Origin of the sequence: Ruegeria sp. 6PALISEP08 (assembly GCF_001238295.1) — a bacterium.
In the GTDB taxonomy this organism is placed as follows: Bacteria; Pseudomonadota; Alphaproteobacteria; order Rhodobacterales; family Rhodobacteraceae; genus Ruegeria.
The window spans coordinates 1-57,671 of the sequence record NZ_LGXZ01000005.1 but is presented as its reverse complement, the minus strand read 5'-3'; the positions used below and the strand labels follow the sequence as shown (position 1 = coordinate 57,671).

The window sequence follows — 57,671 nt, the reverse complement described above, 5'->3', positions numbered from 1 at the left end:
GCCACCAACGGGTATCTGCTGGAGCAGCGTGTGGTCAACGACGGTGAAATCGCCGCGTCGGCTGAATTGTCCGGTGGTATGTGGACGGTGGTCTTCACCCGCCCGCTGAACTCGGGCGCGCCCGGCGATGTGCCACTGGAAGCAGGCCAGACCTACACCGTTGGCTTTGCGATCCACGACGACTTCAGCGCTGCCCGGTTCCACCATGTGACGCTGAACACCAGCCTCGCGCTGGATGATGACAGCGTATTCATCAACGTGGTCAAACAATAACGGATCGGGGCCGGGTCATCCGGCCCCCCGCCATTTTGGAAAGGAGACACGGATTATGAAACCCCAACGCCTTCTTCCCGCGCTGCTACTGCTGGCCGCGCCCGCCTGGGCGGATGAAACCGCCGAGCTGTGTGCCGAGGCGGAAGAACGTTATGCAGAGCTTTTTGGTCAACCCTCATCCGCGGTCAAGGACGCCGAAGTGGTGTTGATGTACAAGTACAATTTCTGCCCGATCGAGCTGACCGTGAAGGCAGGCACAACCGTCCGATGGGTGAATGTCGACAAACGAACCAGCCACTCGGTTTTACTGAAAGACGGTAGCGAGCCTGAAAGCGACCGTTTGTTCCCTGAGGAATCGGTTGACCTAACGTTTCTTGCACCCGGACCGCAAGACTATCTGTGCGGCCCACATTGGGAGACACAGAACATGATCGGAATGATCACCGTCGAACCCTGAAACACATGAAATACAGGCAAGAAGACAGGAGCGCGGGCGCAAATCCCGCGCTCCTTAACTTATGTCAAGGAGGTTGGTTTATGATTACGCCACCTTGATCTCATGACACGCCCGGCAGGCCCAGCGACGTCCTTTATTTGCGCAAGCCAGAGCCGGGTTTCAAAGACATTCAGACTAGGCGAGTTTGTACATGAGCGGTAAGGTTTTTCTGATTGGCGCAGGCCCCGGCGATCCCGAACTGATGACCCTGCGCGCATTGCGGATGCTGCAAGAAGCAGATGTGGTGGTTTATGACCGGCTGGTGTCCGCCGACATCCTGAATCTACACACAGAAGGCGCACGGCTGATCCCAGTTGGCAAGGCCCCCAAGTGCCATACGGTTCCACAAGACCGCATCAACGAAATTCTGCTCGAAGAGGCCAGCGCGGGACATACGGTTGCCCGTCTCAAGGGCGGCGATCCAATGATCTTTGGCCGCGGCTCAGAGGAGGCCGCCTATCTGATGGCCCACGGTGTCGCTGTCGAATATGCACCGGGCATTACTGCGGCACAGGGCGCGTCCTCCTCGACCGGTGTTCCGCTGACCCATCGCGGGCTGGCGACATCGGTGCAGTATGTCACCGGGCACCGTCAGGCCGATAAGGTCCTGGATCTCGACTGGAAACGTCTGGCCGATCCGGACTCGACGCTTGTGGTCTATATGGGGGTTGCCAATATCGGCCAGATCGCCGTGGGCCTGATGACTGAAAACCTGCCGGGTTCCACCCCGGTTCTTGCGGTGGGCAAAGCTACCACAACGGATGAACGCCGCATGGTGTCGCGGCTGGACCAACTGGCCACCGACGTGCGCGAAGCCGGGTTGAAGGCACCCACGCTCTTCATCATTGGCAAGGTTGTAACGCTTTATGCGGAACGGCCCGTGGCCGAGCTTTTGGAGCAAGCCAATGGCTAAGCTGGGGCGCAGAACAGTCGCGGCAAGCAGCGGCGGCACACAGCGTCCTATAGTGCGTCGGCACTCGGTGCCTTCGGTGTTGCTGACAACGGCTGTGCTCGTTGCGACATCCGCCTTCGCCGCTGACACCCTCGACCCCAACGCCCTGAAACGCCTTGTCCATCAGGACTGCGGCTCTTGCCACGGTTTGTCCCTGAAAGGCGGCCTCGGCCCCGATCTGCGCAGCGAGACACTGGAACACTATGATGCGGACGTCCTGACCGGCGTCATCCTCGACGGCATCCCCGACACCGCGATGCCCCCATGGCGGCCGCTGATCAGCGAGGAAGAGGCCGAATGGATTGCCCGCTACCTGCTGGAACAGGAGGCACAATGAAACACCTCGTAATTGGCCTTGCAGCCTCATTGATGTTAACCACCGCACAAGCCGAACCCACAGCGACCGGAGATCTTGGCCTTGTGATCGAACGCGCCAAGGGATCGGTCCTGTTGGTCGATCAATCCGACCGTGCGGCTCTGGCTCGTATCGAAGGGTTGGGCGATTTGTCCCATGCCTCGTTGGTCTATTCGCCCGATGAACGCTTTGCCTATGTCTTTGGGCGTGACGGCGGGCTGACCAAAGTTGATATCGTCACCCGCCAGATCGTGAACCGCGTCGTGCAGGCGGGCAACGCCATCGGCGGGGCGATCTCGGATGATGGTACACTTGTAGCCGTGTCGAATTACGAACCCGGTGGAGTGCGCGTGTTTGATGCGGACTCGTTGGAAATGGTCGCGGACATTCCCACCGACAGCAAAACCATCGGTCTTGTCGATGCGCCGGGGCGTAGGTTCGTCTTCACCATGTGGGACACTGGCGAGACATGGATTGCCGATTTCGCCAAGGGCGAACCCGTGATCACCAAAATTCCCGACATGGGTAAAAACCCTTATGATGCGCTGATCACCGCCAATGGCCGCACATATATAACCGGCCTGTTTGGCGAAGACGGCCTGACCGCGCTTGATCTGTGGGCTGACATCCCGGAGCCCATCCGTGTGCTGCCCGATTACGGGCGCGGGCAAGAGGAAATGCCGGTCTACAAAATGCCCCATTTGGAAGGCTGGGCGCTGACGGGGCGTGAATTCGTGCTACCTGCGGTAGGTCATCACGAGGTTCTGTGGATCGACGCGGATACTCTGACCGAAACGGGACGGACCCAAACCCATGGCCAGCCGGTCTTTGCCATGGCACGTCCGGATGGGCGACAGGTATGGGTCAATTTCGCCCACCCGCTGAACGATACGATTCAGGTGATCGACAGCGTCAGCAAAGAAATCATCCACGAATTCAAGCCCGGCCCCGCCGTGCTGCATATGGAATTCACACCACGCGGACATGAGGTCTGGATCAGCGTGCGCGATGCCAACAAGGTCATGGTCTACGACACGCAGAATTTTGAAAAACTGCGCGAAATCGATGCCGACAGCCCTTCGGGCATCTTCTTCACGGCCCGCGCGCACAAAACGGGGCTTTAACGGATGCAGCATATCACCGACCCAATCGATTGCCGTCTGCTGGACGAATTTCAGCGTGATTTCCCAGTTACAGAGCGCCCGTTTCAGGTTCTGGGAAAGGCGCTGGGGCTGGACGAAACCGAAGTACTTGACCGCCTGACCCGGATGCGTGCCACTGGCCGCATCACGCGGGTTGGCGCAACCATCACACCCGGCGCGGTGACGGCCAGCACTCTGGCTGCGGTATCCGCCCCGGAAAATCGGCTGGAAGAGGTTGCCGCCCTGATCGATGCCGAGCCTGGGGTGAACCACAATTACCAGCGTGAAGATGCCTGGAACCTCTGGTTTGTCGCAACCGGCCCGGACCGGGATCATGTCAACGATACCCTGGCCAGGATCAGCCGGGCCTCGGGGTTGCGGGTGCTGGATTTGCGTCTGGTCCGCCCGTTCAACGTGGATCTTGGGTTTCGCATGACCGCCGGTGCCAAAAACGTTCCCAGCGCGCGCAGGGTTGACGCAACGGCCATGCGAGACGGAGATCGGTGTTTGCTGCAGTCACTCAGTTCAGGTCTCTCACTTGTCGTGGAACCCTATGAGGCTCTCGCCCGTTCATTGAACCGGAATGTCGATGACGTAATGGCGCGGATCGTCGCCTTGCACGCCGCCGGTATCATTTCACGGCTCGGCGTTATCGTGCGCCACCGCGCACTGGGTTGGTCCGCCAACGCGATGGTCGTTTGGGATTTGCCCGCGGAACAAATCGACACTGCCGGTCCGGCGCTGGCAGCCTATCCCGGTATCACTTTGTGCTATGAGCGCAATCCGGTCGAAGATGTCTGGCCCTATCGCCTCTACTCCATGATCCACGCCCGGACCCGGAACGAGGCTCTGGATGTGCTGGCTGGCGCAAAGGACCTGCCCGAACTGGCCCGCGCGCGGAACAAGGTGCTGTTTTCGACCCGCTGTTTCAAGCAGACCGGAGCGTTGATTCAAGCGAGAGAGGTTGCCGCATGACTCTGGACGATAAAGATCGCGCGATTCTGAACCGGATGCAGGACGATCTGCCGCTCACCTCACACCCCTATGTGGCTGTCGCCGAAGAGCTTGGCCTGTCTGAAACCGAGCTGTTGGACCGTCTGACTCGCCTGAAGGAAGACCGCGTCATCACGCGCTTTGGCCCGTTTTTCGACGCTGCCGCCATGGGCGGGGCCTTCTGTCTGTGCGCTATGGCTGTTCCGGTCGAGAATTTCGAAACCGTCCTGACCAAAGTCAATGCACACCCGGAGGTTGCCCATAATTATGAACGTACGCACCGGCTGAACATGTGGTTCGTGCTGGCCACCGAAACGCCCGAGGGGATCGAGGCCGCCGCCGATGCCATCGAACGGGAAACGGGGATCCAGGTTCTCCGTTTCCCCAAACTCCAGGAATTTTTCATCGGCTTCCGGGTGGCAGCATGATCGACGCAATTGACAGGCAGATTATCGAGACGTTGCAAGGGGGATTGCCCCTGACCCCGACGCCGTATGCTCAGGTCGCCAATGATCTTGGGCTGAAGGAAACCGATCTGATTGAACGACTGTCGGCCCTGAAAGCACGCGGTGTGATCCGCCGCATTGCCGCGGCACCCAATCACTACAAACTTGGCATGACCTCGAACGGCATGACCGTTTGGGATGTGGACGATGCCAGTATCACCAAGTTGGGTGCACAGATCGGCGCCCTACCCTTCGTGACCCATTGTTATGAACGGCCCCGCGCCTTGCCCGACTGGCCCTATAACCTGTTTGCCATGGTACATGGCACCGACGCGACCGAAGTGGAAGCAAAACGCGCTGAGATCGCAGCAATTCTGGGCGACGCCTGTCGGGCCAAAGACATCCTCTATTCCACGCGCATCCTGAAAAAGACCGGGCTGCGCCTGAAAAAGAAAGGCTGAGATATGTTCCGCCTGACAGAATACATGCACCAACTCGTCAACCCGACCCCGGTGCGCAAACGCCGCCCAGGCCCAGTGAAACCTGTGGTGATCTGGAACCTGACGCGGCGTTGCAACCTGAAGTGCCGCCATTGCTATACCGTCTCGGCGGATGTTGCGTTCCCAGGTGAGCTCAGTCATGAGCAAGCCATGGTAACCCTTGAGGATCTTGGCCAGTTTCGCGTCCCGGCCTTGATCCTCTCGGGTGGGGAGCCGCTGGACCGGTTCGATTTCTTCGACATCGCAAAGCGCGCCCGCGACCTGGTGCCGATGTTGGCCTTGTCGACCAACGGCACGCGTATTTACGATGAAACCGCCGACATGATAGCCGATGTGGGTTTCAACTATGTGGGCATTTCCTTGGACGGGATCGGAGCCACCAATGACTGGTTCCGCGGTGTCGAAGGTGCTTTTGCCGACGCCCTGCGCGGCGTACGCGAATGCAAGAAACGCGGCATCAAAGTTGGCCTGCGATTTTGCCTGACCGAAGGCACACAGCATCACCTGCCGGACCTGCTGCAACTGTGTGATGATGAAGGCGTCGACAAATTTTACCTGTCTCATCTCGTCTATGCCGGACGTGGCGACAAGAACCGAGGCGAAGACGCCGAACATCAGCGCACCCGCAAGGGATTGGACCTGCTGTTGGAGCGCGCGTGGGAGGCCGCGTCGGGTGGGCGACCATTGGACGTTGTGACTGGCAACAATGACGCCGACGCAGGGTATTTCCTGAATTGGATTCGCACGCATTTTGATGCCGAGAAGGCCGCCCATGTGCGTGCGCACCTGTCCGCCTGGGGTGGGAATTCCAGCGGTTTGGGCGTCGCCAACATCGACAACCTGGGCCGGGTTCATCCCGACACATATTGGTCCGATTACACGGTCGGCAATGTGAAGACCAAACCGTTTTCCGAGCTTTGGACCAGCGATGACCCGATGCTGGCCATGCTACGCACTCGCCCACGCCCACTTAAAGGCCGCTGCGGTGCATGTGAGCTGAAGGACGTCTGCGGTGGCAACACGCGTATTCGCGCCTTGCAACTGACTGGCGATCCATGGGCCGAAGATCCGGCCTGTTACCTGTCAAACGAAGAAATCGGCGTGGATGACGCAGGAGAGCGCCTGCAGGTCACGCCGTTCCGGGGGAAAAGCAATGATCCGGCGCATCAGTTCTTTTGATAACCTCTCCCTGTTCCGTCCAATCGTGACACCTGTGGCGCGTTCAGGAGCCTCCGGCGGACGTATTTGGAAAAAGATGAAGATCGGGCTGATGTGTTCAGTTCTGAGCATTGGCGTGGCTTGGGCTGATGCGCCCTCGGATTACGCTGAACACTGTGCTTCGTGCCACGGAGAGAACCGCTTGGGCGGCGTTGGGCCGGCTTTGATCCCCGAGACTTTGAAGCGGATGCGGGGGCCGCGGGTTGCGGCGGTGATCGCCGAGGGCCGCACTGCGACGCAGATGCCTGCGTTTTCACATGAACTCGACGCGTTACAGATCGAGGAACTGGCGGGGTGGCTGAAATCTCCGCTCGAGAGCAACCCGGAATGGGGCGAAGCTGACATCATGGCCAGCCGCACTCTGGACGAGGATTACGCCCCGGTCGAAGCACCCGTGTGGGACAGTGACCCGATGAATATCACTCTGGTGGTTGAGACTGGCGACCATCATGTCAGCGTTCTGGACGGCGACACGTTTGAAGTGCTCGACCGGTTCGAGACCCCCTTTGCCGTTCATGGCGGGCCGAAATTCAGCCCCGATGGCCGGTACGTCTTTATCATGTCCCGCGATGGCTGGGTCCAGAAATACGACATCTGGGCGTTAAAACAGGTTGGACGTGTGCGCGCGGGCCTCAACAGCCGCAACATTGCCATGTCAGGTGACGGAAAATGGGTCGCCGTTGCGAATTACCTGCCCAACAGTCTGACCCTGCTGTCGACCGAGGACCTGTCGGTAGCCACCGTCATTGAAGTCAAAAGCAAGAAAGGCGTGCCCAGCCGTGTGTCTGCCGTGTATCAGGCACCGCCACGGGAAAGCTTTGTGTTGGCGTTGAAAGATGTGCCAGAGATCTGGGAAGTATTCTATGGGGCCAACCCACCTCAATTTGGTATTGGGCACGATTTCCGCATTGAAGGGCAGTTCAAGAACCCCAACCCCTTCCCAGTGCGCAAGATCACCACGCCCGACTATCTGGACGACTTCTTTTTCGACCAGAGTTATGAATACGTCATGGGTGCATCCCGCGATGGAAAGGGCGGTCAGGTGATTGATCTGGTCATCGGGCACAAAGTGGCCGATCTAGACCTGCCGGGGATGCCGCATCTTGGCTCGGGCATCACATGGAAGCATGGCGATACAACCGTCATGGCCACACCGCATCTGACCGATGGCACCGTGTCCGTTATCGATATGGAAAGCTGGGAAACTGTCAAACGGATCAAGACCGAAGGGCCTGGGTTCTTCATGCGCAGCCATGAAAACTCGCCTTATGTCTGGGCTGATGTATTTTTTGGTCCGAACAAGGACGCGATGCATGTGATCGACAAGCAAAGCCTTGAAATCGTGAAGACTCTGCGCCCCGCGCCGGGTAAAACCGTCGCCCATGTAGAGTTTACCAGGGATGGCAGCCACGCGCTGGTTTCGATCTGGGAAGATGACGGCGCAGTGATCGTCTATGACGCGCAAACACTGGAAGAAGTCCGGCGTTTGCCGATGCGCAAACCTTCGGGGAAATACAATGTCTGGAACAAGATCACCTTCTCGGAAGGCACCAGCCACTGAGGAAAAATGGCCGGTTTGGAAGCTGGCCATTCTGCTTTACCCCGCCACGGCACTGACCGTGGCCATCAATTTGTTTTTGCTGGGCTTAATTTCGCACAGTGTCGGATTTGGGGCGATTGAACCCGTTCCGGCCCTTCTTTGGTCCATCCCTTTGGGCATTCCTGCGACATGGCTGGCAGGGCGCTGGGTACGCGGATTGATGGACGAGGCAGACGGCTGAGCAAAAAGTCTGTCTGCCTGACCAAAGTCAAGTATCGGAAAGAGAGATTCCCATACGGTTTTGAAAAGATTTCCGAGTTGGATTCTCCATGTCCGCCTATCAATTTCTCCACATTCTCCCTGACCGTGCCATGCGTGCGGCATGTGGATTGGCGGGCGTCCTCCTTCTGTTGTTGCAAATGCTTGGTCCGGTGCTGGCGAGTCCCGGACAAAGCATGTGGGTGGAGATCTGCTCGGAGGCAGGGGCGGTTTGGGTTGAGGTAGACCTTGAGGAGGAAAACACCGATCCAACCGTTCCCTGCCCGAAATGTGCCGACTGCGCGCTTTGCGCGGTGACAACGGCAGGACCCGTGCCAGACTCTCCGCTGCTGGTCACGGCCCGCAACGGGGAAATTGTGCGCCCTGCTTTCGGGCATCTGTGCAATTTGTACAACTCGAAACGACTGTGGCCCGAAACCCGAGGTCCCCCGTTTGCGACCCAAGAAGAATCTGAACGCGCCCCGCGCGCGTCCATGGCGTCCACCCAAGTATTCGGAGGTGCGCCGTGGTCGTAAGTCGCGCAATCCCTTTCCTGCTGGCTTTCACCCTGTCCTGCCTGATGGCGATCAGTGCCCATGCTGACAGTCTGGCCAGTTTTCTGCCCGAGATTAAACCTGCCGATCTGGCCCCCGGTGCTGATGCCTTTGGTCCGGTGCGCGATGACGTTCCGGTTGCGCCTGTCCTGAAGGGTGGCGAGACCGTAGCCTGGGCGTTCCTGACGTCTGACTTTGTGGGAACAACAGGCTATTCCGGCAAACCGATCCATGTGGTCGCTGGCATCGATGAGGATGCTGTGCTGACTGGCGTGCAACTGGTCAAGCACTCTGAACCCATCGTGCTGATCGGTATCCCCAATTCCCGCATGGTAGAGCTGACCGAAGGCTATACAGGCCTGGACCTGAAGGTAGAGGCCGAAACCGGTGGTGAGGGGCATGACCTCGACATCATCTCGGGCGCGACGGTCACGATCATGGTGATCGATGACAGCCTCGTGCGCGGCGGTATCAAAGTGGCGCGCGCGCTGGGATTGGGCGGGCTGTCTGCGCTGCTGGCTGACGAGCCGAAACGCGAAGTCGATATGGCGAAGGATGAGGTCTATGACTGGACCACCCTGTCCGGGGATGGCTCGGTGCGGCGGCTGACGCTGGATATCGGACAGGTCAATGCGGCGTTTGAAGCAACCGGCGATCAGCGCGCGATCAAGCGCCCCGAACCGGGCGAGCCTGATGACACCTTCATCGACATGCATATGGCGCTGGTCTCGGTCCCTTCAATCGGTAAGTCGCTGCTGGGCGAGGCCGAGTATCAGAACCTGACCGAATGGCTGGACGAGGGCGAACAGGCCATTCTGGTGCTGGGCCGTGGGGCTTACAGCTTCAAGGGATCAGGCTATGTGCGCGGTGGAATTTTCGACCGTATTCAGCTGATCCAGGGCGACAATTCGGTGCGGTTCTTTGACAAGCAGCAGCGTCGTTTGGGCAAGGTTGCCGCGTCCGATGCGCCCAGCTTTACCGAGTTGGATATTTTCAAGATCCCCGCAGACGCCGAGTTCGACCCGGCTGAGCCCTTCCGTCTGCAACTTCTGGTTCAACGGGCCGTCGGAGCAGTTGAGAAAACCTTTCTGACCTTCGATCTGGGCTATAAATTGCCCGAGCAGTACCTGCTGCCCGTTGCAGCCCCGGCAGTGGTGGACGACGCAACCGGCGAAGCTGCGGCCAAAGCTGCCTTGTGGCAACGCATCTGGAAGGACCGCACGGTTGAGATCGGCGTTCTTGGCGTCATGCTTCTGGTACTGAGTGCGACGTTCTTCTTCCAGTTTCACGCCACGATGAATGCGCGGTTCTTCTACTGGTTCCGCATCGGTTACCTGAGCATGACCCTGTTCTTCATCGGCTGGTACGCCAATGCACAGCTGAGCGTGGTGAACCTGATGGCGTTGGCAGGCAGCCTGCGCACCGGATTTAGCTGGGACGCATTCCTGCTGGACCCGCTGGTTTTCATCCAGTGGTTCGCTGTGGCAGCTGCCCTGCTGTTCTGGGGTCGTGGGGCCTATTGCGGCTGGCTGTGCCCGTTTGGTGCCTTGCAGGAACTGACCAACAAGATCGCGCGTGCGCTGAAAGTGCCGCAATGGACCCTGCCCTGGGGCCTGAACGAACGCCTCTGGCCCGCGAAATACATGATCTTCCTTGGGCTTTTCGGTCTCAGCTTTGTCTCGATCCCACTGGCCGAGAAATATGCCGAGATCGAGCCGTTCAAGACCGCGATCATTCTGAAATTCATGCGCGACTGGCCTTTCGTGGTCTTCGCGCTGCTCCTGCTGGGGATCGGGCTGTTCATCGAACGGTTCTATTGCCGCTATCTCTGCCCGCTGGGCGGGGCGCTGGCGATCCCAGCCCGGATGCGCATGTTCGACTGGCTGCGCCGCTACAAGGATTGCGGCGCGCCCTGTCAAACCTGCGCCAATGAATGCCCCGTTCAGGCGATCCACCCCACCGGTGAGATCAATCCGAACGAGTGCGTCACCTGCCTGCATTGTCAGGTGCTCTACCAGTCCGAGGACAAATGTCCCGTCGTTATCCGCCAGTTGAAACGGCGGGCCAAGACAGGGTCGGTCGATCTTAAGACCCCACTCGGACAACCACCGGCGAACCATCCAAACGCCAAACCGCAAACCGTTTCCTAAAGGAGGAACGATCATGTCGGAACATGACAAGAAACTAACCGTCACACGCCGTGGGATGCTGGGTGCAACAGCAACCGGCGCCGTATTGGCCGGGACCGGTCTGGGCTCGACCCTGATGACCGCGAAAGAGGCCAGCGCTGCCGCCAATGCCAATCTGCAGCCCGGTGAACTGGACGAATATTACGGCTTCTGGTCTTCAGGTCAGACCGGCGAATTGCGCATCCTGGGTTTCCCGTCCATGCGCGAGCTGATGCGCGTACCGGTGTTTAACCGCTGCTCGGCCACTGGCTGGGGTCAGACCAACGAGTCGCTGAAGATCATGACCGACGGTCTTCTGCCTGAAACCAAAGAGTTTCTCGCCAAGCGCGGCATGAAAACCTATGATAACGGCGACCTTCACCACCCGCATATGTCGTTCACCGACGGCACCTATGATGGCCGTTACCTGTTCATGAATGACAAGGCCAACACCCGCGTCGCTCGTGTGCGTTGCGACGTGATGAAATGCGACAAGATCACCGAGATCCCGAACGCCAAGGCGATCCACGGTCTGCGTCCGCAAAAATTCCCGCGTACCGGTTATGTCTTTGCCAATGGTGAAGATGAAACGCCGCTGGTCAATGACGGCAGCGTGCTGGATGATCCGTCGCAATACGTGAACATCTTCACCGCGCTGGACGGCGACACCATGGAAGTCGCGTGGCAGGTGATCGTGTCGGGGAACCTCGACAACACCGACTGTGATTATCAGGGTAAATACGCCTATTCGACCTCGTACAACTCGGAAATGGGTATGAACCTGGCCGAGATGACTGAGAACGAGCTGGACCACGTCGTTGTCTTCAATCTCGCGGAAATCGAAGCGGGTATCGAAGCCGGCGACTATCAGGAACTGAAAGGCGTCAAGGTTCTGGACGGCCGTAAGGGTCAGAACAAGAAGTACACCCGCTACATCCCGATCCCGAACTCGCCGCACGGCATCAACACCGCGCCCGACGGCAAGCACGTCTGCATCAACGGTAAGCTGTCGCCGACCGTGTCGATCATGGATGTGACCAAGCTGGACGCGCTGTTCGAAAGCGATGCCGATCCGCGGTCGTGCATCGTGGGTGAACCACAGCTGGGTCTTGGCCCGCTTCACACTGCTTATGACGGTCAGGGCAATGCGTTCACCACACTGTTCCTCGACAGTCAGATCGTGAAGTGGAATCTCGACAAGGCAATCGAGGCTTACGGCGGCGCTGATGTGGACCCGATCATCTCGAAGGTTGATGTGCATTATCAACCGGGCCACAACTCGACCACCATGGGTGAAACCAAAGAGGCCGATGGCAAGTGGCTGATTTCGATGAACAAATTCTCGAAAGACCGGTTCCTGAACACGGGTCCGCTCAAGCCTGAGAACGAGCAGTTGATCGATATCTCATCGAACGAGATGAAAGTGGTGCACGACGGCCCAACCTTTGCCGAGCCGCATGACTCGATCATGGTTCGTGCTGACATCGTTAATCCGGTCAACGTATGGGATCGGAACGATGTCACATGGGAAGACGCCCGGAAACAAGCCGAGGCTGATGGTATCGATCTGGAAGAAGGCGCCGAGGAACCGATCCGGGATGGCAACAAGGTGCGGGTCTACATGACTTCGCAGGCACCGACCTTCAGCCTTGAGAAGTTCACCGTCAAACAGGGTGACGAGGTGACTGTTTACATCACCAACCTGGATGACGTGGACGATGTGACCCACGGCTTCTGCCTGGGTAACTACGGTATCGCAATGGAAGTTGCACCGCTGGCAACCGCCTCGGTCACTTTCACCGCCGACCGTCCGGGCGTGCATTGGTTCTATTGCCAGTGGTTCTGCCACGCGCTGCACATGGAAATGCGCGGCCGGATGCTGGTCGAACCGCAGGGAGCATAACCCATGCGTTGGTCCCTGCTCATACCGCTTCTGCTCGGCTCGCCCCTTTGGGCGGCGGACTGGGATGTGCCCAACCGGGCGGGGGCCATCAACGAAATACTGGCGCAGGCGGCGGATGGAGACACCCTTCGCCTGAGCCCCGGCATTTACCCTGAGACGCTGGTTCTGGACCGGCCCGTCACCCTTGACGGGCTGGGACAGGCTACCATCGACGGGCAGGGCAACGGCAGCGTCATCACCGTGACCGGGCCGGGCGTGACAGTGCGCGGGCTGACCGTGATCGGATCAGGTTCCAGCCATGACGGGATCGACAGCGGCATTCAACTGACCAAGACGGCCCTTGCGCCGGTGGTCGAGGATAACGTGCTGCTGGGCAACCTCTATGGCGTCGACATTCATGGTGCCAAGGACAGCATCGTTCGTGGTAACCGGATTGAAGGGCGTTTGGATCAGCGGATGAATGACCGCGGCAATGGCGTCTATGTCTGGAACGCGCCAGGTGCGGTGGTTGAAGGTAACGACATCCGCTACGGGCGCGACGGGATCTTTGTGAACTCGTCCAAGAAGAATACCTTCACTGGAAATCTGTTCCGCGATTTGCGATTTGCCGTGCATTACATGTATGCCGACGACTCGGTCGTCAGCGACAACGTCTCGATCGGCAACGATCTGGGCTATGCGGTGATGTTCACGACCAATGTGACGGTGGCCAACAATGTCTCGATCGGCGACCGTGAACATGGCGTTATGCTGAACTACGCCAACAAGAGCACCATCACTGGGAATGTGGTGAAAGGCGCGAAAGAGAAATGCACCTTCCTCTATAATTCCAACAAGAACGAATTCACCGATAACTGGTTCCAGGGATGCGGCATCGGCATCCACTTTACCGCTGGCAGCGAACGCAACCGCATTGTCGGCAATGCCTTCATCGGTAACCGGACGCAGGTGAAATATGTCTCGACCAAATGGGTCGAGTGGTCTGAAGACGGGCGCGGCAATTACTGGTCCGACTTCGCCGCTTATGATGTGGATGGCAACGGCATCGCCGATGCCCCCTATCGCCCCAATGACTCTATGGACCATGTGCTGTGGACCCAACCCGCAGCCAAATTGCTGCTCGGCTCCCCTGCCGTGCAGCTGGTGCGCTGGTCGCAATCGGCCTTCCCGGCGCTGTTGCCGGGCGGTGTTATGGACAGCAATCCACTGATGCAAGCCCCTGAACCCCCAGCTATGAAAAAGGTGCCTCATGACGGATAAGGCCCTGTCAATTGACCATGTTCTCAAGGACCGAGGGAAAACCCGCGTTCTTGACGATATCACCCTGTCCCTTGCCTCTGGCCAGCGCGTGGCGCTGCTGGGCCATAACGGCGCGGGCAAGTCGACCCTGATCAAAACCATCCTCGGCCTGACGCCGATCCACGGCGGAGCCATTCGGATCGGAGACGCAACCCCCGGCAGCGCACAGGCACGGCAGGAAACGGCATATCTGCCCGAGGCGGTGTCGTTTCATCCGGCGTTAACAGGGCGAGAACAGTTGACCCTGTTCGCCAAGTTGTCCGGCGCAAAGGCCGATGTGCCCGGCCTGTTGGATCGCGTTGGCCTCAGCGATGCTTTGGACCGCCGGATCGGCGCTTATTCCAAAGGGATGCGGCAACGTCTGGGTCTGGCGCAGGTTTTGCTGGGCCAGCCGAAAGTGGCGCTACTGGACGAACCAACCTCGGGCCTGGACCCGATTTCCCGGCAGGATCTCTATGCCATCATCGACGAGCTGGCCGCGCAGGGCACTGCCGTGTTGATCGCGTCCCACGCGCTGACCGAGGTCGAGGCCCGCACCGACCGCATCGCCATCATGCGCAAGGGCCGGATGGTGGCGGACGACACGCTAAACAACCTGTCGGCGCTGGCAGGTCTACCAATCCGCTTGAAGGTGCGCGCCAGTGCCAACGCTGATGCCCTGGCCGCCGAACTGGGTGGCAGCCGTATCAATGGCGCATCGGTGGAGCTGCTCTGTACCCCGTCCGATAAGATGGAAGCCCTGCGCCGCATCGCTGGCATGGGCGATGCGGTGGCTGACGTCGAGATGACGCCACCGAAACTGGAAGATCTCTATCGTTATTACGCACAGGAGGAGAGGCTATGACCCGCTTCCTCGCCATCACCCGCACCGAGATGCTGATCCTTCGCCGCAATCGCTGGCTGCTGGTCGCCACACTGATCATGGTTCTGTTCGCTTTGGCCCTCACCTTCGCAGGCAGCGCACCAACTGGCACACTGGGCGTCGACATGCTGACCGTTTCGGTCGCATCGATGACTACTTTGTCGGTTTACCTCGCACCGCTGCTGGCCTTGATGATCGCTTTCGACGCTATCGCAGGCGACGTGGACCGGGGCAGCCTGTCGCTGCTCCTGTCCTACCCTGCGGGGCGCGGAGAAATATTGTTGGGCAAATTCACCGCCCATCTTGCGGCGCTGGCTTTTGCCATGACCGTGGGTTTCGGCACCGCAGGCGCAGTGGCCGCTTACTTTGGTGGTGCAGGGCAAGAGAGCCTGATGGCTCTGGTCCGCCTCATCCTCACCTCGATTCTGTTGGGCGCCGTGTTTCTGGCGCTGGGATACCTGCTGTCAGCTCTGGCGAGGGGCGCTACGGCGGCAGCAGGTCTGTCGGCCGGGCTTTGGCTGGTTTTTGTCGTCCTCTATGATCTGGGCCTGTTGGGGGCTGTCGTCATGGATAAGGGCGGCGCCTTCACCCAATCCGTCTTTCCATGGGTGATGGTGGCCAACCCGGCCGACGCATTCCGTTTGTGGAACATTGCTGCGACTGAGGGCGTAGCAATGGCATCAGGCATGACCGGGGCCGCTCAGGCATTGCCCGTATGGGCCGCGCCCGCCTCTTTGTTGATCTGGCCGGTCATAGGCTTTGCTCTTGCGCGGCTGGCATTCCGGAGGGTCGAGCCATGAAACACCTCGCCCTGATCGCGTTGATCGCGTTGGTTGCTTGCAAGGAAGATGTCGCCGAGGCTCCCGATCCGGTCGATCTGACCACCGATGCGCTGAGCTTTTTCTGCCAGATGAACATAGCCGAACATGGCGGACCCAAGGGGCAGATCCATCTGGAGGGGTATCCCGCACCGCTGTTCTTTGCACAGGTGCGCGACATGGTCGCATACCTCAAAAGCCCTGAGCGTGATGCCGACATAACTGCCGTCTATGTCAGCGATATGGGCATCGCGCCAAGTTGGCGACAGCCGGGCATCTCGAACTGGATCGCGGCTGATGGTGCGACCTTCGTTGTTGGGGCCGATGTGGCAGGCGGCATGGGTGCGCGCGAAGTGGTGCCCTTTGCCAATCCTGCTGATGCCCAGGCATTCATCGAGATCTACGGCGGAACCTCGTTGGGTCTGCCTGACATCCCGGATGCCGAAGTGCTCGGCCCTGTTGATCTTGATCTGAAGTTGGAGACCCCTGTATGACCGCCCTGTCCCGCCGCCGATTTCTGATCATCTCAGCCGCCTGTGCTGCGGCCACTCCGGCTACGGCCTATGACGCGCGCTGGCAGGGCACTGCGTTGGGTGCCGCTGCGAGTTTGCGGTTGGTCGGGCTAACGGACGCTGAAGCCGCACCTGTCATTGCCGCCGTCGAGACCGAAGTTGCCCGGCTGGAGGACATCTTCAGCTTGTATCGCCCCAAGTCGCAGCTCAGCCGCTTGAATCGCGACGGTGTTCTGACAGCGCCGGCTCCTGAATTGTTGAACGTGCTGAGCCTGTGCGCAGCGCTGCATCAGGCCTCGGACGGAGCATTTGATCCAAGCATTCAACCCCTGTGGTACGCATTGGCAACGGGGGCACGTCCTGAAGACTTGGATGAAATTCAGCAAGTGGTAGGCTGGGAACAGGTGTCTTTCGATGCTTCGGCCGTGCGTCTTCCCATGCCCGGCCAGTCGGCCCTGACGTTGAACGGCATTGCACAGGGTGCGATCACGGATCGGATCGCGGCACTGCTGCGCAGCTTCGGTCTAAGCGACATTCTGATTGATATGGGCGAGGTTGCCGCTTTGGGCGCGCGGGGTGATGGTACACCCTGGAAAGTTGGACTGGCAACGCCGGATCAGACGGTTCTGAAGCGGATTGAATTGCGCGACCGGTCAGTGGCGACATCGTCTTCGCTGGCGACTCAGCTTAGCCAGGGATTCGGGCACATCATTACCCCCGATGGGCCCGCAAGCCGTGACAGAACCGTTTCGGTTTCCGCCCCGGAAGCGGCAATTGCAGATGGGCTGTCCACGGCGATTTGCGCAGCGTCTGCCGGCAAAGCAAAAGGGATCGCAGGGCGCTTCTCCGAAGCCCGTGTCGAGTTGAATGTATGACAATGGATCACAATTCTCAGATCGGTCAAAAAAATTCTCGAAAAATATGATATAGGTCAAATCGTGCGCGGTTTCAGACCGCTAGGAAGTAGAGACGCGAACCTATCTTTCCAAATTCGAGTCGCCAGCTATGAGCCAGATGACGAGCAGACGCGCTTTTCTGAGCGCGCGCATCCTGCGGGAGGACCGCGATGCTATTCGTCCACCCGGGGCAGTTGCATCTGGCTTCAGCGATCTGTGCACACGTTGCGAAGACTGCGCCGGGGCCTGTCCGGAAGACATCATCACATTCGACGACAGCGGTTTTCCTGTTCTGGACCTTTCCGCCAGCGGCTGCACAATGTGTGGTGACTGCGCTGAAGCCTGTCCAACCCCAGCATTGTTGCCTGAACGCGTGGCCGAATGGCCGTGGCGTGCGCAGATTGAGGCCGCAAGCTGCCTGTCAATGAACGGGGTGAGTTGCCGCGTGTGCCAGGACAATTGCGAGCAGGACGCCATCCGCTTTCGCCTGCAACTGGGCGGACGGGCGGAGCCTGCGCTTGATTTCGAAGCCTGCATCGGATGCGGCAGCTGTTCCGCCGCGTGCCCAGCCGGGGCCATAGCGATGCACCGCCCCACCCCACAACACCCGGAGGTGACTTTATGAATATCTGTGGCTGTCTCGTCCACATCGCCCCCGATCACACCGACGCGGCACGTGCGGTGATGACCGGCACCCAAGGCGTCGAGCTTCATGCCGAAGCCGAGGATGGTCGGTTTGTGGTGGTTGTAGAGGATACAGCCGACCGGCTGGCCTCGGACACCATCATGGATCTGCACCAGATCCCCGGCGTGATCTCACTGTCGCTGACCTATCACCACTTCGAAGATCTCGCGGAGGCATCTCCGCAATCCAATGCCCAAAGCCAACCGACCAGCAGGAGGCCCATGCAATGACCATCTCTGAATCCCGTCGTACTTTCCTCAAGGCATCTGCCGCTGCCGCAACCGCCTCGGCTGCCGGCATTCCCATGGCGACCGGTCAGGCCAACGCTCAAACCGGCGCGCCCGATATCCGCTGGGATAAGGCCGCCTGCCGGTTCTGTGGCACAGGCTGCTCGGTTCTGGTCGGCACCAAAGACGGTCGTGTGGTTGCTACGCAAGGCGACCCGGACGCGCCGGTAAACCGGGGCCTGAACTGTATCAAAGGCTATTTCCTGTCCAAGATTATGTACGGCAAGGACCGCCTGACCACGCCTCTGCTGCGCAAGACCAACGGCGTTTACGACAAAAACGGTGAATTCGAGCCGGTCAGCTGGGATGAAGCTTTTGACGTGATGGCCGCCAAGTGGAAAGAAGCCCTGGCCAAGAAAGGCCCGACCAGCGTCGGCATGTTCGGTTCAGGCCAGTGGACCGTCTGGGAAGGCTATGCAGCTGCCAAGATGATGAAAGCTGGTTTCCGGTCGAACAACATCGACCCGAACGCGCGTCATTGCATGGCCTCAGCCGTGGTTGGCTTTATGCGCACTTTCGGCATTGATGAGCCGATGGGGTGTTATGACGACTTTGAGCACGCCGACACCTTCGTGCTTTGGGGGTCGAACATGGCCGAGATGCACCCGATCCTGTGGTCGCGTCTGACCGACACGCGCCTGACCAAGCCCGGCTCGGAAGTTCATGTTCTGTCGACTTACGAGCACCGCTCGTTCGAGTTGGCCGACAATGGCATGGTCTTTGCACCGCAAACCGATCTGGCGATCCTGAACTATATCGCCAATTACATCATCCAGAACGGTGCGGTGAACGAAGAGTTCGTCAAGAACCACGTCAACATCACCAAAACGGCGACTGATATCGGCTATGGTCTGCGGGACAACCACCCGCTGCAAGAAGCGGCCGAAAACCCCAATGTCGGCAAGATGGATCCGATCAGCTTCGAAGAATATGCCGAGGCCGTTTCGGAATACACGCTGGAATACACTGCGGAACTGTCCGGTGTTCCCGCTGACAAGCTGGAGCGTCTGGCCAAGCAATATGCTGACCCCAACCGCAAGGTCATGAGCCTGTGGACCATGGGCTTCAACCAGCACACCCGCGGGTCCTGGGTGAACTCGTTGATGTACAACGTTCACCTGCTGGTGGGCAAGATTTCGGAACCCGGCAATTCGCCCTTCTCGCTGACCGGTCAGCCGTCGGCCTGTGGTACCGCGCGCGAAGTCGGCACCTTTGCCCACCGTCTGCCCGCTGACATGGTGGTGATGAACGACAAGCATCGCGAGATCTGCGAGACTGCCTGGAACGTGCCGGCTGGCACCATTCCGGCCAAGCCCGGCTTCCACGCCGTGCTGCAGCACCGCAAGCTGAAGGATGGCGATCTGAACGCCTATTGGGTTCAGTGCACCAACAACATGCAGGCCGCGCCGAACATCAACGAAGAAGGGTATCCCGGTTATCGCAACCCGGAAAACTTCATCACTGTTTCAGACCCCTATCCAACAGTTACCGCCGTTTCCGCTGACCTGATCCTGCCCACCGCCATGTGGGTCGAGAAGGAAGGCGCCTATGGCAACGCCGAACGCCGCACGCAATTCTGGCGCCAGCAGGTCAAGGCACCGGGCGAGGCCAAGTCGGACGTCTGGCAAGTGATGGAATTCTCGAAACGCTTCACTGTCGAAGAGGTCTGGGGCGAAGAGTTGCTGGCCACCATGCCGGAACACCGCGGCAAGACCATGTATGACGTTCTGTTCACCAATGGCAGCATCGATAAATTCCCGCTGTCGGAAACTGCTGAAGGTTTCGACAACGACGAATCCGAGCATTTCGGATACTACGTGCAGAAGGGCCTGTTCGAGGAATATGCCGAGTTCGGACGTGGGCACGCGCACGATCTGGCACCGTTCGAAGTTTATCACCAGGCTCGTGGTCTGCGCTGGCCAGTCGTGGACGGTAAAGAAACGCTTTACCGTTTCCGCGAAGGCTATGACCCATATGTATCAGAGGGCGCCGGTGTTGAGTTCTATGGTCACAAGGATGGTAAGGCCAAGATTATCTTTGCGCCGTATGAGCCTGCCGCAGAAGAGCCGGATGCGGAATTCGATCTGTGGCTGTGCACCGGTCGCGTGCTCGAGCACTGGCATTCAGGTTCGATGACACGCCGGGTGCCGGAACTGCACCGCGCCTATCCTGCCGCCGTGGTTTACATGCACCCGCAGGACGCCAAGGATCGCGGTTTGCGCCGGGGTCAGGAGATTGTTCTGTCCACCCGCCGTGGCGAGGTTACCAGCCGGGTCGAAACCCGGGGTCGGAACAAGGTGCCGCGCGGTCTGGTCTTCATGCCGTGGTTTGACGAAAGCCAGCTGACCAACAAGCTGACGCTGGACGCGACCTGCCCGCTGTCGAAAGAGACCGACTTCAAGAAGTGCGCCTGTAAGATCGAGCGCGCGTAACCAGCAAGGATTGTACGGTTAATTCCCATGTCTCTTGTCGACAAACCCCTTTCGCCGCAGCGGCGTCGGTTCCTGCAGGACTCGGCCCGGGCGGCGGGCGGCTGCGTGGTCGCCGGGTCGGTGCTGGCCTATCTGGCCCGCGACGCCCGCGCTCTGCCAGCCGAGGCTTTGCGCCCGCCCGGCGCATTGCCGGAAAAGGAGTTTCTGTCGGCCTGCATCCGTTGCGGTTTGTGCGTGCGGGATTGTCCCTACGATACCCTAAAACTGGCCGAGCTTGGTTCCGACGCGGTTGCGACGGGAACGCCGTATTTCACCGCGCGGGATATTCCCTGTGAAATGTGCGACGACATTCCCTGTGTCGCCGCATGTCCCACTGGCGCATTGGACCCTGGGCTGGACAATATCGACGATGCCGAGATGGGCGTCGCGGTGCTGGTCGATCAGGAAAACTGCCTGAACTTCCTAGGCCTGCGGTGCGACGTTTGTTATCGCGTCTGCCCCGTCATTGACGACGCGATCACATTGGAAGCCGCGCATAATACCCGGTCAGGCCATCACGCGCTGTTCATTCCGACCGTCCATGCCGATCGCTGTACTGGTTGTGGTATGTGCGAAAAAAGCTGTGTTCTGCCCGAAGCTGCCATCAAAGTCCTGCCCGCACGGCTGGCGCGCGGCAGCTCGGCAGAGCATTACCGTAAGGGCTGGGAAGAAAAGGCCGCCAAGGGCGCGCCGGTGGTCGAGGGGATCATCGATCTGCCCGACCGTTTGCCTGGACCCGGCACAGACAACTTGGTCGCTCCGGGCGGGTTTGCCCCGGGGTATGACTTACCGGCGGTCGGACAATGAGCGCCCGCACACATATGCCTGTCGGTCAGGAAGCTGTCGCCAGCAAAGGCTGGCTTGGCGCGCATCGTTATCTGCTATTGCGGCGTACAAGTCAGTTGTTCTTTCTGGTTCTGTTTTTGCTGGGCCCATGGTTCGGCATCTGGATCGTCCAAGGCACTTTGGCAGGATCGCTGACACTGGGCGTGTTGCCATTGACCGATCCCTTCATCCTGTTGCAGAGCGCCGTCTCGGGCCACTGGCCCGAGATGACGGCGCTGATTGGCGGGCTCATCGTTCTGGTGACCTACGCTCTGATCGGCGGCAGAGTCTATTGTTCCTGGGTTTGTCCCATCAACCCGGTGACGGATGCGGCGAACTGGCTGCACCGCAAGCTGGACCTGCCGAAAGGATGGCAACCCAAACGCGGCACACGCCTGTGGATCCTTGCAACTGTCCTGCTTGTCTCGGGGCTGAGCGGCGTGATCGCGTGGGAATTGATCAATCCGATCACCATGCTGCATCGCGGGCTGATCTTCGGCATGGGCTTTGTCTGGGCCATGATCGCTGCCATCTTTGTCTTTGACGTGTTCGTTTCACGCCATGGCTGGTGCGGGCATCTGTGCCCGGTCGGAGCGTTCTATGGCCTGATCGGGTCAAAAAGCCTACTGCGGATCAGCGCCACCAAACGGACCGCCTGTGATGACTGCATGGATTGTTACGCGGTTTGCCCGGAAAATCAGGTGATCTCACCCGCGCTGAAAGGCAAGCCGGGAAGCACACCACTGATCCTGTCACCCGACTGCACAAACTGCGGACGCTGTATCGATGTCTGCGCGGTCGATGTCTTTAACTTTACTCACCGGTTCGACGACCACGTCGTTCAACCTTCCGATCCAGTTGCCGCGCCTGAGCCGCGCGCTGCCAGACCTATCTAGGGGAGTGCCAAGATGAAAAAAACAATCGTTACAGGCGGAATTGCCCTTCTACCCGTATTATTGCTGAGCGGATGGGCCCTTGCACAATCTGCACAGGTCGAAACCCTGCGAGGCGCGGAAGTGGACGAGCCGATCCCGCTGGATCAAATCCACAAGAACGTTGAAGGACGGATGCAGCGCAACTATCGCCAGCAGCCGCCGCTGATCCCACACTCGGTCGAGCAATATCAGATCGATGTACGCACCAATCAATGCCTGTCCTGCCATGACTGGTCCAAAGCGGGTGAGCGCAATGCACCGACTTTGTCGATGACCCACTATCTGGATCGCGAAGGCCGCGAGTTGGATCAGGTTGCCGGAACCCGGTACTTCTGCAACCAGTGCCACGTTCCGCAGGCAGACGCGCCGCCACTAGTTGAAAACGTGTTCGAGCCCTCCGCCGGCAACTGATCCAACGCAAGACTGAAAGGAGCACCGACATGGCAGACTCCCCCGAAAAACGCGGCTTGCTTGGTCGCCTCTGGAACGCGATCTGGACGCCTGCGGTGATGTTCAGCTCGGGCTTTTTGATCCTCGCCGGCTTTCTGGCCGGTATCCTGTTCTGGGGTGGATTTCACTGGACCCTGGAATTGACAAACACCGAAGAGTTCTGTGTCTCGTGCCACACAATGGAGACGAACTTGGGCGAATACCGCGAGACGATCCACTACAACAACCACTCTGGTGTGCGTGCGATCTGTTCCGATTGCCACGTTCCGGATGAATGGAATCACAAGATCAAAGCCAAGATCATGGCAGTGAAAGACGTCTATCACGAGCTTGTCGGAACCATCAGCACGCCTGAGAAATACGAGGATCACCGTCTGGCAATGGCCTCTGCCGTGTGGAAAAAAATGAAAGCGTCCGACAGCCGCGAATGCCGCAACTGCCACAATTTCGACTACATGGACTTCACCATTCAGGAAACCCGCGCCGCGTCGGAACACCAGCGCGCCATTGACACCGGTATGACCTGTATCGATTGCCATCAGGGCATCGCACACAGCCTGCCGCCGAACTACCTGGAAGAATATGAGAAGGTGGCCGAAGCCATTGAGGGCGAGGTTCTGCAGGAGCACGCAACCGCTTCGGGTGACGATATCCGCGACTTTTTGAATAACAACTCGAATTGATGAGGGGGCGGCAATGCTAGAAGTACTTGGAACCATCGGCGGCACCATCCTGAGCTTGCCAGGCATTTTGGGACTGGCCCTTGGCATGATGACCCGCAAGCTGTGGCTTGGCGCAGTTTTGGGGGGCGCTGTCGGCGTGTTTGAAACGCTGGTTTTTGCTGGATTTCAGTTTGCCCAGGTGGAGGCTTTGGAACTGATCATAGCCGTTGTAGTTGGCGTCTGTGCAGGCAGCCTGGGCACGGCCATTCGCCTCAAGGGCGCAACGGCTTGATAAGCAACCGGTTTCGCTACACCGGCGAGATCGGAACATGCTGCGGTCCTGGGGGCATAATCTGCTTTCAGGTTCAGAGAAATGAACAGGTCGGGAAAGGGAAATTCCGGCCTGTCAGCATCGGTCGCCCAGGGCAAGATCGACTGATCGGTGGTTCGCAAAGTGCGCTGTCCCAAAAATTGGGCAAACCTTTGCCGTATCTCGCCAAGGCCTTTTCAGAAGTACTCTGCACGCGCTTCAGGCTGTGGACCGGGTGCCGGTGCTGCAGCGTACACCCGTATGCGAGATCTGTCAGCGTCTCAGTGGTACCGTAATTTTTGGTCAGCCACATGAGGTTTGTCATCTGTTATGCCGCGTGCCCTCGCTTGAGCACTTAGACGACCCTTGATCCTTGGGCGAGGGTCAGGTGTTTGGCAATTCACGTAGCCACTTGAACCGGCACAGCTTGGTTCAGGTGCGAATTGCCTCGCAACTCACGCCGGAAACCCATCGCATTCAATAATTCGCCTTGGCGACCAAAGCTTTGCAGGTTTTTACACTGACGGCCGGGTGGTGTGGCAAATCAGCCATAAATCTGCCAGACAAGATAACTTGTTAACGATGGTGCCCCTGCGTTAAGTGGATTGAACAAAAAATCCTCTCTATTTTTGCACATGCAAATAAAGTATGTACTGATGAGACCTAGGGGGGGAAATAAAATGGGCGGGATCGCAAAGCAATGACGCGAGTCCTTGAGGCAGATCGTATCTCCGAAGTTCTGAAACTGGCGGGCCTGCAAGACCACGTGTCGATGTTTCGACAAGAAAGTGTGGACGACCAGATTCTTGACGAATTGACCGACCCAGAATTGCGTGACCTGGGGCTAAACGTCGGTGAAAGAAAGAGATTCCGCAAAGCGCAGGCCAAGCTGAAATCCAATGGCGCCTTGGCGCACGACCATCTGCGGTCCGAAGCTGAGCGCAGGCAGTTAACGTTGGTTTTTTGCGATCTCGTGGGGTCGACGCAGCTGGCACAACGATATGACCCGGAAGACCTGATGCAGATCATGAATCTGTATTTGGACACGGCGATCGGCACGTTGAAGCAGCATGGGTGCCACCTGGCCTATCGGCAAGGGGACGGCATCATGGTCTATTTCGGATACCCCAAGGCCATGGAAGACGATGCGGAGCGCGCCGTACGGGCCGTTCTGGAAACCATAGAGGCAGTGCAGAATCTTCAAAACGACTTTGGCGAAAAGCTTAACCTCCGCGCAGGGATCGCCACCGGAATGGTCGTTGTGGGCGTCGTTTCGTCCAAAAGCCTGGGGTCCGAACAATTTCTGGTTGGTGAGACGGCAAACCTGGCATCCAGGCTGCAGGGGCTGGCCGAACCGGGTGAATTAGTCGTTTCGTCCGAAACCATGCGACTTACGCGGGGAACATTCGAGTTCGAACCGCGCGGCAGCCACGACCTGAAAGGGTTCGAAAACCAGCGCGAAGTCTATTGCGCCCTGAAGGAAATTGAATCCACCAGTCGATTTGACGCCCGAACCGGGCAATCAGCGGTCGAGCTTGTAGCGCGGCGCGATCACCTGTCTTCCTTGACGCAACTTTGGGCCGACGTTCAGACGGGCTCGGGTCGGATGACCCTTATCGGTGGTGCGGCAGGGATCGGTAAGTCGCGGCTGATCAAGTCGTTGTCTGAAACGATAAAGACCAGGCCACTGACCCTGCAGTGTACGCCGCATTTGGCCAGTCTTCCACTGCACCCAGTGGTTAGTGAGTTACGGCGGGTATCTGGCGACAAATCAAACGACAATGTACAAGCAGCGATATCCGCTTTTGTTCAATCCGCCTCACGTTTGAACGACTCGGATTTGCCTGCCCTGTTAGAGCTGGCAGGCATCGAGTCAGACGCGTCGACTGAACCAGACCCGCTGAAAAAGGCGCGCAAATCGATGGATGTGCTGCTACGCAGTATCGGAAGCATATGCGACAGGCGTGGCACGCTACTGTTGGTGGTTGAAGATGTTCACTGGGCCGATGCGACCACATTGGATTTGCTGGATGCGCTTGCGGCCAATTTGGCTGACCTTCCTGTACTTATGGTTCTGTCACACCGCCCTGAATACGAGCCGCCGGAACACTTTCTGGATCAGGCGGTCAACGTCGATCTGTCTCCACTGGCGCGCCCTGAAGCGTCCGAGCTGGTCCGGCGCGTATCCGAACCATACAGCTTGCCGGTGATCCTGATCCGGCAAATCATCGAAAAAGCCGATGGCGTACCGCTTTACATCGAGGAAATGACCAAGGCGGTTCTGGACCAGCTGCCCGCTGACGCCCCGATCAACGCCGAGGTGCTGGATGCACTGAGCGTTCCTTCCACCCTGCAGGACTCGCTGATGTCACGTCTTGACCGGATGGAAAACGCCAAACCGGTTGCACAATTGGGATCGGTCATCGGACGCAGTTTCTCCGCTCGGATGATCCACGCAGTAGCGCAGGACGACATGGATGTGGACAGTGCCCTGCTGCAACTCATGGCAGCCGGTGTTTTGCTGATCACCAGCGACGATGGGTCGGCCACCTACACGTTTAACCACGCGCTGGTTCAGGATACCGCATATAACTCATTGCTGCGGGAAGACCGGCAAAAATTGCATCTGAAAATTGCCGAGGCTCTGCTGGACGGTCACACGGCGTTTGAAGCCCCAACCCCTGATACGATCGCACATCATTGCGATCTTGGCGGATTGAAGGACGAGGCAGTCACCAACTGGTTTACGGCTGGTGAGCAGGCTTTGTCCCGGCTTGCGAACTTGCCAGCGATTTCGGCGTTTCGGGCCGCGCTGCGCAACCTTGGGACCATGCCCGCCAGTGCCGAACGTGACGGGTTTGAACTGCGCGTTCAGATGAACATTCTGCCCGCCTATATGGCGATCTACGGCTGGTCTGCTGACCAGGTCGGAGAAACGGCTGCCCGCGCGATGGAGCTTGCCCAGGCTCTGAGTGACGGTGAGACACTGTTTGCAGCGACCTTCTGCCGCTGGACCAATTTCTTTGTTGGCGGACAGATGAACCACGCGATGGAGATGGGACAAGCGCTGGATACGATGGCCGGGATGACCGGGGATCCGGTCGCCAACGTTCTTACTGCCCGCGCCCTGAGCTTCACCCATTATTTCCGTGGTGAATTCACGGAATGTGAACACCAGCTTGACCGTGCCTTCGGTCTGATCACGCCAGAGCTTGATAGGGCGATGATGCCGATGACGCAATCCTCGACCCTAGCCTCACTGCTGGCGATTCAGGGATGTCTGCTGTGGCAAAAAGGTAGGTTTGACGAAGCTGAAGCAGCGCGGTTGAAATCCATCGAAGTCAGCAGAGCGCTGAGCCATGCGCCCAATCTGGTGTATATCATGGGTGCCTGCTGCATGTTCCTGCCCTATGCTGGTGAGTGGGACAGGATGGACGTGACAATGAAAGAAGCCCGCAAGATCGCCGATGAGGAAGGGTTCCTGTATCTGCACGCCATGCAGGACATTTATATGGGTCTTGCGAAGGCTGGCAAAGGCGACCTTGCGGACGTGCCAGAACAGATTGAGGCCCGCATGAACCTGATCTCGAAATCGGGTGGCAACTTCACGTTCCCTCAGAACCAGATCGTGCTGTCCGAACTCATGATCGATCACGGTGACATCGATCGGGCGCTGGACCGGCTCGAGGCGGTCTGCGCCCCGGGTTGGGCGCGCGGAGAAACGTTAAACAAGCCGGAATATCACCGGGTTCGGGCCAAGGCATTTGCCGCACGCGGGGACTTGGACGCAGCCCGGAGTGAAGCGGAACAGGCATTGGCGCTGGCCCAAGGCATCGGCGCTGTTGTCCAGCAAGATCGAGCCAGACAATTAATGGACCGTCTGAACGAAACAAATTGAAAAAGACCAAGTGCTACGCCAAAACAGGGTGCACAACCAAGGGGGATTTGCAATGACCGACGCATTAGACTGGGGTGACGATCAGTGGAACACAGTGAACAAAGCTGTCCATGATGAGGCATTACGCGCCCGGGTCGCGGCGAGTTTTCTGCCGTTATACGGGCCGCTGCCCGCAGATACACAGTCTGTCCCGCTAAACCGGCTTGAACTGGTCGACAACGAAAACGGCACCGCAAAACGTCTTGGAGTCAACGACTTTGACACCACGCGCCTGACCACTGTTTCGGTGAACGTCTATCTGAAAGGCGCGCAGGTGGCCGACCCCGAGCTGTCCGCGGCCATGATCATGTTCCGCCGTGCCGCTGCAATTGTGGCACGGGTCGAAGACGACATCATCTTCAACGGTCAGCCCGGCACCGGAGAAGGCCCTAAACCCACCCCAAGTGCGCCCGCCTCGTTGCCGCCAATCTATACTGTCAGCGGCGGCGGTAAGTATGAAGGTCTGTTGGAAGCGGGTCAGAAATCCTCTGGGTCGTCTTCGACGAAGAAGACCTATACCGGCCCCGAGGTGTTCGAAGCTGTGGTTGCGGGTATCAATGAGCTGGAATCGCGCGGGTATCTTGGCCCCTATGCCTGCGTGATGGGCAATGGCCTTTTTCAGGCAGTAACAAAGCCGATGGAAAACTCGATGGTGCTGCCCCGCGACAGCATTCTGCCATTTCTGGATGGTCCGTTATTGCGCTCGGGTACCTTGCCTGCAAACAAGGCGGCGCTTGTGTCGCTGCAAGGTGCACCGGTTGAAATCGTTGTACCGTCCGAAATCGGGGTCAAGTACCTGCAGACCTCGGCAGAGGGTGAGCATGTCTTCCGCGTGCAACAGAAATTCCGCCTGCGGATCAAGGAAGAACAGGCTATCTGCACCCTAACCTGCTGACCGGGGGTCTGGTCGTGCGCGAGTTTACAGTCCGCGGTGTCACCCTGCGCTGGTCAGAAACGATCAGCGCCGCTGGTGACAAGCGCGCTTTGATTGAGGCCGGACCGTCCGTATCGCCTCATGACACAGTGCGACTGATCTGTTCGCAAGCCGGTGTCCCCGAGCAGGCCATTCGCGGCTGGCCCCTGCACTGCGATCCCAAAACAGGACTTCAGCACTTTGCGGCGGCCTTGCCATCCGTGACGCATAACAAGACGCTCAGCTGGCGTCCGGTGTTGACATCCGGGGGCCATGAGTATGACCCGGGACCTGACACTGCCCCAAAGGCGGCACCAGTGCAGCAGCCAAAGCCTGCGCAGCAGTCACCGGATCTGAATCATATCGCCAAGTTCATTGTCCCCTTCACCAGCAACTTCCACCCCTCGGGCGAGACACCGGACGGGATCTGGCTGCATTTTGCAATCAAAGAAGGCGGAACAGTCAAAGGTCCGCACCTGAAAGGAGTGGTAGAGCCGGTTGGAGGCGACTGGATGCGCGTTCGCCCTGACGGCGTGGGGCTGCTCCACGCCAAGGCGCTGATCAAGCCAACCGACGGCGGCGCGCCGATCCTGTTTGAAGATACCGGCGTGTGTGATTTTGGCCCCGATGGCTATGCCGCACTGTTGAAGGGCAACCTGCCAACTTCGGCCCCTGTGCGGCTGGCTCCGCGTTACCTGACCTCAAACCCTCACTATAGCTGGATGAACCGGGTGCAGGGATTTGGCATAGGCGAAGCCAGCCTGTCAGATATCACCCTGCGCTTTGACGTCTATTCCGCGAAAGGAACATCAGATGGCTGAAAAGGTTGTCATTCTTGGCGGTGGCGTGGCCGGCATGAGCGCCGCGCACGAACTGATTGAACGCGGGTTCGAGGTTGAGATCCACGAACGCCAGATAATCCCTGGCGGCAAGGCACGCAGTATCCCTGTGATGAAGGGTGAAGGCGATCATGGCTCGAAAGCGAAGCACATCAAGGCGCTTGAAAAATGGGCCGAGATGGACGGGTCCAGCTATCCGCCCGGAGTGAAACGTCCATGGTTGCCGGGCGAGCATGGGTTCCGGTTTTTTCCGAACTTCTATCGGCATATCACTGATACGATGGCTCGTACGCCTTATTATGATAAAGGCACGTGCTTTGATAATCTGGTGCCGACAACTCAGGTTCTGGTCTGTCAGTTCGACAAGCCCGGCATCATTGTACCCGAGCGGTTTCCACGCACTCTCAAGGACGTGGCGGATGCGTTCAAGACGATTGCGTTCGCGCTCTCGCCACGGGACCAAATCGCGTACGAGGATGTTGAACACTTCGTTGCCTGCATGTGGCGGATAGCGACGTCCTGCAAGGAACGCCGGTTTGACGAATATGAGCGGATTGGATGGTGGGATTTCATCGGTGCCGCAGAACGTTCCGAAGCGTATCAGAAATTCCTTGCCATCGGTTTGACCCGTTCACTGGTTGCTGCCAAAGCGACGACTGCCAGCACCAAGACCGTGGGCGACATTGCTGTACAACTGCAACTGGGCATTGCTACGCCTGAACCGCAATGCAACAGGTTGCTGAACGGACCCACCAACTTGGTCTGGATTCAACCCTGGCTGGATTACCTCAAAAGCAAGGGGGTCGTTTACAAGTTCGAGTCAAAGGTGACGGGCATCGAATACCAAAACGGACGGATCACAGGCGCGACGGTTGAACAGGATGGCAAAAAACAGAAAGTCACAGGCGACTGGTTCATCAGTGCCATGCCGATCGAGCGCATCGCGCCACTTCTCACGCCCGAGATGATGGCGGCCGACCCTGCCCTTGCCAAATTGCCACTGCTTGCAAACGACGTGCAGTGGATGAACGGCATACAGTTCTATCTGACCAAAGACGTCACGCTGACCAACGGCCACGTCATCTTCATTGACAGTCAGTGGGCCCTGACCGCTGTGTCGCAAAAACAGTTCTGGTCAGGGATCAACTTCGACAACTGGGCCGAGGGCAAAACCAAAGGCCTGCTGTCGATTGACATCTCGGAATGGGACAAGCCGGGCTTGAACGGAAAGACCGCGCGCAATTGCACCCGAGAAGAGATTGCAAAAGAGGTGTGGGACCAGCTCAAACGCAGCCTCAACGTTGATGGTGAAACCGTTCTGCGGGATGAGGACATGCACTATTGGTTCCTCGATCCTGATATTGTGCAGGATCCCGAGGATCCCAAACGCCAAAGCAATGTGGAACCTCTGCTGGTGAACCGCATCAACAGTTGGCGGCTGCGGCCAGACGCGGCCACGCTGATCCCGAATTTCTTTCTGGCATCGGACTATGTGCGCACCTTTACTGACCTTGCCACCATGGAAGGAGCAAATGAGGCTGCGCGCCGTGCGGTCAATGCAATCCTGCAACGCAGCGGTTCGGATGCCGAACCCTGCCAGATCTGGGACCTGCACGAGCCTGATATCCTGAAACCGCTGCGCGCCTATGACTATGCCCGCTACCAAGCCGGCCTGCCCTGGGACAACCGGTATGCAGTCGCGGTCGAGGCCGCCTTGAAAATGGGTCAAGACTCTACAGGGGTTGATCGCGGTGGCGATGGCCCCCTTGCGGTCGTCGGAGAACCGGCTGCAGAATACTCAAAGCCCGGCGGAGTCATCGAAGATCCGGCCATTGCCGAGGCGCTGCGCATGATTTGCCCGCCGAAAGAACTGTTTGATCTGATGGCCAGCTATGAGCCCACCGCAGATCTGCCGATCCCCGGAGACGAGGTGGTCGAAGATGTGGCCTATGATCTGGGCCGCGATAGCGGTCAGTCTGATGTTCAGTCCAGAGTCCTGCCGCTGACGGATGCACCGTTCACCTCTGTCGGACCCGGGCTTGCCCCGACCAGCCCGGAAGAAAGCAAACCCCGCGTGATCATCACGCAGAAGGGTTAACCTCGTGAAACCCGGAACCGCGCATCTGGACCCTGCAGCAAAGCAGGAGTTTCTGAATCAGCTGACCTCTTACGGGGATAGTGCGCGCGAAACGCTATTGGGGCTTTTGCCAACTGGTGAGCCCCAGGCTTATCTCTACGGCCCGATACGAGATTACATCGAAACGTCAGGCAAAGGACTGCGACCTGCTCTGTTACTGGCCACCTGCGAAGCCTTCGGTGGCAACAAAGAGGAAGCACAGGTGTCCGCAGCTGTGCTTGAGCTTCTGCACAATGCCTTTCTGATCCACGACGATATCGAAGACCAAAGCGATTTCAGGCGCGGACGCGCATGTATGCACAAGCGGCTTGGGGTCCCTTTGGCCATAAACACGGGCGACGGGATGCAAGCGCTCGCCCTGCGGCTGTTGCGGCAGAACCTGGGTTCGCTTGGGTTGGAAACTGGAATACGCGTGGTGGATGAGTTCGACCATCTGCTCCAGCAATCTATCGAAGGTCAGGCGCTGGAACTGGGTTGGATACGTGACAACAAGTTGAACGTGGACGCCTCGGACTATCTGCGGATGTGTCTGAAAAAGACCTGCTGGTACAGTTTCATCCACCCCATGCGGATCGGGGCATTGATTGCGCAGCCACAGGATGTCGCATCGGGCGCGCTGAACCTGGATGATTTCAACGCATTCGGCTTCTTTTTGGGGGCTGCGTTTCAGATACAGGATGACGTTCTGAACCTCGTGGGCTCGCAGGACAAATACGGCAAGGAAATCGGCGGCGATATCTATGAGGGCAAACGCACGCTGATGTTGGGGCAGCTTGGCCTGCACGCCGATGAGCCGGAACAGAAGCGGCTGGCCGATATGCTGTCAAACCCGCGCGAAAGCCGGTCGACCCATGATGTTGCCTGGGTGCTAGAGCGCATGGATCACTATGGCAGTATCGGCTTTGCACAGGATGCGGCCAACGATCTGCTTGCTTCCGCCCGTCGGGAATTTGCGCAAGTATTTGCTGGCACCCAAGAGGCCCCGCGTGCATTTTTGGGGCAATTCATGGATTACCTCGTGACCCGTCAGGTCTGAGTGCCCGCAACCTCAAACACCACAACGATCGAAGTCTGCTCGGTCCCCATGCAGGCGATCCGGCCGTGATAAGCGCCCGATTCCGCCAAATCGGGTACGGTGACGACAATTGCCACATCAGTGACCTCTCCGGCGGCCAGCCGGATCTGGGGTGGAAGAACGTTGACCCGGTTCGCAGGCAGTATTTCTCCATCTGGATTGGTCAGATCACCGGGTTCGAATTGCATTTCAACCGTCTCTGCGCCCTCGGGCGCAGCAAAGGACAACAAGATCGTGGCCGTTCCACCAGGGTGGCAGGTTTTGCGACAGGTGAAAGGCCCTTCGAGATGTTTCCGGCTGCCGCGCTCTGTCTCAAGCACGCGGCGCGCGATATCCGAAATCGGTTGCGTGTCCGGCTGCGCCGCAATCGGGCTTATGACACGTGCCGGGCTTACATAGGGTTTTCGCTCGAAATAAGGCATGACCTAATGTGCACCTGCGGCGCGGATCAGTAAATGGAAAATCCACCTGCCAAGATACCAACTCGGCTATTTTCCTTTCCAAACCGGATCGCGTTTTTCGGCAAAGGCGCGGGCACCTTCCAGTTGATCTTCGCTGGCATACAGGACATCCACACTGCGCAACTGACGCTTTGTGATGCGATTCATCGCATCCTGGAATTTGGCATCTTCGGCATCGCGCACGATTTCCTTGATTGCCGCGTAAACCAATGGCGGGCCCGAAGCCAGAAGGCGGGCCAGTTCCCACGCACGGGCCATGAGTTGATCTGCAGCAACAATCTCGTTTACGAGGCCCCAGCGATTGGCTTCCTCAGCGTCGAACCAACGTCCGGTCAGCAGCAGCTCCATGGCGATGTGATAGGGAATGCGTTTGGGCAGCTTGACGCTGGCCGCATCCGCAACTGTTCCTGACCGGATTTCCGGCAGGGCGAATGTGGCATGGTCGGCTGCAAGGATCATGTCAGCCGAAAGGGCCAGCTCCAACCCGCCGCCACAGGCGATACCGTTGACGGCGGCAATCACGGGTTTGTTCAGGTCGCGCAGCTCTTGCAGGCCGCCGAAACCTCCGACGCCATAGTCGCCGTCTACCGCGTCACCGTCAGCGGCGGCTTTCAGGTCCCAGCCAGGGCAAAAGAACTTCTCACCTGCACCGGTCAGAATGGCGACGCGTAGTTCCGGGTCGTCGCGAAACTCGGCAAAAGCCTCGCCCATTCTGCGGCTTGTGACCAGATCGATGGCATTGGCCTTGGGTCGGTCCAGCGTTACCTCAAGGATCGTTCCGTCCCGGCGGGTTTTGATAGGGTCCATTTCTCAGGCCTTTCTTATCAGAGCATCCACGGCAACGGCCTTGTCCGGCGTGCACAGGAGCGGGTTAACTTCGACCTCACCAAGCGTGTCGGCATTTTGCATGACGTAGGCCTGAACAGCCTCGACCGCGGCAATGATCGCATCCATATCAGCCGCTGGTTGGCCGCGATAGCCTGCCAGCAAGGGCGCGATCTTCAGTTGGTCCAGGGCGGCGCAGATGTCTGCGGGCGCGCTGGGTACCAGCAGGGAAACCGTGTCGCGCAGAACTTCGGTCAGCACGCCCCCTGCCCCCAACGTCAGAACAAATCCATGCGCGGGATCACGGACAACGCCGACCAGAAGTTCAGCAACGGTTCCGGTGATCATCTCTTCGATCAGGATGTCTTCGGTGCCGATAGCCGCAGCGACACTGACCACATCTTCGGTTTGGATGCCCAACCGAACGGCGGCGTGTTCGGATTTATGGGCCAACCCAACGCCTTTCACGGCAAAGGGGGCTTCCATGTCCTGCGCTGCCGCACGGGCTTCCGCTGGCCCGCAAACCGTACGGTTTTGCGGGATGCGCAGGCCGCATTCGGCCAGCGCCTGTTTCGACTCGCCTTCGGTCAGGGTATGGTTCGCCTCAACCGTGCCCGGCATCCAGACAGGGTGCGCAGAAGGGGCCGAGACCTGACCCGCCGCGCGGGTGGCCGACAGCGCTTCGCGCAGACCCATAAATGGCACAACACCACCGACCATCAAGTCCTGTGCAACGTCTGCAGGTAGTAGTTCAGGCAGCGTTGCAACGATTGCGAACCGAGCACCAGTGTCCTCTCGCACCTTCAATGCTGCTTGGGTTGCGCAGCTCCAGTCGGTGGCGTCGGTGGTCGGATAGTCGACAATTGTGTATGTCAGGTCGATATCCTCACCCGTCATTCCGGACCATGCCTGTGCCATCGCCTCTTCGTCGCGCCAGATATAGGTGTGATAGTCCAGCGGGTTACTCAGCGCGACCATGGGGCCAAGCGCGTCACGCAGGCGCGCTTTTTTATCATCGCTCAGCCGAGGAAAGGTCAGGCCGGTGCCGATAGCCATGTCTGCGATCAGGCTCGCCTCACCCCCGGAACAACTGATTGAGGCGATGTTGCCGCCGGGGAGTGGCCCATAGCAGTGCAACAGTTTCAGCGTTTCGAGGAAATCAGGCAACGCAGTCAGACGTGGTATGCCCAGCCGGTCCAGAAGTGCCTGTGCGCCCGCATCGCTGCCCGCAAGAGACGCGGTATGCGATATGGTCGCGGACTGCGCCTGTTCCGATGCGCCGACTTTGAGTGCGACCAGCGGGATACCTTTTGCATACGCCTTGGCGGCCAGCGCCTCCCATTCGCGGACGTCCTTGAAACCTTCGATATGCAGGCCCACGGCTGTGACGCGCGGATCGTCGATCAATGCCGAGGCAATCTCGGCCTGACTGGTCTGGGCCATGTTTCCGCAAGCGACCATGTAAGCAATTGACAACCCGCGTTTCTGCATTGTCAGGTTGATCGAGATATTCGAGCTTTGCGTCAGGATCGCCACGCCCTTGTCGACCGGCCTCGCCCCGTGCTGGTCCGGCCACAGCAGCGCCCCGTCCAGCGCATTGATGAAGCCATAACAATTCGGGCCAAGGATAGGCATGTCACCGGCCGCAGCAATCAGCTGATCCTGCAAATCCCTGCCGCTATCATCTTCTGCAACAGCCTCGGAAAAGCCCGACGCAAAACACACCGCCCCGCCTGCGCCCATTCTGGACAAGACATGAACCGCCTCAATCGTGGCGTGGCGGTTGATGCCGATGAAAACTGCATCAGGGGCTTCGGGCAGGTCTTCGATATGGCCAAAGACTCTGTGGCCCGCAATCTCAGAGGCTTTGGGATGCACCGGCCAGATTTGACCTGCATAGCCCATACGTTCAGATTGCAGAATAACCTGCTGACACCAGGCACCACCGCCTATGACAGCGATGGTATTCGGGCGCAAAAGCCGGGTCAGATCTTTGTTCATTGTCAGGCGCCCAAAGGACGAAGAAGATCACGGCTGATGATGTGGCGCTGAATTTCACTGGTGCCGTCCCAAATGCGCTCAACCCGGGCATCGCGCCAGAACCGCTCGATCGGGAAATCATCCATCAGACCCATTCCACCGAAGATCTGCAGCGTGGTATCGGTGACCCGCGCCAGCATTTCCGAAGCATAAAGTTTGGCCGAGGCGATCTCGCGGTTCGACGGCAGGTTTTGGTCCAGACGCCACGCGGCGGCCAGGGTCAGCCAGTCGGCAGCGTCGATCTCGGTGATCATGTCAGCGATTTGGAAACCTACACCTTGAAACTTGCCAATGGGCTGGCCGAACTGCTTGCGCTCGGCAGCATAGTTCAGCGCATAGTCAAAACAGCGCCGCGCGCGCCCAACCGAAAACGCCGCAACCGTCAGGCGGGTTGCGTAAAGCCATTCGTTCATTACCGCAAAACCGCCATCGACCTCGCCCAGAACCTGTGCGTCGGGCAAACGGCAATTGTCGAAATACAGGATATAGTTCTTGTAGCCCTTATGGCTGACCGAGCTATAGCCCTCGCGCACTTCAAACCCCGGGGTGCCACGATCCACAAGGAAGGTGGTGATGCGTTTCTTGGGCCCTTTCGGGGTCTCGTCGACACCGGTCGCGATAAAGACGATAAAGAAATCCGCGTGTTCGGCACCTGAGATGAAGTGTTTCGATCCGTTGACAACCCAATCGCCGCCGTCCCGTGCCGCTTGACATTTCATGCCGCGCACATCCGAACCGGCATCGGGTTCCGTCATCGCCAGGGCGTCCATCTTTTCGCCACGCACCGCCGGCAAAAGGTAGCGTTCGCGCTGCTCATCATTGCAGGCCATCAGGATGTTTTGTGGACGACCAAAGAAATGCGTCAGCGCCATCGAGCCGCGGCCAAGTTCCCGTTCGACCAGGGTGAAATCCAGATGCGACAGGCCTGCGCCGCCGACCTCCTCGGGAAAATTACAGGCATAAAAGCCCAGATCGATGCATTTCTGCTTTATCTCGTTGCCCAGCTCTACCGGGACCGTTCCCGCGCGCTCAACCGCGTCTTCGTGCGGGTAGATTTCGTTTTCAACAAAGCTGCGGACCGTTGAGACGATCATTTCTTGTTCTTCGGACAAACCGAACTGCATGGCGCGTATTCCTTGGATCAGTAGTTGACCCAGAGAACGTCATCCCTCAAGTTCTCGACATGCAGTATTAGGCGATGATTATGCAGGATTCGAAATTTTTGCCACAGTATTTCAATATTCTGCTTTTCGATGGGTTCTCGAACCATTGTCTTGCGAACATGGTCGAACCCTTGCGGGCAGCCAATAACATGTCGCGGCAAGCGCTTTATGCATGGAGGTTCTGTTCACTTGACGGGGCACCTGTACACAGTTCCAGCGGCCTAAGCGTCACACCGGATGGCGCAATCAAGGATCAGAATGGCGACGTACTGGTGGTTATGCCATCTTATGGCTTCCTGAAACTCGATACCCGGGCGACTGCGCGGGCCATTCTGGCCGCGTCAAAGCGGCATAGGCAGGTCGCGGGATTGGACACCGGAAGTTGGCTGCTGGCACGTGCCGGATTGCTGGATGAACGCCGTGCGACCATTCATTGGGACGAGATTTCGCGGTTCGAAGAAAGCTTTCCAGCCGTCGACACAGTGCGTGAAAGATATGTGATGGATGGCAATCGGCTGACCTGTTCCGGGGCGATGGCGGCGTTCGACCTGGCTTCTGCCCTTATTCGCCACGATCATGGCCCGCTTTTGTCCATGGAAGTGGCGCATCTTCTGATGAGCCGGAACGGTCGCGATCCCTATGCTCTGCCGTTGAAATCCGAAGACACAGTGGTCAATCGGGCGCTGGGCGTGATGCAGGCGAATATTGAAGCGCCGCTATCAATCGCACAGGTTGCGCGACGCATCGGATGCTCGCAAAAGCGGATCGAAACCCGCGTACGGACCGAACTGAAAACCACACCGCAGGCACTGTATCGACGCTTGCGTCTGACGCTTGCGCGCAATCTTGCAGAGAATACGGAACAGTCCATTGCCGAAATCGCCGGGCGTTGTGGATATGAAAACGCCAGCGCGATGACCCGGGCGTTCAAGGCCGAATTCGGCCAAACCCCGACCGCGTTTCGGGCAAGCTGACTTGGTATCCAGGAGGCTCGCGCTCAGACTCGCGCGTCTCGCTTTTCCTGTTCAATTTGGCGACGGACATGGGCGTAATCAAAAATGCCATAGGCCAAGATTGCAGCGGATAGCGGCAGAACCGCCATTCCCACCCAGACGAAAACCGAATCCGCATCAGCAAACTGCATCAATCCAAACCCGGTAATCGCCACGCCCAACGCTGTTTTCACATAGGCCAGCAATGTGCGCCGGTTGGCCAGTTCGGTGCGCAGGAAGGCCAACACCATGTTGTCCAGCGCCCGTCGGGATTTGAGATCAGAATGAGGAGTTTCGTCAACCTAGCTTATGGATGCGAAATTCGCGGCCGAACTCAAGAAAAATCCTTACAGCATCCCCCGAAGACCTAGCCAGAAGGCAATCCAGCACAGAAGCAGACTGAGGAGGATGTTTGCGGCCGCCATCAGGATGGTGCGTTCACGGTGCAGTTGCAGGGACTGATAGGCAAAGCTGGAAAAAGTGGTGAAGCCACCACAGAAGCCAAACACCAGGCGGCGTTCCTCTTCCGGTAGAATGTGGGGATCGCCCAGATAACCGACCCACACGCCCAGCAGCAGACAACCCGCCACATTCACGACCAGCGTCGACAGAGGCAACTCATGCACGATCACGCGGTTGAGCGTATGCCGGGCGACCGCGCCCAAACCGCCACCAAGGGCAAATGCCGCGTGCAGATAGAGATCACTCATTTGCGCGCTCTCCGGCGTGGTATTTACGTCCGATCGCCTCACCCAAAATGGCGGCGGCGAGGCCGAATACGACCTCAAGGATTAGTGCTAAGACCATATATGTGATTTCTGTGTGGTACAGCCGATCGAGTTCGGCCACGAACGAGGAAAAGGTCGACAGTCCACCGCAAAAACCAACTGCACCCAGATGCATGAAATGCGCATGAACCCGGTGCCGTACCGCATAAAGCCAGCCGATGAACAGACAGGCGGCGATATTGATTCCGAACGTCGCAGTCACGAAAGGCACGCCGGGTATCTCAAGCGACAGCAATTCGCGCAGCAGCGACCCAAGCGCGCCGCCAACAAAAACGGCGAGGTACATGAGTGTGCGCTGCAAGCCCGTGGCCCCCTGATCAGAATCGTATCGTTCGACCTATGTGCATACAGGCTTGGGGTTTAAACGCCAATGATCCGCGTATGAAACCCGGCAAAGGTCAACGGAACGCGCCTTTGATCAGCGCGCGCCTCGATCGTTCAGAACCGCTGAGCCGAGCAGCGCTCCCAATCACTCGCAAACCCCGCAGGAATTTCTTCGGCCAGCAACCCGCCCTCCGGAAGCCGTTCATAGAGGTCCGCATATGTGAGCTCTTTTTCATCCGTTGAGCGGCGCAGAATGTCCGAAGGGTGCAAATCCGCCGCCTTTTCGTAGCCCATCGCGCCAAGGATTTCGCGGAAGCTTTCCAGCGTCGCATCGTGAAAGCGACGCACCCTCTGCCGTTTTTGTGGCACATTCACAGCCTTCGCGCGCTCCTGATCCTGAGTGGCAATACCAGTGGGGCAGCGGTTGGTGTTGCAATGCAGCGACTGGATACAGCCCACGGCAAACAGCATCGCACGGGCTGAGTTGCACATATCTGCACCCAGGGCGAGTTTTTCGATCACGTCATAGCCCGTCGCAACTTTGCCCGAACAGATGATGCGAACCTTGTCACGCACGCCAATGCCACGCAGGCAGTTGTCGACAAAGATCAACCCTTCATTCAAGGGCATCCCCAGCCTGTTGGAGTACTCCACTGGCGCAGCACCGGTGCCACCTTCGGCTCCGTCCACGGTGATGAAATCGGGCAAAATTCCAGTGTCCAGCATTGCCTTGCAAATGCTCATGAATTCCGACCGTTTACCGATACACAGCTTGAAGCCCACTGGCTTGCCCTCTGACATATTACGCAGGTGTTTCACGAACTCCATCAGCCCGGTGGGGGTGTCAAAGGCCGAATGAGCGGGGGGTGAGATCACATCTTTATGGGGTTCGACGCCGCGAATTTCGGCGATTTCTTCATCGACCTTGACCGCAGGCAGCACGCCGCCATGCGCAGGTTTTGCACCCTGGCTCAGCTTGATTTCGATGGCTTTGACCACATCCTTGCGGGCTCTTTCGGCAAATTTGTCCTTGTCGAACCCACCTTCGGGCGTGCGGCAGCCAAAATAGCCAGTGCCAATCTGCCAGATGATATCGCCACCTTCGGCCAGATGGTGCGGGCTTATCCCGCCCTCGCCCGTGTTGTGGGCAAAACCGCCGTCCTTGGCGCCCCCGTTTAAAGCCTTGATCGCAGTATGGCTGAGGGCCCCGAAGCTCATGGCAGACACGTTCAGTCGTGATGCATCGTAGGGCTTGGAACATTGCGGGCCGCCCAGCGTGACACGCTTTTCACTTTCTTCCACCTCTTTCGGTGACAACGAGTGATTGGTGCGGTGATAACCCACCTGCGTGATGTCGTACTGGGTGCCAAATGCCTGAGTATCCTGCTGACCCTTTGCACGGGCATAGACCAGACCGCGTGTGATCCGGTTGAAGGGCCGCCCGCTTTCGTTGGTTTCAACAAAATACTGGCGGATTTCGGGGCTTACGAATTCCAGCATGTAACGGAAATGGCCCAGTACCGGATAGTTGTTGAGCACGTTGTGATTGGTCGTCATCAGGTCATAGGCCCCGATTGCGATATAGGGCAGCACGATCACCAGCAGCCACAGCGCTGGGGTCCAGAACCAACCAAGCAGCAAGGTCAGGGGCAGGCCAAAAAAGGCAACCGCGTAGTATAAATTGCGTACAATCATGCGTCTGATCTCCGGTTTCTAGTTTGGTTTCTACGCCCCAGCGTCAACGCTGCGCCTTGAGCTCTTTGACCCAATTGTCCCACTGGGCATGGTCACCCTTAGCCAGCAGGATGCCCTCTTTCAGTTTGGACATGCCAAAGCCCCAGGCCATCTTGGTGTCTACATGTGGCGGCATCACCAATTCACCCGGCGTGACCATGGCATCAATGATGAACGGCTTGGCGCTGGCTTTGGCCTGCGCTACGGCCTCCTTGATGTCAGCGGCATGTTCCACCCGCACACCGTCACCACCGCAGACCTTGGCGTATTCGGCAAAATCGGGGTTCACCAGATCGGTGGCCTTCGGGTTCACCGCATAGCCTGCAACCTCCATCTCCATCTTCACAAAGCCCAAGGTCTGGTTGTTGAAGACAATCACCTTGATCGGCCAGTCATAACGCACGGCAGTTACGAAATCCTGCATGGACATGCCAAAGCCGCCGTCGCCACAGAATGTCCAGACCTCACGCGAGGGGTCCAGCGCAGCCGCACCAAGTGCCGAGGGCAAGCCCGAGCCCAGCGAAGAATGGTTGAACGAGCCCACCATGCGCCGCCCGCCCTTCATACGGGTCTGCCGCGCCACCCAGATGGTGCATTCACCGATGTCCATGGCAAAAACCGCATCCTCTGCGGCCTGATTGGAAATCTCGCGGGCGAATAACTGCGGGTGCAGCGGTTCGCTTGCACGTTCGAGGCTGGCCTCTTTATCCTGTCGCGCCAACCACTTGTTGCAGAGCTTGACCTGATGATCGGCGAAGCTGAGGTCTTCATTTGTGGCGATCTGAGGCAGCAGTCGGTCCAGCGTTGCACCGACATCCCCCAACAGGCCCGATGCGATAGGTGCGCGGCGGCCCAGATTTTCGACGCTTCGGTCGATCTGAACGATCTTGGCCTTCTCTGGCAGGAACCATTCATAGGGAAAGTCGGTGCCCAGCATCACCAGCACATCACAATCACGCACAGCGTGATAGCCGCCGGGGTTGCCGATCAGACCAGTCATGCCAACCACATTCGGGTCGTCATAGTCAAAGATGTCCTTGCCCTTCAACGTATGCACAAGCGGAGCGTTCAGTTTTTGCGACAGGGCCAGAACCTTATCTTTGGCCTCGCGGCAACCAACGCCAGCAAAAAGTGCCACCTTCTTGCCCGCGTTAATGATCTGCGCCGCGCGGGCGACTTCATCCTCGGGCGGTATCAGTGTTGAGGGCTGTTTCAGAAGTGGATGGAACTGGTGCAGGCTGGGCACCTTTTGTTCGGACACATCCATAGGCAGCTCGATCCGCACCACCTCGCGATTGATGAGCGCCCGTTGCACTGCGATCTGGGCAAGGCGTGGCATCTGATCCGGCGTGTGGACCACCGCCTGATAGTCGCACACATCGTCAAACGCCTTTTCCAGGTTCACTTCCTGATGATAGCCAGTGCCGCGCTCTCGGTGGGCGATTTGGCCAGTGATCGCCACCACACCCGCGCCTTCGCGTTTGGCATTATAGAGCCCATTGATCAAATGAAGTGCGCCGGGTCCAACCGTGCCTGCACAAATACCGATGCCACCGGTCAGATGCGACTGTGCATAAGCCGCGTAAGCCGCATTTTCCTCATGCCGCATCCCTTTCCACTCGAACCTGTCATCCCCGCGCATGGCTTCGAGAAACGGGTTCAGCGCATCGCCGACCACGCCAAAGATCTGACGCCCGCCTGCATCCGACAATATGTCCAGCAGGACCTCACACACGTTTTTCGCCATGTCTCTCTCTTCTCGTCCCGAATGAATTCAATGGGATATAGCCAACATCGTGTCCCACCTTTTTTCAATAGCCATCCCCAAAAACCAAGATGGCTAGCGGAGTCATCATATCATTTACTGGTCAACTAGACATGACGCCTTGCGCGCGATGCCCTTTTCATTCCAGCCCCTAAATCAACGCCGATACCACGACGCAAAAGAACCTATATCAAGTGGATCAAGGCTGGCATCTACAAGGTTGTGAGACAAGATCAATTCGCAAGTGCCGCCATTGCTAACATCCAGCAGCCAAACGACATGCTGCGGTAAGCCCAAGTTGCAGCCCTTCGCTGTGTGCTGTAATCGCCCGTTGTGCTTTCTGTTCGGCATCCAGCTTGCGAGACATGTCGGCAAACGTTACTCTGGCCTCAGGCCGTTCTGAGGCGGCCCCCTGGTCTGCGTAAAGCCGTCATCGGCACCTCTCAGAGAATGAATGAAAACCATATCGGTTTCTCAGCCCGGATTAGCGGACCGTCGGGCAGCGGAGGGAAAACCGATGACCAAATCACTCGATCAACGGCGCCGTGATGCCAAGGCTCTGGGCAAAGCTCTGACTGCGGGCGACAAAGGCGCGCTGCTGCGCGTCCATGGCATTGTTCCGACCCCAAGGAACGGGGTCTACAATCACGCGGACTGTCTGCATGTCATCGCACGAGAGACCGGATACGCTTCGTGGCCAGCATTGAAACGCGCTGTTGAGATGCACGGTATGGATCGCGCACAAAAACAGGGACGGCTGCGTTGGGCGCTTTACAACGGCTCACACGAGACGGTCGTACATCTACTGGCGGACGAGCCGGACCTTGCCGACGGTCAAGTACCTCTCCTCGTTGCGCTGTACGACGTGGCAGCGATGCGCAGGATCCTGACCCATGACGCGGACGTCGCGACGCGCGATTATCCACCGCGTCGACCGATGTGCCATCTGGCGTTTTCGAAACATATCAAGGCAGCGCCCGAGAAAGAAGCTGAGATGCTCGCCATGGCGGAGTTACTTGTCGCGCATGGGGCAGATGTGAATGACAGTTTTGCATTCGAACCGGACACAGAGCACCGCTTGTCGGCGCTCTACGGCGCCATCGGCCACGCTGACAACATGCCGTTGGCCAAATGGTTGTTGGAAAATGGTGCAAATCCCGACGACAATGAATCCCTCTACCACTCCACCGAACTCGGTCATACTGAAGGCCTTCGTTTGCTGTTGGAGCATGGCGCACATTCCAAGGGCACAAATGCGCTGCCGCGGGCTATTGATTTCAACAACGCCGCTTCCGTTCGCTTGTTACTCGAACATGGTGCTGACCCAAATGAAGGCATCAACCCACACCCGTCGGGTGAACCTTCCTTGGTGATCCCCGCCCTGCATCAAGTGGCCCGGCGTTTGGCTTCAGGCGAAATCGCTCAGCTTTTGCTGGACCATGGCGCGAACCCAAATACTGTCAGTCGCGGCCACTCACCCTATGCCTTTGCCCGCATCTTCGGAAACCAGGATGTAGCGGCAGTATTGGAACGGGCGGGCGCATCCACGCAGCTTTCGTCGACAGAAGAACAGCTTGCGCGCGCAGCGGACGGGAAACCAAATCCGAATGATCGGATCGACATGAGTACATTGTCGGAAGAGATGAAATATCTTCTGTGCCGCCTCGTCTGGCGTGAAGGCACGCTGCCTCACATGCAGCGCCTGGTCGTCATGGGCTTTGATCCCAATCTTCCGGACGAGATGGGAATGACGCCACTGCACCTTGCCGCCTGGGAGGGGGTGTCCGACGTTATGTCGTATTTTCTTACTCAAGACCCAGACCTTGACCACACAAACGCCTACGGAGGCACACTGTTGTCGACGATCATCCATGGGTCGGAAAACTGCCCGCAAAAAAAGCACCGCGATCACATCGGATGTGCACGCTTGGCACTAGAGAATGGTGTGGCGCTCCCCCGAAAAGCTTCACAATTTGCAACTGTGCCCGAGATGTCCGCCTTTCTTGCTGATTGGGCAGAGTCGCATCCCGAACAAATCGCGGAGCACGGGGTGGTTTGAGGTCAAGATTTGCACCAGACCAACGGTCTGGCGTAGCCAGAAAACTCATCTGTCGATCTTCGTCGGAAGTATCCGCCCCAATGGTGCGTGTTGAAATGGTCCAAACGCTTTAAAACCGGTCTTCTCGTAAGCGGCGACAGCAAGAGCTGTGTCGCCAGAAAGGCGCTCCTTCCCAGCTTCGAAGAAATCCTTGAACCAACTGTCGTACAGGTTTTGGGCAATAGAAGTCGCTCACGCGGGGCATACCTGCTGCCATGTAGCGTCTCCAAAGCGGGCTTTGGCAATCCACGGTGTCGTCTTGATTGTTGGGTAACTGGCCTTAGTTCGCTTTTGGCGAACCCATCATGCGTGTGGACTCTTACCAGTGTTTGATTGAAGGACTAGATTTGGAACCGGAAATCTATGTAGGCATTGTTAGTGCTAAAATTTCAGCTTTCTAGGCGTTTAGCCGACCGAATTCACAAGGTTGAAACGCAGCGGCAATTGGTTGGGCGGAGCGAAAGTCAGTTTCCTGTGATTGACACAATCTCTTTCTGGCGCACGTTACGGACTATACATCTGAACCAAATACCACTATCGCCAAGTCTTTCCCGGCATTTGGTGACCCATGCAAGATTTCTCTGCCCTCCCGAAAACCCTATCCATAGCGCTGTCCCAAAAAGGCTATAGCGGCTTGACGCCTGTACAAGAGGCCGTGTCAGACGAAGCGCTGGCAGGAAAAGATCTGCTTGTCTCTGCGCAAACAGGTTCGGGCAAAACCGTGGGCTTCGGGCTGGCAATGGCGGAAGAACTTCTCGATAAGCACGGTCGATTTGACCGACCAGCGGCACCATTGGCCGTGGTTATCGCACCCACGCGCGAATTGGCCTTGCAAGTTCGGCGAGAGTTCGACTGGCTGTTTGCTGAGGCCGGGATAGTCACTGCGTCGGCAGTAGGTGGTATGGATGCGCGCACAGAGCGCAGGACACTCGAGCGCGGTGCACATGTCGTGGTCGCCACGCCTGGGCGGCTGCGCGATCATATCTCACGTGGGGTGATCGACCTGAGCGATCTGCGGACCGTCGTCCTCGACGAAGCCGACGAAATGTTGGACATGGGGTTCGCTGAGGACCTTGAATACATCCTTGATCAAACGCCTAAGAACCGGCGTACCTTGATGTTCTCAGCCACTGTTCCGCGAGGCATCGCCAAGCTTGCCCAGACTTACCAGAAAGAAGATGCGCAGCGGATCAAGGTCGGAAGCACAGAAGCACAGCATTCGGACATTACCTATAGTGCGTTGAACGTGGCCCCGTCGGATATCGAAAAAGCGATCATCAATTTGCTGTGCTATCATGACGTACAGACCGCGATTGTGTTCGCCAATACCCGCTCCATGGTTGCGCGTTTGACCGCGAAATTCTCTAATCGGGGATTTTCTGTCGTCTCACTGTCAGGGGAACTTAGCCAGACAGAGCGCACCAATGCGATGCAAGCCCTGCGTGACGGGCGCGCGCAGGTCTGCGTTGCAACGGACGTGGCCGCCCGCGGCATTGATCTTCCAGGGTTGGAGTTGGTGATCCATGCCGATCTGCCCTCTAATGCGGAAACTTTGCTGCATCGCTCTGGACGGACAGGCCGTGCCGGGCGCAAGGGAACGTCCATCTTGATCGTGCCAGGTCGGCAACGCTCAAAGGCACAACGATTGCTGAAGACAGCCAAGTTGGAGGCCGAATGGGGCACCCCGCCCTCTGCGGATGAGGTGTTTGCACGGGAAGAGGAACGCATCATTTCCAATCCCGCCCTGGATGAGCCGCCAAGTGCCGAAGAAACGGCTTTTGCGGAACGGCTGCTCAAGGGAAGAACTCCAGAGCAGGTCGCGGCAGCCTATATGCGCCTCTACCGAGAGCGCCACTCAGCACCGGAGATTCTAGGAACGACGCCAGAATCTGGAAAACGCAACACTGATAGGCGCACGGCGTTTGGGCCAAGCACTTGGTTCTCGCTTTCAATAGGGCGCAAACAACGTGCGGAGCCGCGTTGGCTGTTGCCAATGCTGTGCCGCAACGCGGGTTTATCCAAAGACGCCGTCGGCGCAATACGTGTTCAGTATCAAGAGACCTTTGTCGAGATTGCCAATGATGCTGTGCCCGCAATGAAACAAGAATTGGGGGCACAGCTCACCATAGAACAAGGCGCGACGCTGACTGAGCTGGCAGGCAAACCAGATTTCGATGCCTCTCCTAAAGGACCGCCTGCGGCACCACATTCATCAGACGACGCAGCCAAAAACCGAGGGCCTCGTGCAGGCAAGCCGTCGAAAGCTGGGCGCGACTCCGAACTTTCCAACCAAGATGCTCAGATTGCGTCCGAGCGCCCAAAGGGCAAAGAAAAATCCGCTGCGCGTACGTCGAATGGACAAACAAGTGAAGGCAAGCCAAAGCAGGACAATGCCCTGCAGGCGCAGCCGAAGCGCGAGCGCGTAAAGGCAAAACCAAAGCCTGCCGCGAGGGACAAGAAGCAACAAAAACAAGACAAGAACGCTTCTGACACATCAAAACCTCTGAAAGCACGAAAGGCGCGTCATAAGGCTAACAACAAAGACGCAAACACGCCGCGTTCAAAAAGCAGAAACGTCAAGGGCGGAGAAGCAAGACCTTTCCGCAAGCCTTCTAAGAGAAATTGAGCGTTCAGATACCTGTCGACAAACCGGTGCGAGAAGATACGTGCTTTGTTTGGAGAAAAGCGATTTGGCGCGATTTTTCGGCCCATAGCAAACATTGAACAGCTAAGCTACAGACGCAGCAGGAGCCCGAAAGCTGCCCTTCAACGAAGACTATACCGTGGGAGGATCGGCGGAAGGCCCACATTCAGGATCATGTCCGCGAGGTTGATTTCCCGCGGGGCATGGTCTGGGTCGAGTATGACAACAGAAAACTGTTGGAGAGGCCCGCACAGCTCGGCGCGTTCAATGCATGAATGATTTGGCCCGCATGTTGGGCGTAAGTCCCAGCTCGGTATCGTCGTGGCACCAACGGCCGCGATCCAGTCCTGAACCACCCAAGCAATGAACTCTGGGCTATTGTTGAACCGGATAATTGCGCTCCCTCTGGCACAGCGTTAGAGCGACAACAATATTGAATTTTGATACCAAATCTCTATATTGATATCAAATGGAGGTAACAATGGACGTCGTTCAAACAACAGTCAGAATAGACCGAAAGTTGAAGGAGCGCCTTGATCACCTGAACAAGCTACGAAAAATGCAGTTCAACAAAATGGTGAACATCGCACTACAAGAGTTCCTGATTAATGACGCAAATGCTATGCGGCAGGAGCTTTCGGACTCACTAGCTGACCTGGATCGCATAATGTCAGAAGACCCAGGTTTCGAAAAAGCCTGGCAGAGTTTTGTTGAGGCGGAAGCAGAAGTTTCCGACGACCCGGACGAGGGAGAAGCTTTCACGTCTGGTGAGCACAGTATCTCTGAAGAGATTGAGGATATACTAGGTGCCTAACTGGGACGAGAACAGCCCTGAACTGACCAGGAACCTCACTCTCGTAGCCAAGAAAGCGATAGATCACGCAAGAAACAGAGCAGTTTTTGACGGTGATACCTTAAAAGATTGGCACCGCATCATGATGCGGGGATTAACCACTCGGAACGTCGCTTACGTTGGGGCCTTTCGCGGAGAGCCGGGGCTTGAAAACGTTCACGTTCGCGTTGGCAATCTCGAAGGAACTGATCCGTCGTTGGTTGGCAACCAGGTAAAGTCCTATTTTGACCGCTTGAACCGGGCATTGAACGCACTCGATGGAAAAATTCCGCGCGCTTCACGCCCTCAGAATACCGACGAATTGAACGCGGTCCTTCAGTTATGTGCCTGGGCACATGCTGAGTGGATTCGCATTCATCCTTTTGCAAACGGGAACGGCAGGACGGCCAGGTTCTTGGCGAATTGTATTGCGCAAAGATACATGTTGCCCCCCTTCGTGAGGGTTAGACCCCGACCGGCAGGACGATATGGCACCGTAAGTGCGGAAGCTATGAGGGGCAACTGGAAGCAAACAGTAGGTCTGATGCAGAGAATGTATTTGGACTACACTAGGTCTAAACGCCCCTGATCCTGAATTATAGGCGGACACGGTCAGCAGTTTACCTGCTGACCAAAAGACCACGCTTGTTTTGCCTTGCAGGCACGGGGTCCATGTTCTGGACGTCAACACAGACGCGCACCCGAACACACCATCATGTGCGGCGAGGGTCCGGTTGCCCATCCCATCGGCAAGGCCGGGGCGGCCCTCAGTTCTGTCGCGCTTTTCGGAATGCCCCTGCGGCCAACGCCGACTTTGTTCATTCGGTTGTCATATTGTCCTGCATTGGAACAGATCAGAGAAGCCCGCGCCGTATGGTCTCGGACCATTCCTTCGTCAGAACTTTGGTTTGCGCGCTGCCTTCGGTGGCGCACAATTTGCGGTAAAGATAGAAATTCTCGGTGTCACAACGCATGGTGCATTCGGTTTCGATCGACACCTGCCAATCGTCCCGTTCGAACGTAAAGCTCCAGGTGGTATCGAACCGCGCGGTGGCGGGGTCGTCGGGATGCACCGCATAACGCATCCGCACATTGCTGCCGACGATCATATCGTGATACGGATCACGCGTCTTTCCATAATCGTCGAAGGTTTCCAGAACCTCGGTCCCGTCTCTGTCTATCGCGCGGTTGGACTGCGATGCGGGCGCGCGCAACTGTTCGGCATCCAGAAGCGGAAAATCCAGCGCCGGGCCCGGCGCGGCGGGGGCGATTTCCTCTTGTATCGCGCGCACGGGCAGCTGCAGCGCGCAGCCTGCCAGATGCAGCGTGACCTGCGCAGCCTGTGGCGCGGGCCAAATAATTGGCCAGTAGGAACCGGAAAGGGCCAGCCGCAAGGTGTGACCGGCACGAAGGCGGTGCGCGCATTCATTCAGCACGACCTCGGCCTCGTAAACCTGACCCGGCCGCAATGCTTCGGGGGTTTCGTGGCTGCGATAGTGGCACAGGTTCAGGGCGCGATAGGTGATACGTTGCGATACGCCGCCAGGAGACAAATCGCATAGCCGCGCAACCAGTTGCGCGACGGGCTTGTCTACCGAGAACCGGATTTTCAGCCGGGCCCGGCCCAACAGCTCCAGCGGTGTCCGCATCACGGCGCTGTCGAAGCACACCGACAGCGCGTCGTCCGCAGCCTGATCGTCGGGCAATTCGTTGTCGATCCGCATGCCCGGGCAAAAGTAACCGCCCCTTGCGCCCACATTCGCAGCTGTGGCGACGATGACCTCGCCCTCGGTCGGCGCTCCGGCAAACCCCGCAGGGCTTAGATGCCAGGTCTGGTCCTGTACCCGAGGTGACGGCCATTCAGCCTCGGCGATCCAGCGGCCTTTGCGCGACCCGTTCTGCGGTGTCGGGTTGAAGTGTTCCTGCATGTAGGCGCGATAGGCGGGAAGGTCCTCGGCCCCGTTTTTCTGCCCTTTCAGCCAGCGGTCAAACCAGCCGATCACCTCGGAATGAAAATCGCGGGCATCCAGTTTCGAAATATGGGCATAGCGGTGTTCCCACGGGCCAATCATCGCCTTTGCTGGCACGGTCAGATTGGCGGCCAGCGCCGGCGGCGCGTTCACGTAGGCATCGGCCCAGCCGGTTATGGCCAGAACCGGGGCCTGAATGGCCGACCAATCCTCGGACACCGATCCGTGTTTCCAGAACGCGTCGCGGGTGGGGTGACGCAACCAGTCGGCGGTAGAAAACGGGACATTCTCCAGCCGCGCAAGCCAGTCTTCACGCCAGTCGGAGCGCAGTTCGGGATCGGCCGGGCGGGTCAGATAGGCAAACATCTGACTGCCCCAGTTCACATTGTCACTGAGCAGGCAGCCCCCCATGAAGTGGATGTCGTCGGCATAGCGATCGACTGTCGACGCCACGCTGACCACCGCCTTCAGCGCCGGTGGGCGACGCCAGGCCATCTGCAACCCGTTGAAGCCGCCCCACGAAATGCCGATCATGCCGATATTGCCGTCGCTCCAGTCCTGAGACGCGATCCAGTCCAGAACCGCCTCGCCGTCGCGAAGCTCTTGCTCCGAATACTCATCGTCAAACTGCCCCTGACTGTCACCGGTTCCGGTGATGTCGACACGGACACAGGCATATCCGGCCTCGGCAAAGACCGGATGCGTCGTCTCATCCCGGGGTGCGGTCCCGTCGCGCTTGCGATATGGCAAATACTCCAGAATGGCGGGCGCTGGGCGCGTTTCGGGCAGCCAGACCCGGGCGGCAAGCTGCCGCCCATCCGGCAGGTGAATCCACAAATTCTCGACGATTTCGACTGGCATGGATGTTCTGAGCTCCCTGTTTGGGTCACAGGAGAACTCAGATTCCGTGGAAGGTAAATGGTACGGTTTGAAACGTGCTTGTACTATCCACATACAAACAGCGTACACCTGCAAAAAATTGTGGCCGTGTCCGAACGATTTTCCACCAATCCGCGTCACACGCTTATATTTTGGTGTATGGATGAACCCTGCATTCGTGTTCGCAACAAGTAGACGTGTCTCAGTTCCGATCAACCGTCAGGATTTCAGCGCTTGGCACCTCTTCTATTTCGCCCGAGCAGCGACCAACGGTGAATACCACGCAACCCGATCCTGCTGGTCGGACCGAAACGCACCCCAGTTCCCTGTCATGTGAAACAATCCACCGGAACGTCCGTCATGTTTGAACCGAAAGGTCCGCAGTTGTCGTTTCAGCTTCGATAGCACTGGCCAGTGCCTTGCGGAACAGTTTGGCACCCTTGTCCAAACCAAGATCGATATGGGGTGTCTTGGCGCGTTTCATGCCCAAATGCACCTGCTCCAGCACCTCTTTGTCTTCGAGAAACGCCATACGCGCGCCGTCATTCATGAACTTTGAGACCTCTGCGTTGTCAGGGTCCGTGTTTCGGTGCTGAAACCAGAAATACCGGGTTCGATCCTCGTCAATCGGCGTCATGAAATTGTACGAGATATTGACATAAGTCTTGTCGACCGGGGGATTGCCATAACCGCCAGTACCAACGGGCGTATATACGGATTTGTTCAGCGCGATGGCAGGCAGGCACATCTCGTAATGCTGTAGCCGGTCGCAATCACCCGCGAACGCCACCAAGTTGGCATAGTAGGGTGAAGGCGGTTTGTTTTCGATCCAGCGTGACACAATCACACCACGGTCTGTCTTTTCGACATTCAACGGTTCTTCATCCGTGCCCGCGCCCGCAAAGGACGAGACATGGACCCAGGCCACGTGGCTGGGATCCAGCAGGTTGTCGCAAACCCAAAGATAGTGGCAGTCGATATCCATCACGCCACCATCGGTCTTGCCCCAACTTGGATCGTCAAAATTCTCAATCGGGAAAATCTTGTCCGGGTCAGCCAGTTCGGGGTCTCCCATCCAGATCCAGAGCAGCCGGTACCGGTCAACCACCGGGTAAGACTTCACAACCGCCCGGCGCGGGGTCATGCCACGCTGGGTGGGACTGTCGGTGCATCTGCCTGAACAATCGAACTTCAGACCGTGATAGCCGCATTCCACCACATCGCCGATCAGATTGCCTTTCGACAACGGCAATTTTCGATGGGGGCAGGCATCCTCAAGCGCCACGGGGATACCATCCTGCTGCCGATAGAAAACGACATTTTCGCCCAGAAACGTCTCGGCCTTCAACTCGCGCCCGATATCCTTGCTCCAGGCCGCGACGTACCAGCAGTTTCTCAGAAACATCGTTATGCTCTCCAATGTGACAGATGGCTTGTTCCAGTATGGGCACGCAAGCCCCCATAGGCCATGCGGGAATTGTAATGGCAGTCATAAGCCTGACTAATTTCAATCAGATAAAGGCGGAGGAATTTCTGGTTGCGCCGCAACCTCGGCATGAATCCAGTTTAGGAACTCGGCAACCTTGGCGCTATCCTTGGTCTCATGCGGTCTTACCAGCCAATAAGACAGTGGTGACTGAGTCACTTCCGCGAAGGGGCGTGCCAAACGCCCGTCTGCCATCATGTCGATGACCAGAGGTTCGCGCCCTAACGCCACACCCAACCCTTCAATCGCAGCCTGAACAACCATGTTCGACTGCCCCAGCCGCCGTGTCCGCAGCGCGGTTGGCAAGGTCAGGCCACAACGTCGCGCCCAGAATTCCCATGTGGGACTGACCGCCCCATGATGGAGGTTCTCATCCACCAGCATCGTATGCCGCTCAAGATCCCCGACCTTTTGAAGATCAGGCAACAACGAGGGCGCGCAGACCGGAAACAACTGCTCGTTCATGAGCAAATCGACCTGACAGCCGGGATAGTCGCCCAAGCCATAGCGAATTCCGATATCCGCATCCGCACCGGAAAACGGGAATTGCCCGGTATCAGTTGCGATCGAAATCGACAGGTCCGGGTGGGCCATGTCAAAGCGCAAAAGGCGTGGAAACAACCAGTTGAACGCAAAACCCGGCAGGCATGAGATCACGATTGTCCGATCAGAGCGCGTTTTATCCCTGAGTTGCGCGCAAACGTCCGAGATGCGCCCCAGCCCTTCCGAGATCGCCAGCGCCAACAACTCTCCTTCGCGAGTCGGGCGCGACTGCCGTGCACCGCGCACCAAAAGTTCGCGCCCCAACCACTCCTCGAGGGTGCGAACGTGCTGGCTGACGGCGCTTTGGCTGACGCCCAATTCGGTTGCAGCGGGTGAAAACCCCGAATGTCTAACAACCGCCTCGAACGCTCTCAGTGCGGAATAGGGTAAGTTCAAGATCATATTAGTACCTCTAATGTCACTCATTAACACTTTCAAATAGGTTGGGGACAGGCTCCTCGCGTAACTTTGACCAGTTCAATCCCGTAGGAGACGCGAATGTCGGACATCACGCCGGAACGCGGTGCGCAAAACCTGTTGGCAAACTGCGCCCACGCAACGGCCGGAGAACGGTTGCTGATCGCCTATGAACCGCCGGAGTACGGGTATTTCGATGCGGACAGTGTCGAAATCGTCTCGCGTGTTGCCAGATCCATGGGCCTGTCTGTCGACACCGTAGACGTGGGGTTCAACCCGGATAACCCGCACCTGTCGCCGGAACTGCTGGCCCGGTTCGAATCTGCCGATGTCATCCTGTTTCTGGCCCGGCTCGGGGACCAGTTGCGGTTTTCTCACATGCCGAAGGGTAAGAAGATCATCGTCAGCTTTGCCCTCAGCCGTGAACAATTCGGGTCAGGGTTTTCAAACGGGCATCACGACGCCTTCATGGAACTCAAGGCCGAGATCAACGCGGTTTTGAACAACGCACAAGAGGTGCAGTTCACCTGCCCTTTGGGCACCGATGTATGCGGGCGGCCTGAAATGAACCTCGACCCGTCGGGCGATACTTCAATCCTGCGTTTCCCGATGTCGGTTTTCACGCCTGTCCCCGCACACAGCTTCTCGGGCCGCGTGGCCCTGACCTTCCTGACGGGAACCGGATCAAAATACTATGAAGGTTATACAACCGAATTCACCCATCCTGTTCTTGCCTGTCTCGACAAGGGCCGCCTGACCGGGTTCGAGGGGCATCCGTCGGATGTGGCGCAGGCCGAGGCCCATTATGATCGCGTGGCGGGACAGTTCGGCATAGACCGGAACTTTGTGCATTCCTGGCACGCGGGCATTCATCCAGGCTGCGGTTACCCTTGGGACATGCGCCGGAACTACGAACGATGGAGCGGTGCCGCCTTTGGCAATCCGCGCATCCTGCATTTCCACACCTGCGGCGCATATGCCCCGGGCGAGATCAGCTGGAACGTGATTGACCCAACTGTCGTGATCGATGGCACGACCTATTGGGATAACGGGTGTTTCTACGCCGAGCGCCTGCCGGGTGGGCCTTCGATCCTAAACCGGTACCCATGCGCGGCGGGCCTTTTTGAGCAGCCCGACATGGATATCGGCTTACGGAAAACAGGCTGACCTGTCTCTTTTGGTCGCACGATCCAACGCGAAGACCCAGGTACAGCACCGCATCAGGATTAATCCGGTTGCTCCGAAGGACATGCCTGTCCATAAAAAACGCGGGACACAGCTCGGTCCTGCCCAAAAATATCTCTCATGACCTAGGAAAGGGAACCGTTTCATGTCTGCCTGGATCCGGATGATTTCTGACGACTATGCCGATGCGCCATTGAAGGCGGTTCTGGACCTTGCACGAACACCGCACGGTACGGTGGACAATGTCATGCGTGTGCACTCGCTGCGCCCTAACACCATGAAAGGGCACGTGGTTTTGTATCGCGCGTGCTTGCACGATGACAGCAACACAATCCCAATGTGGTTTCAGGAAGTGATCAGTTCTTATGTGTCGACCTTGAACACATGCCCTTATTCCTATGCCAATCACTGGGCCAATGCGCGGCACCTGATTGGCGATGAAGCGCAGGCAGACAAGATCGAGGCCGCGCTCAAAGCGCAACGACCGCAGGATGCGTTCGAGGGCGCACATCTGGAGGCTCTGATCTACGCCGAAAAGCTGACTGTTTCGCCTGGTACTATGGTTGAAACCGACGTCATTGCGCTTAGACAAGCCGGTTGGGGCGACGGCGAGATTCTCGAAATCAACCAGATCGTCGGCTATTTCAACTATGCCAATCGATTGCTCAACGGATTGGGCGTAACAACGGATGGCGATGTTGTGGGTTATTACGCCAGCGAGTAAACTCAAGACGCGATTCCGGGTCACTTTCGGGCTTTGGAGATCCCCGGCACGGTCGGCATGTTGTTCAGCGCGCTTTTCAACATCGTAGACATCTTCTTTGTCGGGTTTCGGTCGACCAGCGCAAGCCGGACCGACATTGGGGTTTCAGACATTCTTCGTCTCGGTTTCTGTCGGCATCGGGCTGAGCGCGCTGGTCGGGAACGCTTTGGGGGCTGGTGAATCCTGAACCGCCAGACGTGTGGTCGCACAAAGCACCAGTCACGTTGCATTTGCATCCCAGAAAGGACCGATCGAGGCGAGCTAGGGGATGCTGACCTCACGACGGTCCTCGCGCGCGGCCTCGTCCGGCAGGGCAAACAGCTACAACGGTATCTTGGACTAGTGTCCCAATTCCCATCCATTGCGGTTACTTTCTGGGGCTGATGTTCCAGCGTGTTCAATCCGACAGATCGCCCATGTAGATCTGCGCCGGGATCAGTATGGCACCTATCCACGCCACGGTATTGAACGTGGCGCGCGCATCCTGACCGAGATCTCCGATCAGCCAGCGAAGGGCCGGGAACCTAAGGATCAGGAAAGCTACGGTCAGGCCGCTCGCCATCAGCATATGCGCCAGACGGTAGGGCATCGACGGGTTGAAGATGATCGCCTACCAATCGGTGGCAAAGGCCACATCATTGCGCATCTAGAACCCGGCAGGTGTGCGCATCCAGCTGTTTAAAACCAAATCCAGAAGACGGACATGGTGGCACCGAATGCGACAAGGAAGGTCGCCGTTATGTGTAACCGGTTTGGATCCTTGGAAAACCTAAAAACATGATGCCCGGAAAGACCGCTTCGAGAAAGAAGGCCGTCAGGATTTTCTAGGCCAGCAGAGGCCCGGCGATATTGCCGCCAGCCCGTCCCGCAGCCGATTAGCCTAACGGTGGGCTATATCAACTTAGCGGCTTCTAACGCGCGTACCATTGTTCCCGTGGCGTTTCTCGAGACCGCCGAATGTTTCAAGCTTCCCTATTCACCCCAAGGAGTGCTGCAATATTCACTCCAAAGAGTACCGCAATTTACCTTCAACCTGGCACATGTCCCAGAAACCGTTCGTTCCGCACCTGTTCCGGACGTGATTTGTAGTGTTTGAAAAAGGCTCGCGACATCGCAGTACGGGAAGAAAAACCTGTTGCGGACGCGATCTCTACAAGCGGCATATCTGTGAACTTCAACAGACTATTGGAGCGCTCCAGTCGGAGCTCCTTATACGTTTCCAACAGCGTCGCGCCGGTCTTGCACAGAAATCGTCTTTGAAGCTGTCGGGTGGATGTGCCAATCACATCAGACAGATCCGAAATTCTCAGCGGATCTTCGATGTTCTCCAGCATTGTGTGGACTGCAAGAGTGACAAGCCTGTCTCCATTCGCCTTGCGAATAAGCCGGTTAGCGACCTGACTTTCGGACATGCGCTGTGGCTCGCTCAAACCAATGTATCGCCGCAGAGTATCCGCCAGATGCTCGCCATGGTCCATTGATACAAAATCGGCCAACAGGCGCAGCGCACTGATCCGCGTATTCGCACTGTGCGTACGGCCGTCGGAGGAAAAATAGGTTGAAGTTCCGCTGCTATTTATTCCACGTTCCACCGCCGCCGCTTCGAAAGCTGAATGCACAGCGGCAATGGTTCGGTCCGATCCGCTGATTTGGGACAACAACATCACGCTCCCCCCGACAAGGATGGATCGGGGGGAAAGGTTCAATACCTGATTGACCCAGGATCTTTCTGCGGCAGTGGGCGTCCACGCGTTTTCGATATCCCCCCAGAAGATGGCTGTACGTCCCGCCCAAAAAAGCGGGCCGCCAACCGAATCATTCCCCGGAACACGGAAGTTCACGACATAGGTGTGTCTATCGACCAAAGAGTTCAGCGCTTGGTAAAACTCGACCACCAGTTCGGCTGACGCTTTGTCAGAGTTACAGTGCAAAATGACATCAATGCACTGCACTCGATCTGAAACAGGAGCAGAAGTTTCTGCCAAATGAGCGTGGTCATTCGCTACGACATAGTGTTTCATTTTGATGTACCAACCTCGCTTTGGTCAGCA

55 protein-coding genes (1 of these 55 running past the window's edge) are annotated in these 57,671 nt (G+C 57.8%); 39 read left to right on the top strand and 16 right to left on the bottom strand.

Translation table 11 applies throughout. The features are described 5' to 3' along the window. The 32 genes from ALB80_RS09025 to ALB80_RS08870 all read left to right on the top strand — a co-directional run. Window positions 1-273, top strand: partial view of a NapC/NirT family cytochrome c gene (locus ALB80_RS09025; protein ID WP_050603734.1) — the 3' end only. The gene continues 1,512 nt to the left of window position 1, outside the view; the window shows 273 of its 1,785 coding nt (coding positions 1,513-1,785); its start codon lies off the left edge, out of view; its stop codon occupies window positions 271-273. Between the two features lie 55 nt (window positions 274-328). Further along, complete coding sequence (locus ALB80_RS09020; protein ID WP_050603733.1) at window positions 329-730, top strand: plastocyanin/azurin family copper-binding protein; 402 nt, start codon at window positions 329-331, stop codon at window positions 728-730. A 190-nt stretch (window positions 731-920) separates the two neighbouring features. After that, entirely contained in the window at window positions 921-1,682 is a 762-nt protein-coding gene (cobA, locus tag ALB80_RS09015) for a uroporphyrinogen-III C-methyltransferase (RefSeq protein WP_050603732.1), read from the top strand. 79 nt (window positions 1,683-1,761) lie between these two features. Continuing rightward, window positions 1,762-2,058: a cytochrome c gene (locus tag ALB80_RS09010; RefSeq protein WP_050603924.1), complete on the top strand. Its 297-nt coding sequence runs from the start codon at window positions 1,762-1,764 to the stop codon at window positions 2,056-2,058. After that, on the top strand, window positions 2,055-3,200 hold the full coding sequence (locus ALB80_RS09005; RefSeq protein WP_050603731.1) for a cytochrome D1 domain-containing protein: 1,146 nt from the start codon (window positions 2,055-2,057) through the stop codon (window positions 3,198-3,200). Before ALB80_RS09010 ends, ALB80_RS09005 begins: the two co-directional genes overlap by 4 nt. 3 nt (window positions 3,201-3,203) lie before the next feature. Next, a complete protein-coding gene (locus tag ALB80_RS09000) occupies window positions 3,204-4,193 on the top strand; it encodes an AsnC family transcriptional regulator (protein ID WP_050603730.1) in 990 nt (329 codons plus the stop codon). Continuing rightward, complete coding sequence (locus ALB80_RS08995; RefSeq protein ID WP_050603729.1) at window positions 4,190-4,639, top strand: Lrp/AsnC family transcriptional regulator; 450 nt, start codon at window positions 4,190-4,192, stop codon at window positions 4,637-4,639. The genes ALB80_RS09000 and ALB80_RS08995 overlap by 4 nt, the downstream gene beginning before the upstream one ends. Then, window positions 4,636-5,118, top strand: a complete 483-nt coding sequence (locus ALB80_RS08990; protein ID WP_050603728.1) for an AsnC family transcriptional regulator — start codon at window positions 4,636-4,638, stop codon at window positions 5,116-5,118. The genes ALB80_RS08995 and ALB80_RS08990 overlap by 4 nt, the downstream gene beginning before the upstream one ends. Before the next feature lie 3 nt (window positions 5,119-5,121). Next, a complete protein-coding gene (gene nirJ, locus ALB80_RS08985) occupies window positions 5,122-6,336 on the top strand; it encodes a heme d1 biosynthesis radical SAM protein NirJ (protein ID WP_050603727.1) in 1,215 nt (404 codons plus the stop codon). Then, window positions 6,311-7,936, top strand: coding sequence for a cytochrome D1 domain-containing protein (locus ALB80_RS08980; protein WP_371255964.1), 1,626 nt, complete (start codon window positions 6,311-6,313; stop codon window positions 7,934-7,936). The genes nirJ and ALB80_RS08980 overlap by 26 nt, the downstream gene beginning before the upstream one ends. Continuing rightward, window positions 7,893-8,156 carry a hypothetical protein gene (locus ALB80_RS08975; RefSeq protein WP_050603726.1) on the top strand — a complete coding sequence of 88 codons (264 nt, stop codon included), beginning with the start codon at window positions 7,893-7,895 and terminating at the stop codon, window positions 8,154-8,156. Before ALB80_RS08980 ends, ALB80_RS08975 begins: the two co-directional genes overlap by 44 nt. Window positions 8,157-8,244: 88 nt before the next feature. Then, entirely contained in the window at window positions 8,245-8,709 is a 465-nt protein-coding gene (locus ALB80_RS22900) for a DUF2946 family protein (RefSeq protein WP_371255963.1), read from the top strand. A 44-nt stretch (window positions 8,710-8,753) separates the two neighbouring features. Beyond that, window positions 8,754-10,877 (top strand): NosR/NirI family protein, encoded by a 2,124-nt coding sequence (locus ALB80_RS08965; protein ID WP_253276852.1) that lies wholly within the window; start codon window positions 8,754-8,756, stop codon window positions 10,875-10,877. A 13-nt stretch (window positions 10,878-10,890) separates the two neighbouring features. Then, window positions 10,891-12,798, top strand: coding sequence for a TAT-dependent nitrous-oxide reductase (nosZ, locus tag ALB80_RS08960; protein ID WP_050603724.1), 1,908 nt, complete (start codon window positions 10,891-10,893; stop codon window positions 12,796-12,798). 3 nt (window positions 12,799-12,801) lie between these two features. Then, complete coding sequence (locus tag ALB80_RS08955) at window positions 12,802-14,058, top strand: nitrous oxide reductase family maturation protein NosD (RefSeq protein WP_050603723.1); 1,257 nt, start codon at window positions 12,802-12,804, stop codon at window positions 14,056-14,058. Then, complete coding sequence (locus ALB80_RS08950) at window positions 14,048-14,941, top strand: ABC transporter ATP-binding protein (protein ID WP_050603722.1); 894 nt, start codon at window positions 14,048-14,050, stop codon at window positions 14,939-14,941. The genes ALB80_RS08955 and ALB80_RS08950 overlap by 11 nt, the downstream gene beginning before the upstream one ends. After that, window positions 14,938-15,759 carry an ABC transporter permease gene (locus tag ALB80_RS08945; protein WP_050603721.1) on the top strand — a complete coding sequence of 274 codons (822 nt, stop codon included), beginning with the start codon at window positions 14,938-14,940 and terminating at the stop codon, window positions 15,757-15,759. The genes ALB80_RS08950 and ALB80_RS08945 overlap by 4 nt, the downstream gene beginning before the upstream one ends. Then, the gene (locus ALB80_RS08940; RefSeq protein ID WP_050603720.1) at window positions 15,756-16,271 is read left to right on the top strand and encodes a nitrous oxide reductase accessory protein NosL; all 516 of its coding nucleotides are present in this window, start codon (window positions 15,756-15,758) and stop codon (window positions 16,269-16,271) included. The genes ALB80_RS08945 and ALB80_RS08940 overlap by 4 nt, the downstream gene beginning before the upstream one ends. Beyond that, a complete protein-coding gene (locus ALB80_RS08935; RefSeq protein ID WP_050603719.1) occupies window positions 16,268-17,164 on the top strand; it encodes an FAD:protein FMN transferase in 897 nt (298 codons plus the stop codon). Before ALB80_RS08940 ends, ALB80_RS08935 begins: the two co-directional genes overlap by 4 nt. Before the next feature lie 139 nt (window positions 17,165-17,303). Then, the gene (napF, locus tag ALB80_RS08930; RefSeq protein ID WP_253276844.1) at window positions 17,304-17,810 is read left to right on the top strand and encodes a ferredoxin-type protein NapF; all 507 of its coding nucleotides are present in this window, start codon (window positions 17,304-17,306) and stop codon (window positions 17,808-17,810) included. Further along, window positions 17,807-18,100, top strand: coding sequence for a chaperone NapD (locus ALB80_RS08925; protein WP_050603717.1), 294 nt, complete (start codon window positions 17,807-17,809; stop codon window positions 18,098-18,100). The genes napF and ALB80_RS08925 overlap by 4 nt, the downstream gene beginning before the upstream one ends. Further along, window positions 18,097-20,589, top strand: a complete 2,493-nt coding sequence (gene napA, locus ALB80_RS08920; RefSeq protein ID WP_050603716.1) for a nitrate reductase catalytic subunit NapA — start codon at window positions 18,097-18,099, stop codon at window positions 20,587-20,589. The genes ALB80_RS08925 and napA overlap by 4 nt, the downstream gene beginning before the upstream one ends. Before the next feature lie 27 nt (window positions 20,590-20,616). Next, complete coding sequence (gene napG / locus ALB80_RS08915) at window positions 20,617-21,435, top strand: ferredoxin-type protein NapG (protein WP_050603715.1); 819 nt, start codon at window positions 20,617-20,619, stop codon at window positions 21,433-21,435. Then, the gene (gene napH, locus ALB80_RS08910; RefSeq protein WP_083445240.1) at window positions 21,432-22,349 is read left to right on the top strand and encodes a quinol dehydrogenase ferredoxin subunit NapH; all 918 of its coding nucleotides are present in this window, start codon (window positions 21,432-21,434) and stop codon (window positions 22,347-22,349) included. The genes napG and napH overlap by 4 nt, the downstream gene beginning before the upstream one ends. Before the next feature lie 12 nt (window positions 22,350-22,361). Then, the gene (locus ALB80_RS08905; protein ID WP_050603713.1) at window positions 22,362-22,799 is read left to right on the top strand and encodes a nitrate reductase cytochrome c-type subunit; all 438 of its coding nucleotides are present in this window, start codon (window positions 22,362-22,364) and stop codon (window positions 22,797-22,799) included. Window positions 22,800-22,828: 29 nt separating this feature from the next. Beyond that, entirely contained in the window at window positions 22,829-23,521 is a 693-nt protein-coding gene (locus ALB80_RS08900; RefSeq protein WP_050603712.1) for a NapC/NirT family cytochrome c, read from the top strand. A gap of 13 nt (window positions 23,522-23,534) precedes the next feature. Further along, window positions 23,535-23,792, top strand: a complete 258-nt coding sequence (locus ALB80_RS08895; RefSeq protein ID WP_050603711.1) for a hypothetical protein — start codon at window positions 23,535-23,537, stop codon at window positions 23,790-23,792. Window positions 23,793-24,510: 718 nt separating this feature from the next. Continuing rightward, a complete protein-coding gene (locus ALB80_RS08890; protein ID WP_050603710.1) occupies window positions 24,511-27,708 on the top strand; it encodes an adenylate/guanylate cyclase domain-containing protein in 3,198 nt (1,065 codons plus the stop codon). A 52-nt stretch (window positions 27,709-27,760) separates the two neighbouring features. Continuing rightward, complete coding sequence (locus ALB80_RS08885; RefSeq protein ID WP_157054175.1) at window positions 27,761-28,642, top strand: encapsulin; 882 nt, start codon at window positions 27,761-27,763, stop codon at window positions 28,640-28,642. 14 nt (window positions 28,643-28,656) lie between these two features. Further along, on the top strand, window positions 28,657-29,481 hold the full coding sequence (locus ALB80_RS08880) for a DUF3237 domain-containing protein (RefSeq protein WP_050603708.1): 825 nt from the start codon (window positions 28,657-28,659) through the stop codon (window positions 29,479-29,481). Continuing rightward, a complete protein-coding gene (locus tag ALB80_RS08875) occupies window positions 29,474-31,597 on the top strand; it encodes an FAD-dependent oxidoreductase (RefSeq protein ID WP_083445238.1) in 2,124 nt (707 codons plus the stop codon). Before ALB80_RS08880 ends, ALB80_RS08875 begins: the two co-directional genes overlap by 8 nt. Before the next feature lie 4 nt (window positions 31,598-31,601). Further along, window positions 31,602-32,672, top strand: a complete 1,071-nt coding sequence (locus tag ALB80_RS08870) for a polyprenyl synthetase family protein (protein ID WP_157054174.1) — start codon at window positions 31,602-31,604, stop codon at window positions 32,670-32,672. Here the strand turns inward: ALB80_RS08870 and ALB80_RS08865 are convergent. The 4 genes from ALB80_RS08865 to ALB80_RS08850 all read right to left on the bottom strand — a co-directional run bounded on the left by ALB80_RS08865 (window position 32,663) and on the right by ALB80_RS08850 (window position 37,161). Continuing rightward, window positions 32,663-33,133, bottom strand: coding sequence for a hypothetical protein (locus tag ALB80_RS08865; RefSeq protein WP_050603707.1), 471 nt, complete (start codon window positions 33,131-33,133; stop codon window positions 32,663-32,665). The two genes, ALB80_RS08870 and ALB80_RS08865, sit on opposite strands and share 10 nt — an antisense overlap. Window positions 33,134-33,199: 66 nt before the next feature. Further along, window positions 33,200-33,979, bottom strand: coding sequence for a carnitinyl-CoA dehydratase (locus ALB80_RS08860; RefSeq protein WP_050603706.1), 780 nt, complete (start codon window positions 33,977-33,979; stop codon window positions 33,200-33,202). A 3-nt stretch (window positions 33,980-33,982) separates the two neighbouring features. Beyond that, on the bottom strand, window positions 33,983-35,998 hold the full coding sequence (locus tag ALB80_RS08855) for an acetate--CoA ligase family protein (RefSeq protein WP_050603705.1): 2,016 nt from the start codon (window positions 35,996-35,998) through the stop codon (window positions 33,983-33,985). A gap of 2 nt (window positions 35,999-36,000) precedes the next feature. Further along, on the bottom strand, window positions 36,001-37,161 hold the full coding sequence (locus ALB80_RS08850; RefSeq protein WP_050603704.1) for an acyl-CoA dehydrogenase family protein: 1,161 nt from the start codon (window positions 37,159-37,161) through the stop codon (window positions 36,001-36,003). Between the two features lie 80 nt (window positions 37,162-37,241). Here ALB80_RS08850 and ALB80_RS08845 point away from each other — a divergent pair, with 80 nt between their 5' ends. Next, window positions 37,242-38,174 (top strand): GlxA family transcriptional regulator, encoded by a 933-nt coding sequence (locus ALB80_RS08845; RefSeq protein WP_050603920.1) that lies wholly within the window; start codon window positions 37,242-37,244, stop codon window positions 38,172-38,174. Window positions 38,175-38,197: 23 nt separating this feature from the next. Here the strand turns inward: ALB80_RS08845 and ALB80_RS08840 are convergent, their stop codons facing one another. The 5 genes from ALB80_RS08840 to ALB80_RS08820 form a co-directional block, all read right to left on the bottom strand. Then, on the bottom strand, window positions 38,198-38,443 hold the full coding sequence (locus tag ALB80_RS08840) for a DUF202 domain-containing protein (RefSeq protein WP_050603703.1): 246 nt from the start codon (window positions 38,441-38,443) through the stop codon (window positions 38,198-38,200). 96 nt (window positions 38,444-38,539) lie between these two features. Continuing rightward, entirely contained in the window at window positions 38,540-38,902 is a 363-nt protein-coding gene (gene crcB / locus ALB80_RS08835) for a fluoride efflux transporter CrcB (protein ID WP_050603702.1), read from the bottom strand. Beyond that, window positions 38,895-39,281, bottom strand: a complete 387-nt coding sequence (locus tag ALB80_RS08830) for a CrcB family protein (protein ID WP_253276843.1) — start codon at window positions 39,279-39,281, stop codon at window positions 38,895-38,897. Before ALB80_RS08830 ends, crcB begins: the two co-directional genes overlap by 8 nt. Window positions 39,282-39,418: 137 nt before the next feature. Continuing rightward, window positions 39,419-40,999 (bottom strand): FMN-binding glutamate synthase family protein, encoded by a 1,581-nt coding sequence (locus ALB80_RS08825; protein ID WP_050603700.1) that lies wholly within the window; start codon window positions 40,997-40,999, stop codon window positions 39,419-39,421. 43 nt (window positions 41,000-41,042) lie between these two features. Continuing rightward, entirely contained in the window at window positions 41,043-42,785 is a 1,743-nt protein-coding gene (locus ALB80_RS08820) for a thiamine pyrophosphate-dependent enzyme (RefSeq protein WP_050603699.1), read from the bottom strand. A gap of 535 nt (window positions 42,786-43,320) precedes the next feature. On the opposite strand from ALB80_RS08820, the gene ALB80_RS08815 reads away from it, so the two are divergent. The 4 genes from ALB80_RS08815 to ALB80_RS22895 all read left to right on the top strand — a co-directional run bounded on the left by ALB80_RS08815 (window position 43,321) and on the right by ALB80_RS22895 (window position 48,966). Continuing rightward, the gene (locus ALB80_RS08815) at window positions 43,321-44,862 is read left to right on the top strand and encodes an ankyrin repeat domain-containing protein (RefSeq protein ID WP_050603698.1); all 1,542 of its coding nucleotides are present in this window, start codon (window positions 43,321-43,323) and stop codon (window positions 44,860-44,862) included. A gap of 673 nt (window positions 44,863-45,535) precedes the next feature. Continuing rightward, on the top strand, window positions 45,536-47,527 hold the full coding sequence (locus tag ALB80_RS08810; RefSeq protein WP_371255962.1) for a DEAD/DEAH box helicase: 1,992 nt from the start codon (window positions 45,536-45,538) through the stop codon (window positions 47,525-47,527). Window positions 47,528-48,026: 499 nt separating this feature from the next. After that, window positions 48,027-48,359 (top strand): hypothetical protein, encoded by a 333-nt coding sequence (locus ALB80_RS08805; RefSeq protein WP_050603696.1) that lies wholly within the window; start codon window positions 48,027-48,029, stop codon window positions 48,357-48,359. Continuing rightward, window positions 48,352-48,966: a Fic family protein gene (locus ALB80_RS22895; RefSeq protein WP_050603695.1), complete on the top strand. Its 615-nt coding sequence runs from the start codon at window positions 48,352-48,354 to the stop codon at window positions 48,964-48,966. The genes ALB80_RS08805 and ALB80_RS22895 overlap by 8 nt, the downstream gene beginning before the upstream one ends. Before the next feature lie 95 nt (window positions 48,967-49,061). On the opposite strand, the gene ALB80_RS22480 is transcribed toward ALB80_RS22895, so the two are convergent. From ALB80_RS22480 to ALB80_RS08785, 4 genes are all read right to left on the bottom strand, one after another. Beyond that, entirely contained in the window at window positions 49,062-49,199 is a 138-nt protein-coding gene (locus ALB80_RS22480) for a hypothetical protein (protein ID WP_216597670.1), read from the bottom strand. Between the two features lie 32 nt (window positions 49,200-49,231). Then, a complete protein-coding gene (locus tag ALB80_RS08795) occupies window positions 49,232-51,208 on the bottom strand; it encodes a CocE/NonD family hydrolase (RefSeq protein ID WP_050603694.1) in 1,977 nt (658 codons plus the stop codon). A 376-nt stretch (window positions 51,209-51,584) separates the two neighbouring features. Further along, window positions 51,585-52,631, bottom strand: coding sequence for an aromatic ring-hydroxylating dioxygenase subunit alpha (locus tag ALB80_RS08790; RefSeq protein ID WP_050603693.1), 1,047 nt, complete (start codon window positions 52,629-52,631; stop codon window positions 51,585-51,587). Window positions 52,632-52,733: 102 nt separating this feature from the next. After that, window positions 52,734-53,657: a LysR substrate-binding domain-containing protein gene (locus tag ALB80_RS08785; RefSeq protein WP_050603692.1), complete on the bottom strand. Its 924-nt coding sequence runs from the start codon at window positions 53,655-53,657 to the stop codon at window positions 52,734-52,736. Window positions 53,658-53,753: 96 nt separating this feature from the next. Between ALB80_RS08785 and ALB80_RS08780 the strand changes: the two genes are divergently transcribed. Both ALB80_RS08780 and ALB80_RS08775 read left to right on the top strand, forming a co-directional pair. Beyond that, window positions 53,754-54,839 carry a hypothetical protein gene (locus ALB80_RS08780; protein WP_050603691.1) on the top strand — a complete coding sequence of 362 codons (1,086 nt, stop codon included), beginning with the start codon at window positions 53,754-53,756 and terminating at the stop codon, window positions 54,837-54,839. Window positions 54,840-55,002: 163 nt separating this feature from the next. Beyond that, complete coding sequence (locus ALB80_RS08775; protein WP_050603690.1) at window positions 55,003-55,581, top strand: carboxymuconolactone decarboxylase family protein; 579 nt, start codon at window positions 55,003-55,005, stop codon at window positions 55,579-55,581. A gap of 20 nt (window positions 55,582-55,601) precedes the next feature. On the opposite strand, the gene ALB80_RS22820 is transcribed toward ALB80_RS08775, so the two are convergent. From ALB80_RS22820 to ALB80_RS08765, 3 genes are all read right to left on the bottom strand, one after another. After that, entirely contained in the window at window positions 55,602-55,733 is a 132-nt protein-coding gene (locus ALB80_RS22820) for a hypothetical protein (protein ID WP_256364017.1), read from the bottom strand. A 284-nt stretch (window positions 55,734-56,017) separates the two neighbouring features. Then, window positions 56,018-56,209 carry a cytochrome ubiquinol oxidase subunit I gene (locus ALB80_RS22890; RefSeq protein WP_050603689.1) on the bottom strand — a complete coding sequence of 64 codons (192 nt, stop codon included), beginning with the start codon at window positions 56,207-56,209 and terminating at the stop codon, window positions 56,018-56,020. 439 nt (window positions 56,210-56,648) lie between these two features. Next, window positions 56,649-57,641, bottom strand: coding sequence for a helix-turn-helix domain-containing protein (locus ALB80_RS08765; RefSeq protein WP_050603688.1), 993 nt, complete (start codon window positions 57,639-57,641; stop codon window positions 56,649-56,651). Window positions 57,642-57,671 lie beyond the last annotated feature (30 nt).

Excerpts from the sequence above, each read along its gene's own strand:
- ALB80_RS09020 (WP_050603733.1), top strand. The coding sequence starts at position 329 with ATGAAACCCCAACGCCTTCTTCCCGCGCTGCTACTGCTGGCCGCGCCC.
- cobA (WP_050603732.1), top strand. The coding sequence starts at position 921 with ATGAGCGGTAAGGTTTTTCTGATTGGCGCAGGCCCCGGCGATCCCGAA.
- ALB80_RS09005 (WP_050603731.1), top strand. The coding sequence starts at position 2,055 with ATGAAACACCTCGTAATTGGCCTTGCAGCCTCATTGATGTTAACCACC.
- ALB80_RS09000 (WP_050603730.1), top strand. The coding sequence starts at position 3,204 with ATGCAGCATATCACCGACCCAATCGATTGCCGTCTGCTGGACGAATTT.
- ALB80_RS08995 (WP_050603729.1), top strand. The coding sequence starts at position 4,190 with ATGACTCTGGACGATAAAGATCGCGCGATTCTGAACCGGATGCAGGAC.
- ALB80_RS08990 (WP_050603728.1), top strand. The coding sequence starts at position 4,636 with ATGATCGACGCAATTGACAGGCAGATTATCGAGACGTTGCAAGGGGGA.
- nirJ (WP_050603727.1), top strand. The coding sequence starts at position 5,122 with ATGTTCCGCCTGACAGAATACATGCACCAACTCGTCAACCCGACCCCG.
- ALB80_RS08980 (WP_371255964.1), top strand. The coding sequence starts at position 6,311 with ATGATCCGGCGCATCAGTTCTTTTGATAACCTCTCCCTGTTCCGTCCA.
- ALB80_RS08975 (WP_050603726.1), top strand. The coding sequence starts at position 7,893 with ATGTCTGGAACAAGATCACCTTCTCGGAAGGCACCAGCCACTGAGGAA.
- ALB80_RS22900 (WP_371255963.1), top strand. The coding sequence starts at position 8,245 with ATGTCCGCCTATCAATTTCTCCACATTCTCCCTGACCGTGCCATGCGT.
- ALB80_RS08965 (WP_253276852.1), top strand. The coding sequence starts at position 8,754 with ATGGCGATCAGTGCCCATGCTGACAGTCTGGCCAGTTTTCTGCCCGAG.
- nosZ (WP_050603724.1), top strand. The coding sequence starts at position 10,891 with ATGTCGGAACATGACAAGAAACTAACCGTCACACGCCGTGGGATGCTG.
- ALB80_RS08955 (WP_050603723.1), top strand. The coding sequence starts at position 12,802 with ATGCGTTGGTCCCTGCTCATACCGCTTCTGCTCGGCTCGCCCCTTTGG.
- ALB80_RS08950 (WP_050603722.1), top strand. The coding sequence starts at position 14,048 with ATGACGGATAAGGCCCTGTCAATTGACCATGTTCTCAAGGACCGAGGG.
- ALB80_RS08945 (WP_050603721.1), top strand. The coding sequence starts at position 14,938 with ATGACCCGCTTCCTCGCCATCACCCGCACCGAGATGCTGATCCTTCGC.
- ALB80_RS08940 (WP_050603720.1), top strand. The coding sequence starts at position 15,756 with ATGAAACACCTCGCCCTGATCGCGTTGATCGCGTTGGTTGCTTGCAAG.
- ALB80_RS08935 (WP_050603719.1), top strand. The coding sequence starts at position 16,268 with ATGACCGCCCTGTCCCGCCGCCGATTTCTGATCATCTCAGCCGCCTGT.
- napF (WP_253276844.1), top strand. The coding sequence starts at position 17,304 with ATGACGAGCAGACGCGCTTTTCTGAGCGCGCGCATCCTGCGGGAGGAC.
- ALB80_RS08925 (WP_050603717.1), top strand. The coding sequence starts at position 17,807 with ATGAATATCTGTGGCTGTCTCGTCCACATCGCCCCCGATCACACCGAC.
- napA (WP_050603716.1), top strand. The coding sequence starts at position 18,097 with ATGACCATCTCTGAATCCCGTCGTACTTTCCTCAAGGCATCTGCCGCT.
- napG (WP_050603715.1), top strand. The coding sequence starts at position 20,617 with ATGTCTCTTGTCGACAAACCCCTTTCGCCGCAGCGGCGTCGGTTCCTG.
- napH (WP_083445240.1), top strand. The coding sequence starts at position 21,432 with ATGAGCGCCCGCACACATATGCCTGTCGGTCAGGAAGCTGTCGCCAGC.
- ALB80_RS08905 (WP_050603713.1), top strand. The coding sequence starts at position 22,362 with ATGAAAAAAACAATCGTTACAGGCGGAATTGCCCTTCTACCCGTATTA.
- ALB80_RS08900 (WP_050603712.1), top strand. The coding sequence starts at position 22,829 with ATGGCAGACTCCCCCGAAAAACGCGGCTTGCTTGGTCGCCTCTGGAAC.
- ALB80_RS08895 (WP_050603711.1), top strand. The coding sequence starts at position 23,535 with ATGCTAGAAGTACTTGGAACCATCGGCGGCACCATCCTGAGCTTGCCA.
- ALB80_RS08890 (WP_050603710.1), top strand. The coding sequence starts at position 24,511 with ATGACGCGAGTCCTTGAGGCAGATCGTATCTCCGAAGTTCTGAAACTG.
- ALB80_RS08885 (WP_157054175.1), top strand. The coding sequence starts at position 27,761 with ATGACCGACGCATTAGACTGGGGTGACGATCAGTGGAACACAGTGAAC.
- ALB80_RS08875 (WP_083445238.1), top strand. The coding sequence starts at position 29,474 with ATGGCTGAAAAGGTTGTCATTCTTGGCGGTGGCGTGGCCGGCATGAGC.
- ALB80_RS08865 (WP_050603707.1), bottom strand. The coding sequence starts at position 33,133 with ATGCCTTATTTCGAGCGAAAACCCTATGTAAGCCCGGCACGTGTCATA.
- ALB80_RS08860 (WP_050603706.1), bottom strand. The coding sequence starts at position 33,979 with ATGGACCCTATCAAAACCCGCCGGGACGGAACGATCCTTGAGGTAACG.
- ALB80_RS08855 (WP_050603705.1), bottom strand. The coding sequence starts at position 35,998 with ATGAACAAAGATCTGACCCGGCTTTTGCGCCCGAATACCATCGCTGTC.
- ALB80_RS08850 (WP_050603704.1), bottom strand. The coding sequence starts at position 37,161 with ATGCAGTTCGGTTTGTCCGAAGAACAAGAAATGATCGTCTCAACGGTC.
- ALB80_RS08845 (WP_050603920.1), top strand. The coding sequence starts at position 37,242 with ATGCAGGATTCGAAATTTTTGCCACAGTATTTCAATATTCTGCTTTTC.
- ALB80_RS08840 (WP_050603703.1), bottom strand. The coding sequence starts at position 38,443 with ATGGTGTTGGCCTTCCTGCGCACCGAACTGGCCAACCGGCGCACATTG.
- crcB (WP_050603702.1), bottom strand. The coding sequence starts at position 38,902 with ATGAGTGATCTCTATCTGCACGCGGCATTTGCCCTTGGTGGCGGTTTG.
- ALB80_RS08825 (WP_050603700.1), bottom strand. The coding sequence starts at position 40,999 with ATGATTGTACGCAATTTATACTACGCGGTTGCCTTTTTTGGCCTGCCC.
- ALB80_RS08820 (WP_050603699.1), bottom strand. The coding sequence starts at position 42,785 with ATGGCGAAAAACGTGTGTGAGGTCCTGCTGGACATATTGTCGGATGCA.
- ALB80_RS08815 (WP_050603698.1), top strand. The coding sequence starts at position 43,321 with ATGACCAAATCACTCGATCAACGGCGCCGTGATGCCAAGGCTCTGGGC.
- ALB80_RS08805 (WP_050603696.1), top strand. The coding sequence starts at position 48,027 with ATGGACGTCGTTCAAACAACAGTCAGAATAGACCGAAAGTTGAAGGAG.
- ALB80_RS22480 (WP_216597670.1), bottom strand. The coding sequence starts at position 49,199 with ATGAACAAAGTCGGCGTTGGCCGCAGGGGCATTCCGAAAAGCGCGACA.
- ALB80_RS08795 (WP_050603694.1), bottom strand. The coding sequence starts at position 51,208 with ATGCCAGTCGAAATCGTCGAGAATTTGTGGATTCACCTGCCGGATGGG.
- ALB80_RS08790 (WP_050603693.1), bottom strand. The coding sequence starts at position 52,631 with ATGTTTCTGAGAAACTGCTGGTACGTCGCGGCCTGGAGCAAGGATATC.
- ALB80_RS08785 (WP_050603692.1), bottom strand. The coding sequence starts at position 53,657 with ATGATCTTGAACTTACCCTATTCCGCACTGAGAGCGTTCGAGGCGGTT.
- ALB80_RS08780 (WP_050603691.1), top strand. The coding sequence starts at position 53,754 with ATGTCGGACATCACGCCGGAACGCGGTGCGCAAAACCTGTTGGCAAAC.
- ALB80_RS08775 (WP_050603690.1), top strand. The coding sequence starts at position 55,003 with ATGTCTGCCTGGATCCGGATGATTTCTGACGACTATGCCGATGCGCCA.
- ALB80_RS22820 (WP_256364017.1), bottom strand. The coding sequence starts at position 55,733 with ATGTCTGAAACCCCAATGTCGGTCCGGCTTGCGCTGGTCGACCGAAAC.
- ALB80_RS22890 (WP_050603689.1), bottom strand. The coding sequence starts at position 56,209 with ATGCCCTACCGTCTGGCGCATATGCTGATGGCGAGCGGCCTGACCGTA.
- ALB80_RS08765 (WP_050603688.1), bottom strand. The coding sequence starts at position 57,641 with ATGAAACACTATGTCGTAGCGAATGACCACGCTCATTTGGCAGAAACT.